The organism is Microbacterium sp. CJ77 (assembly GCF_002911615.1).
Classification (GTDB): Bacteria; Actinomycetota; Actinomycetes; order Actinomycetales; family Microbacteriaceae; genus Microbacterium.
In genome coordinates, this window is the sequence record NZ_PQBR01000025.1 from 343,443 (window position 1) to 399,775 (window position 56,333).

Annotated in this window: 57 protein-coding genes and 1 pseudogene (2 of these 58 cut by a window edge); 41 read left to right on the forward strand and 17 right to left on the reverse strand. The window is 68.8% G+C overall.

Features of this window, described 5'->3' with window-relative positions; translation table 11 throughout:
* From C2868_RS16380 to glmM, 6 genes are all read left to right on the forward strand, one after another.
* Positions 1–378, forward strand: partial view of an iron ABC transporter permease gene (locus C2868_RS16380; protein WP_100809938.1) — the 3' end only. Its footprint begins 1,389 nt before the window's first position; the window shows 378 of its 1,767 coding nt (coding positions 1,390–1,767); its start codon lies off the left edge, out of view; its stop codon occupies positions 376–378.
* The gene (locus C2868_RS16385; RefSeq protein WP_100809939.1) at positions 371–1,489 is read left to right on the forward strand and encodes an ABC transporter substrate-binding protein; all 1,119 of its coding nucleotides are present in this window, start codon (positions 371–373) and stop codon (positions 1,487–1,489) included. Before C2868_RS16380 ends, C2868_RS16385 begins: the two co-directional genes overlap by 8 nt.
* Before the next feature lie 167 nt (positions 1,490–1,656).
* On the forward strand, positions 1,657–2,400 hold the full coding sequence (locus C2868_RS16390; protein ID WP_100809940.1) for a helix-turn-helix domain-containing protein: 744 nt from the start codon (positions 1,657–1,659) through the stop codon (positions 2,398–2,400).
* 287 nt (positions 2,401–2,687) lie between these two features.
* A complete protein-coding gene (rplM, locus tag C2868_RS16395) occupies positions 2,688–3,134 on the forward strand; it encodes a 50S ribosomal protein L13 (RefSeq protein ID WP_100809941.1) in 447 nt (148 codons plus the stop codon).
* Between the two features lie 29 nt (positions 3,135–3,163).
* Positions 3,164–3,667, forward strand: a complete 504-nt coding sequence (rpsI, locus tag C2868_RS16400) for a 30S ribosomal protein S9 (RefSeq protein ID WP_100809942.1) — start codon at positions 3,164–3,166, stop codon at positions 3,665–3,667.
* Between the two features lie 18 nt (positions 3,668–3,685).
* Entirely contained in the window at positions 3,686–5,044 is a 1,359-nt protein-coding gene (gene glmM, locus C2868_RS16405; RefSeq protein WP_100809943.1) for a phosphoglucosamine mutase, read from the forward strand.
* Positions 5,045–5,105: 61 nt separating this feature from the next.
* Here the strand turns inward: glmM and C2868_RS16410 are convergent, their stop codons facing one another.
* Positions 5,106–6,194, reverse strand: coding sequence for a hypothetical protein (locus C2868_RS16410; RefSeq protein ID WP_100809944.1), 1,089 nt, complete (start codon positions 6,192–6,194; stop codon positions 5,106–5,108).
* 264 nt (positions 6,195–6,458) lie between these two features.
* Complete coding sequence (locus tag C2868_RS16415) at positions 6,459–7,391, reverse strand: Ppx/GppA phosphatase family protein (protein ID WP_100809945.1); 933 nt, start codon at positions 7,389–7,391, stop codon at positions 6,459–6,461.
* Between the two features lie 71 nt (positions 7,392–7,462).
* Here C2868_RS16415 and coaA point away from each other — a divergent pair, with 71 nt between their 5' ends.
* The 9 genes and pseudogenes from coaA to C2868_RS16460 all read left to right on the forward strand — a co-directional run bounded on the left by coaA (position 7,463) and on the right by C2868_RS16460 (position 15,990).
* Positions 7,463–8,413, forward strand: coding sequence for a type I pantothenate kinase (gene coaA / locus C2868_RS16420; RefSeq protein WP_100810086.1), 951 nt, complete (start codon positions 7,463–7,465; stop codon positions 8,411–8,413).
* 166 nt (positions 8,414–8,579) lie between these two features.
* Positions 8,580–10,430, forward strand: coding sequence for a glutamine--fructose-6-phosphate transaminase (isomerizing) (glmS, locus tag C2868_RS16425; RefSeq protein ID WP_100809946.1), 1,851 nt, complete (start codon positions 8,580–8,582; stop codon positions 10,428–10,430).
* Positions 10,431–10,564: 134 nt separating this feature from the next.
* A pseudogene (locus C2868_RS16430) lies at positions 10,565–10,918 on the forward strand (holo-ACP synthase); the annotation flags it as partial.
* 110 nt (positions 10,919–11,028) lie between these two features.
* Positions 11,029–12,153: an alanine racemase gene (gene alr, locus C2868_RS16435; protein WP_181003496.1), complete on the forward strand. Its 1,125-nt coding sequence runs from the start codon at positions 11,029–11,031 to the stop codon at positions 12,151–12,153.
* A complete protein-coding gene (gene tsaE / locus C2868_RS16440) occupies positions 12,150–12,653 on the forward strand; it encodes a tRNA (adenosine(37)-N6)-threonylcarbamoyltransferase complex ATPase subunit type 1 TsaE (RefSeq protein ID WP_232711107.1) in 504 nt (167 codons plus the stop codon). The genes alr and tsaE overlap by 4 nt, the downstream gene beginning before the upstream one ends.
* Before the next feature lie 436 nt (positions 12,654–13,089).
* On the forward strand, positions 13,090–13,740 hold the full coding sequence (gene tsaB / locus C2868_RS16445; protein ID WP_100809948.1) for a tRNA (adenosine(37)-N6)-threonylcarbamoyltransferase complex dimerization subunit type 1 TsaB: 651 nt from the start codon (positions 13,090–13,092) through the stop codon (positions 13,738–13,740).
* Positions 13,737–14,363 (forward strand): ribosomal protein S18-alanine N-acetyltransferase, encoded by a 627-nt coding sequence (rimI, locus tag C2868_RS16450; RefSeq protein WP_100809949.1) that lies wholly within the window; start codon positions 13,737–13,739, stop codon positions 14,361–14,363. Before tsaB ends, rimI begins: the two co-directional genes overlap by 4 nt.
* Complete coding sequence (tsaD, locus tag C2868_RS16455; RefSeq protein ID WP_100810089.1) at positions 14,360–15,466, forward strand: tRNA (adenosine(37)-N6)-threonylcarbamoyltransferase complex transferase subunit TsaD; 1,107 nt, start codon at positions 14,360–14,362, stop codon at positions 15,464–15,466. The genes rimI and tsaD overlap by 4 nt, the downstream gene beginning before the upstream one ends.
* Positions 15,463–15,990, forward strand: coding sequence for a hypothetical protein (locus C2868_RS16460; RefSeq protein WP_100809950.1), 528 nt, complete (start codon positions 15,463–15,465; stop codon positions 15,988–15,990). The genes tsaD and C2868_RS16460 overlap by 4 nt, the downstream gene beginning before the upstream one ends.
* 30 nt (positions 15,991–16,020) lie before the next feature.
* On the opposite strand, the gene C2868_RS16465 is transcribed toward C2868_RS16460, so the two are convergent.
* Entirely contained in the window at positions 16,021–17,211 is a 1,191-nt protein-coding gene (locus C2868_RS16465) for a class I SAM-dependent methyltransferase (RefSeq protein ID WP_100809951.1), read from the reverse strand.
* Positions 17,212–17,519: 308 nt separating this feature from the next.
* Between C2868_RS16465 and groES the strand changes: the two genes are divergently transcribed.
* From groES to C2868_RS16480, 3 genes are all read left to right on the forward strand, one after another.
* Complete coding sequence (gene groES / locus C2868_RS16470) at positions 17,520–17,828, forward strand: co-chaperone GroES (RefSeq protein ID WP_036301697.1); 309 nt, start codon at positions 17,520–17,522, stop codon at positions 17,826–17,828.
* A gap of 204 nt (positions 17,829–18,032) precedes the next feature.
* Positions 18,033–18,947 (forward strand): EamA family transporter RarD, encoded by a 915-nt coding sequence (gene rarD, locus C2868_RS16475; protein WP_100810090.1) that lies wholly within the window; start codon positions 18,033–18,035, stop codon positions 18,945–18,947.
* A 172-nt stretch (positions 18,948–19,119) separates the two neighbouring features.
* A complete protein-coding gene (locus C2868_RS16480; protein ID WP_100809952.1) occupies positions 19,120–20,391 on the forward strand; it encodes an ABC transporter substrate-binding protein in 1,272 nt (423 codons plus the stop codon).
* A 633-nt stretch (positions 20,392–21,024) separates the two neighbouring features.
* On the opposite strand, the gene C2868_RS16485 is transcribed toward C2868_RS16480, so the two are convergent.
* From C2868_RS16485 to C2868_RS16500, 4 genes are all read right to left on the reverse strand, one after another.
* Positions 21,025–21,762: an ABC transporter ATP-binding protein gene (locus tag C2868_RS16485; protein ID WP_100809953.1), complete on the reverse strand. Its 738-nt coding sequence runs from the start codon at positions 21,760–21,762 to the stop codon at positions 21,025–21,027.
* Positions 21,759–22,694, reverse strand: a complete 936-nt coding sequence (locus C2868_RS16490; RefSeq protein ID WP_232711118.1) for an ABC transporter ATP-binding protein — start codon at positions 22,692–22,694, stop codon at positions 21,759–21,761. Before C2868_RS16490 ends, C2868_RS16485 begins: the two co-directional genes overlap by 4 nt.
* Before the next feature lie 130 nt (positions 22,695–22,824).
* Positions 22,825–23,805, reverse strand: coding sequence for a branched-chain amino acid ABC transporter permease (locus tag C2868_RS16495; protein ID WP_100809954.1), 981 nt, complete (start codon positions 23,803–23,805; stop codon positions 22,825–22,827).
* Between the two features lie 7 nt (positions 23,806–23,812).
* Positions 23,813–25,051 carry a branched-chain amino acid ABC transporter permease gene (locus C2868_RS16500; protein WP_100810092.1) on the reverse strand — a complete coding sequence of 413 codons (1,239 nt, stop codon included), beginning with the start codon at positions 25,049–25,051 and terminating at the stop codon, positions 23,813–23,815.
* A gap of 328 nt (positions 25,052–25,379) precedes the next feature.
* On the opposite strand from C2868_RS16500, the gene guaB reads away from it, so the two are divergent.
* The 7 genes from guaB (at position 25,380) to guaA (ending at position 32,070) form a co-directional block, all read left to right on the forward strand.
* Positions 25,380–26,882 carry an IMP dehydrogenase gene (guaB, locus tag C2868_RS16505; RefSeq protein ID WP_100809955.1) on the forward strand — a complete coding sequence of 501 codons (1,503 nt, stop codon included), beginning with the start codon at positions 25,380–25,382 and terminating at the stop codon, positions 26,880–26,882.
* A gap of 27 nt (positions 26,883–26,909) precedes the next feature.
* Positions 26,910–27,545, forward strand: a complete 636-nt coding sequence (locus tag C2868_RS16510) for a TMEM175 family protein (RefSeq protein WP_100809956.1) — start codon at positions 26,910–26,912, stop codon at positions 27,543–27,545.
* Positions 27,546–27,576: 31 nt separating this feature from the next.
* Positions 27,577–27,855 (forward strand): DUF2277 domain-containing protein, encoded by a 279-nt coding sequence (locus C2868_RS16515; protein ID WP_100809957.1) that lies wholly within the window; start codon positions 27,577–27,579, stop codon positions 27,853–27,855.
* Between the two features lie 61 nt (positions 27,856–27,916).
* Positions 27,917–29,035, forward strand: a complete 1,119-nt coding sequence (locus C2868_RS16520; protein ID WP_100809958.1) for a GuaB3 family IMP dehydrogenase-related protein — start codon at positions 27,917–27,919, stop codon at positions 29,033–29,035.
* Between the two features lie 80 nt (positions 29,036–29,115).
* Positions 29,116–29,910, forward strand: a complete 795-nt coding sequence (locus C2868_RS16525; RefSeq protein ID WP_100810093.1) for an SURF1 family cytochrome oxidase biogenesis protein — start codon at positions 29,116–29,118, stop codon at positions 29,908–29,910.
* A 58-nt stretch (positions 29,911–29,968) separates the two neighbouring features.
* A complete protein-coding gene (locus C2868_RS16530; RefSeq protein WP_100809959.1) occupies positions 29,969–30,490 on the forward strand; it encodes a DUF3817 domain-containing protein in 522 nt (173 codons plus the stop codon).
* Positions 30,487–32,070, forward strand: a complete 1,584-nt coding sequence (guaA, locus tag C2868_RS16535; RefSeq protein WP_100809960.1) for a glutamine-hydrolyzing GMP synthase — start codon at positions 30,487–30,489, stop codon at positions 32,068–32,070. The genes C2868_RS16530 and guaA overlap by 4 nt, the downstream gene beginning before the upstream one ends.
* A 41-nt stretch (positions 32,071–32,111) precedes the next feature.
* Here guaA and C2868_RS16540 read toward each other — a convergent pair whose 3' ends face one another.
* Together C2868_RS16540 and C2868_RS16545 are read right to left on the reverse strand one after the other, a co-directional pair.
* Complete coding sequence (locus C2868_RS16540; protein ID WP_100809961.1) at positions 32,112–33,347, reverse strand: DNA polymerase domain-containing protein; 1,236 nt, start codon at positions 33,345–33,347, stop codon at positions 32,112–32,114.
* A gap of 100 nt (positions 33,348–33,447) precedes the next feature.
* Complete coding sequence (locus tag C2868_RS16545; protein WP_100809962.1) at positions 33,448–34,386, reverse strand: Bax inhibitor-1/YccA family protein; 939 nt, start codon at positions 34,384–34,386, stop codon at positions 33,448–33,450.
* A gap of 168 nt (positions 34,387–34,554) precedes the next feature.
* Between C2868_RS16545 and C2868_RS16550 the strand changes: the two genes are divergently transcribed.
* The 3 genes from C2868_RS16550 (at position 34,555) to C2868_RS16560 (ending at position 37,214) form a co-directional block, all read left to right on the forward strand.
* Positions 34,555–35,574 carry a glycerophosphodiester phosphodiesterase family protein gene (locus C2868_RS16550; protein WP_100809963.1) on the forward strand — a complete coding sequence of 340 codons (1,020 nt, stop codon included), beginning with the start codon at positions 34,555–34,557 and terminating at the stop codon, positions 35,572–35,574.
* Between the two features lie 162 nt (positions 35,575–35,736).
* Positions 35,737–36,528: an alpha/beta fold hydrolase gene (locus C2868_RS16555; protein WP_100809964.1), complete on the forward strand. Its 792-nt coding sequence runs from the start codon at positions 35,737–35,739 to the stop codon at positions 36,526–36,528.
* Complete coding sequence (locus C2868_RS16560) at positions 36,525–37,214, forward strand: triacylglycerol lipase (RefSeq protein WP_181003497.1); 690 nt, start codon at positions 36,525–36,527, stop codon at positions 37,212–37,214. Before C2868_RS16555 ends, C2868_RS16560 begins: the two co-directional genes overlap by 4 nt.
* A 15-nt stretch (positions 37,215–37,229) precedes the next feature.
* Here the strand turns inward: C2868_RS16560 and C2868_RS16565 are convergent, their stop codons facing one another.
* From C2868_RS16565 to C2868_RS16585, 6 genes are all read right to left on the reverse strand, one after another.
* Positions 37,230–37,643 carry a VOC family protein gene (locus C2868_RS16565; protein ID WP_100810096.1) on the reverse strand — a complete coding sequence of 138 codons (414 nt, stop codon included), beginning with the start codon at positions 37,641–37,643 and terminating at the stop codon, positions 37,230–37,232.
* Positions 37,644–37,653: 10 nt separating this feature from the next.
* The gene (locus C2868_RS16570; protein ID WP_100810095.1) at positions 37,654–38,085 is read right to left on the reverse strand and encodes a helix-turn-helix transcriptional regulator; all 432 of its coding nucleotides are present in this window, start codon (positions 38,083–38,085) and stop codon (positions 37,654–37,656) included.
* Positions 38,086–38,132: 47 nt separating this feature from the next.
* Positions 38,133–38,858: a DUF72 domain-containing protein gene (locus tag C2868_RS16575; protein ID WP_258034468.1), complete on the reverse strand. Its 726-nt coding sequence runs from the start codon at positions 38,856–38,858 to the stop codon at positions 38,133–38,135.
* A gap of 19 nt (positions 38,859–38,877) precedes the next feature.
* A complete protein-coding gene (locus C2868_RS17535) occupies positions 38,878–39,042 on the reverse strand; it encodes a hypothetical protein (RefSeq protein ID WP_157813868.1) in 165 nt (54 codons plus the stop codon).
* A gap of 48 nt (positions 39,043–39,090) precedes the next feature.
* Positions 39,091–39,774 (reverse strand): HAD family hydrolase, encoded by a 684-nt coding sequence (locus tag C2868_RS16580; protein WP_100809966.1) that lies wholly within the window; start codon positions 39,772–39,774, stop codon positions 39,091–39,093.
* A 127-nt stretch (positions 39,775–39,901) separates the two neighbouring features.
* Complete coding sequence (locus C2868_RS16585; protein WP_232711109.1) at positions 39,902–40,501, reverse strand: DoxX family protein; 600 nt, start codon at positions 40,499–40,501, stop codon at positions 39,902–39,904.
* A 267-nt stretch (positions 40,502–40,768) separates the two neighbouring features.
* On the opposite strand from C2868_RS16585, the gene C2868_RS16590 reads away from it, so the two are divergent.
* The 4 genes from C2868_RS16590 to C2868_RS16605 all read left to right on the forward strand — a co-directional run bounded on the left by C2868_RS16590 (position 40,769) and on the right by C2868_RS16605 (position 46,796).
* Positions 40,769–42,025, forward strand: coding sequence for an Acg family FMN-binding oxidoreductase (locus tag C2868_RS16590; protein WP_103663564.1), 1,257 nt, complete (start codon positions 40,769–40,771; stop codon positions 42,023–42,025).
* Between the two features lie 117 nt (positions 42,026–42,142).
* Complete coding sequence (locus tag C2868_RS16595) at positions 42,143–43,165, forward strand: 3-oxoacyl-ACP synthase III (RefSeq protein WP_232711110.1); 1,023 nt, start codon at positions 42,143–42,145, stop codon at positions 43,163–43,165.
* Positions 43,166–43,182: 17 nt separating this feature from the next.
* On the forward strand, positions 43,183–45,831 hold the full coding sequence (locus C2868_RS16600; protein WP_100809969.1) for an alpha/beta fold hydrolase: 2,649 nt from the start codon (positions 43,183–43,185) through the stop codon (positions 45,829–45,831).
* The gene (locus C2868_RS16605) at positions 45,828–46,796 is read left to right on the forward strand and encodes an NAD(P)-dependent oxidoreductase (RefSeq protein ID WP_100810098.1); all 969 of its coding nucleotides are present in this window, start codon (positions 45,828–45,830) and stop codon (positions 46,794–46,796) included. Before C2868_RS16600 ends, C2868_RS16605 begins: the two co-directional genes overlap by 4 nt.
* 93 nt (positions 46,797–46,889) lie before the next feature.
* Here C2868_RS16605 and C2868_RS16610 read toward each other — a convergent pair whose 3' ends face one another.
* Entirely contained in the window at positions 46,890–48,173 is a 1,284-nt protein-coding gene (locus C2868_RS16610; RefSeq protein WP_157813869.1) for an HNH endonuclease signature motif containing protein, read from the reverse strand.
* A 204-nt stretch (positions 48,174–48,377) separates the two neighbouring features.
* Here C2868_RS16610 and C2868_RS16615 point away from each other — a divergent pair, with 204 nt between their 5' ends.
* From C2868_RS16615 to C2868_RS16650, 8 genes are all read left to right on the forward strand, one after another.
* Positions 48,378–49,172 (forward strand): SDR family oxidoreductase, encoded by a 795-nt coding sequence (locus C2868_RS16615; protein ID WP_100809971.1) that lies wholly within the window; start codon positions 48,378–48,380, stop codon positions 49,170–49,172.
* A 76-nt stretch (positions 49,173–49,248) separates the two neighbouring features.
* Positions 49,249–50,382: an acyl-CoA desaturase gene (locus C2868_RS16620; RefSeq protein ID WP_198519494.1), complete on the forward strand. Its 1,134-nt coding sequence runs from the start codon at positions 49,249–49,251 to the stop codon at positions 50,380–50,382.
* Positions 50,383–50,438: 56 nt separating this feature from the next.
* On the forward strand, positions 50,439–51,662 hold the full coding sequence (locus C2868_RS16625; RefSeq protein ID WP_100809972.1) for a sensor histidine kinase: 1,224 nt from the start codon (positions 50,439–50,441) through the stop codon (positions 51,660–51,662).
* Positions 51,659–52,333: a response regulator transcription factor gene (locus tag C2868_RS16630; protein WP_103663565.1), complete on the forward strand. Its 675-nt coding sequence runs from the start codon at positions 51,659–51,661 to the stop codon at positions 52,331–52,333. Before C2868_RS16625 ends, C2868_RS16630 begins: the two co-directional genes overlap by 4 nt.
* Before the next feature lie 135 nt (positions 52,334–52,468).
* Entirely contained in the window at positions 52,469–53,350 is an 882-nt protein-coding gene (locus tag C2868_RS16635) for a CPBP family intramembrane glutamic endopeptidase (protein ID WP_103663566.1), read from the forward strand.
* A 182-nt stretch (positions 53,351–53,532) separates the two neighbouring features.
* Complete coding sequence (locus C2868_RS16640) at positions 53,533–54,024, forward strand: thioredoxin family protein (RefSeq protein ID WP_157813871.1); 492 nt, start codon at positions 53,533–53,535, stop codon at positions 54,022–54,024.
* Between the two features lie 27 nt (positions 54,025–54,051).
* Positions 54,052–54,795 carry a cytochrome c biogenesis CcdA family protein gene (locus tag C2868_RS16645; protein WP_100809976.1) on the forward strand — a complete coding sequence of 248 codons (744 nt, stop codon included), beginning with the start codon at positions 54,052–54,054 and terminating at the stop codon, positions 54,793–54,795.
* 68 nt (positions 54,796–54,863) lie between these two features.
* Complete coding sequence (locus C2868_RS16650) at positions 54,864–55,520, forward strand: histidine phosphatase family protein (RefSeq protein ID WP_100809977.1); 657 nt, start codon at positions 54,864–54,866, stop codon at positions 55,518–55,520.
* Positions 55,521–55,535: 15 nt separating this feature from the next.
* Here the strand turns inward: C2868_RS16650 and C2868_RS16655 are convergent, their stop codons facing one another.
* The gene (locus tag C2868_RS16655) at positions 55,536–55,763 is read right to left on the reverse strand and encodes an RNA-binding S4 domain-containing protein (RefSeq protein ID WP_100809978.1); all 228 of its coding nucleotides are present in this window, start codon (positions 55,761–55,763) and stop codon (positions 55,536–55,538) included.
* Positions 55,764–56,178: 415 nt separating this feature from the next.
* Between C2868_RS16655 and C2868_RS16660 the strand changes: the two genes are divergently transcribed.
* Positions 56,179–56,333 carry the 5' end (the start) of a hypothetical protein gene (locus C2868_RS16660; RefSeq protein WP_146048096.1) on the forward strand. Its footprint extends 307 nt past the window's final position, so only the first 155 of its 462 coding nucleotides appear in the window; it begins with the start codon at positions 56,179–56,181; its stop codon lies beyond the right edge, outside the window.

Here is a 56,333-nt window from a genome sequence, read left to right on the forward strand (position 1 = left end):
ACCGAGCTCGAGGAGTCGGCCCGGATTTCGGGGGCGTCGAAGGTCGTCACCTTCTTCACGGTGGTCCTGCCCCTCGTGCTGCCGAGCTTCCTCGCGGGCTGGTTCATCGCCGGCATCGGTATCTCCGGCAACCTCAGCCTCCCCGTCCTGCTGTCCTCGCCGTCCATGCAGACCGTCGCCGTCCAGGCATACGACTCGTATCGACAGGGCTACGCGTCCGAGGCGGCTGCACTGTTCCTGCTGCTCATGCTCTCCGTTGCCGCGGTCGGTGCGGTTGCGTGGGTGGTGGTCTCGGGAGGAGCCCGCCTGCTCAAGCGTGCTCGACTCACCCGCATCGAGAGAGCACTCATAACGAAAGGAAGTGTCGCGTATGTCTAAACGCCAAAGGTGGCTCGTAGCAACCGCGCTCGTCGTCCCCCTCGCCCTGCTCGGGAGCTGTTCGTCTGGAGCAGATCCCGCAGACCCGGGTGCTTCGGGTGGCGACGGTGGATACGGTGGGGCCCTGGGCAGCGCCGAGCAGGAGGCCGAGTTCGAAGCCCTCTACCAGGCGGCAGTGGACGCGGGAGAGAACCAGGTCATTGCATACGGACCGCCGCCCGCGCGCGCCCTCATTGACGCCTTCCAACAGCGCTTCCCGGGCATCGAGGTGAACTACCAGCAGCTGCAGACGGCTGAGCGGATCGCGAAGCTCGAGCAGGAGAAGCAGACCGAGAACTATGTGGCGGATGTCGCCTCCGACGGCCGGACTCCGATCGTCTCCATGGCGGTCGATGGATGGTGCCAGGAAATGGACACCATCATGGATGTGCCGAAAGAGTGGATGGGCCCGAACAACGCGGCCATGTTCCCGTATGTCTCGGTCTTCGGGCTCGTGATCAACACGGACATGATGGATGCGGAGGATGCGCCCCAGAGTTGGGAAGAGCTGATCTCGCCCGAGTGGGAGGGAAAGGTCGTCATGGTCAGTCCCGCGGCCGGGGGCGCCGCCGCCTTCACGTTCGCGATGATGCAGACGCCGGAGGAGAACGCTGAGAAGTATGCGGGCATCAAGGAGGGCATCAAGGACAACGTCACGCTCGTGGCCCGGGATGCACTCGTGTTGCAGGAGGTCGCCCAGGGCACGTACCCGATCGGCGCCCTCGCCTACTATCCGTACTTCGTCGAGACGGCCGCCCAGGGCGCGCCGATCGAGTTCGTCTTCCCGTTCACCGAGGGTGGCGGCAACATGTGGACGAAGAGCGGCAACTGCCTGATCGAAAACGCTCCTCACCCCAATGCCGGCGCGCTGTGGATGAACTGGCTAACGAGCGACGAGGGACAGACGGTTCTCGCCGATTCCGGCTGGTACCCGACGATGCCCGGCATGCCGGGCCCCGGCGGTCTGCCCCCGCTCGAGGACATCGATCTGCTGCACGCGCTGCCTGACGAGGAGGCCATCACGGCCTACGGCCCGTACGTCAAGGAGGTCATCGCCTTCTTCGGCGGCTGAGTCCACGGCCGGATCTTCCTCGGGCCCGCAACGGCTGGCCCGGGGAAGATCCGCGCCCACCTTCCGTGGCTCATCTCTGCGATATTCTGACCGGGGCCCGGGCAGGCGCCCGAAACGCCGGAAGATCGCCGGTCCCTGGCAACGATCACCTGGCGAAGGGAACCCGATTGACCGATACGAATGCGGGCCCGCAGTACTCCACCACGGTGGCTCGGGCGGCGATGCTTCTGCAGCTCCTCGCCGAGAATCCGGACGGCCTGGGTATCACCGTCCTCACGCGTCACCTCAACACCCAGCGCGCGCCGCTGTATCGGATCCTCGAGGCGCTCATCCGGGCGAGGCTGGTGCGCCGTGACGACCAGAAGCGCTATCGGCTCGGGATCGGCACGATCCAGTTGGCGCGGGCCTACTCCGTGCAGTTCCCGGCGGGCCTCGAGCAGCTCCTCGCCGAGCTCGCCAACGACGTCGGCGTCACCTCGACCCTCGTCTCCGCCGAGGGTGACGTGCTCACCACGGTGCTGTCCGTGACCCCCAGCACGAACGCCGAGCACGTCTTCACCCCGCCCGGCTTCCGGCATCCTGATGGGCCGCTGGCGACCCGCATCGCCCTCCAGGCGTCCGCCCCGCCCGCAGAGGACGATTCCGACGCGATCGTCGAGGCGCGTCGCCAGGGCTACGCGATCGCGCGCGGCTCGGTCGCACCCGTGCGCTACGCCGTCGCGGCGGTCGTGCCGAATTCCGCCCTCTCGGGTGCTGCCCTCGTCGTCGCTCTGGTCTCCGTCGTCGACTTCGACGCAGAGAGTGCCGCCGAACGCCTGATCCACACGGCCCAGCTGATCGGCATGTCACTCGGAACCGCAGGGAGCGGGGGAGGCGGCGCCGTCGGCGACTTCCGCCGGAGCGACTACTGACGAGCCGCCGACCCTCGGGTGTCGTCTGCGCGCCACCGGGGCGCGTGTTCCGCACGCCGGACGCGCACGTCGGGTTCGGTCAGGCGTCCGCCCCGCGATGCCCTCGCCCCACTGTTTGGCTCGCGGGCCCGCCTGCGCTAAGCTGATCCCTTGGTGCCTGTGCCCTGCTGGCCCGGCACCGCGAACGTGAGCCCTCCACTGGCTCGTTGCCCGGACATCCATCCGGAGTCAACACCCCGGAGCGGGATTCACGAACATCTCCGTTCGATCAAGAAAGCAGCACTACTGTGACGCGCACGTACACCCCCAAGGCTGGCGAGATCCAGCGCGAGTGGCTCATCATCGACGCGACCGACGTCGTTCTGGGCCGCCTCGCGAGCCACGCTGCAGCGCTTCTGCGCGGCAAGCACAAGCCCACCTTCGCCAACCACATGGACACCGGCGACTTCGTGATCATCGTCAACGCCGACAAGGTCGCGCTGACGGGTCAGAAGCTCGAGAAGAAGAAGGCCTACCGCCACTCCGGCTACCCGGGCGGACTCAAGTCCGTCACCTATGGCGAGCTCATGGACAAGAACCCCGAACGCGCCGTCGAAAAGGCCATTCGCGGGATGCTTCCCAAGAACAGCATCGGTCGCCAGCAGTTGGGCAAGCTCAAGGTCTACCGGGGTGCCGAGCACCCCCACGCTGCCCAGCAGCCCAAGACGTACACCCTCGACCAGGTCGCCCAGTAAGCGCCGCACTCATCTCAAAGGACATACTCGTGGCGAACATCTCCGACTCCACTTCCTCGATTGACGAGGCCCCCCAGAGCTACTCGACCGAGACGCCCGCTGACCAGGCGGCAGCAGCCGTCGCGGCAGAGCGTCCCGTCCTGACCGTTCCCGGCGCAGCCGTGGGTCGTCGCAAGCAGGCCATCGCCCGCGTGCGCATCGTCCCCGGCTCGGGCACGATCACGGTCAACGGCCGCTCGTTCGAGGACTACTTCCCGAACAAGCTGCACCAGCAGCTCGTCACCGACCCGTTCACGGTCCTCAACCTCACCGACGCCTACGACGTCATCGCCCGCATCTCGGGTGGTGGACCCTCGGGTCAGGCCGGCGCCCTGCGCCTCGGCATCGCGCGTTCGCTCAACGAGATCGACGTCGAGAACAACCGCGCCACCCTCAAGAAGGCCGGCTTCCTCTCGCGTGACGCTCGCGTCAAGGAGCGCAAGAAGGCCGGTCTCAAGAAGGCCCGCAAGGCGCCTCAGTACTCGAAGCGCTAACCAGCGGTCAGCGCTCCGATGCCACTGTTTGGCACGGACGGCGTTCGGGGTCTCGCCAACGGGACCCTGACCGCCGACCTCGCTCTTTCGCTTGCCCAGGCGACGGCCGTCGTCCTCGGGCAAGGTCGCACGGCCGAGGCCCGGCGTGCGCAGGGACGCCGGCTCACAGCCGTCGTCGCGCGCGACCCGCGGGTGTCCGGGGAGTTCCTCACGGCCGCGGTCGCGGCGGGGCTCGCCTCGTCGGGGGTCGATGTGCTCGAGGCCGGCGTCCTGCCGACCCCGGCGCTCGCCTTCCTCGTTGCCGACCGCGACGCCGACTTCGGTGTGATGGTCTCGGCCTCGCACAATCCCGCTCCCGACAACGGCATCAAGATCTTCGCCCGCGGCGGGATGAAGCTACCCGACGCGGTCGAAGAGCGCATCGAGCGAGCGATGTCGGGACCCAAGCTCCAGCCCACGGGCGCGGAGGTCGGGCGCATCGCGCGATTCTCGGATGCCGAGGACCGCTATGTCATGCACCTCCTGGCGTCTCTGCCGCAGCGGCTCGAGGGAGTGAAGGTCGTTCTCGACTGCGCCCACGGAGCCGCATCCGGGGTCTCGCCCGAGACCTTCCGGGATGCGGGAGCCGAACTCGTCGTGATCGGCGCCGACCCCGACGGGCTGAACATCAACGACGGTGTCGGCTCGACGCACCTCGATGTGCTCGCCGCGGCCGTTCTCGAACACGGCGCGGATGTCGGGATCGCCCACGACGGTGACGCGGATCGCTGCCTCGCGGTGGATGCCTCGGGCCGGATCGTCGACGGTGACCGCATCATGGCGATCCTCGCGGCATCACTCCACGAACGCGGACGCCTGCACGATGACACGCTCGTTGCGACGGTCATGAGCAACCTCGGCCTGCACCGCGCGATGTCCGAGCGAGGCATCCGCGTGCTGCAGACCGCCGTTGGCGACCGCTACGTTCTCGAAGAGATGACGCGCGGCCGCTACTCGCTCGGCGGCGAGCAGTCCGGGCATCTGATCATGAGCGACTACGCGACGACGGGCGACGGCCTGCTGACCGGGCTGCACCTGGTTGCCGAGATGGCGCGCACGGGCAAGTCGCTGGCGGAGCTGGCGTCGATCATGACGGTCTTTCCGCAGGTCCTCGTCAACGTGCGGGACGTGGACCGGTCGCGTGCCAACAGCGACCCGGTCGTCGTGGCCGCAGTGGCCGCAGCATCCGCTGCACTCGGCGACACCGGTCGCGTTCTGCTGCGTCCGTCGGGCACCGAGCCGCTCGTTCGCGTGATGGTCGAGGCCGCCGACGAGCAGACGGCCCGCCGCCACGCCGACGAGCTCGCCGACGTGGTGCGCGAGGCACTCGCCCTCTAGGGAGTGCGCGGGTCATCGTTCGCGCACCGCGCCTGCCGTCCGACGTCGCGGCGGAGGCGGTTCAGGCGAAGGCGGGTATCCGCGGAGCGAACGCGATCACGCGGCACCCACCCGCCGGTGTGAGTTCGGACTCGAGTCTGCCGCCGATTCCGCTCACCTGTCGCCGCAGGTTGTCGAGTCCCGGGGCCTCGCGATGGCTGCCGTCTCCCGCTGCGTCGTCGGCAACCGAGACGCGGACCATCCCCGCCGTTACGCCGATCTCGACATCGATCCGTTGAGCGCGACAGAACTCGAGGGCATTGAGCGTTGCTTCGACGACCGTGTGGAACAGCACGGCACGCCGCTCGATCTGCACGGAACCGGCGCCCGTTGCCGCATGTACCTCTCCCGGGTCGCTGACGCGGAGTCGGACCGCGATGGGGTTCGGGACGACCGTGATGAAGGCGCGAACGGCGGGCACCAGGCCATGATCGAGCGCCTCCGGATAGCTGAACATGGCCAACCCCTGTTGCCCCGCGATGGCTACGTCGGCGAGTTCACGTTGCACGGATTGCATGCGCAGCTTGATGAGGCCGTCCGCATCGCCGATGATCTCCGCGATCTCGTCCATCACATGCCCGAAGCGCTCTTTCAGCGTGTCGTGATTGTCCGATGCGAGCTGGTGTCGTGTCCGCGCCTGTGTCCGAAGCAACGTCACGAGAGCTTGGGAACTCTGCGCGGCCGACAGATGCGATGTGCGTTCGGCCCAGCGGATCCGCTGCTGCGAGCGGGTCACATACGCCGCGAACGCGATGATCAGGCTGATCATGACTCCCGATACGGCGGCGTCCGCGAGAGCTGGCAGTACATCGTGCTGCGAGTAGATGCCGACCGTGATCTGCATGACCGCGCGCAGTGCAGCCACTCCCACCCCGGCGGTGAGCACGAGGGCCGCCGCGGTCACCGGGCGCCGCGTCTCGATGCGAAGCTGGCTGACGATCAGGAGCGTGGTGATCACGGTCAAGAGGTTGATGAAGATGCGTCGTCCCAGATCCCAGCTGAGCGGAACGGGTTCCCCGACCAACTCGTCGGGGACTCCGAGGACGATGATGGCCTGTGCCGTAGCGGCGAGGGCCACCGCACCGCCGAGTACCGCGATCGTGACGAGCATCGTGCGGGTATCCGCGTGTCGATCTGCCGCCGATCGGGCCTTTTCGCGGTGCGCACGGGTTTCGCTGTCCGTGGGCACACCCGCGGGTGCACGCCCGCGAGACAGCCACGAAGCGCGGGGCGGATCGGAGGTATCGCGGCGGTCGTTGATTGACAACGTGTGTACCTCCGAAAGCGCTGGCGGGAATGGCGTCCCCCCGCCGAGGCCGATACTAGCGGCACTCGCGCCGATAATCCGCACGCCGCACGGTATTGGATTCGTGACTCAGCCCCAGGTCAGCGACTCGATATACCGCAGCAGGACTCCCTCTCGAAGGGCCCAGGGGCTCACCTCGAGCTCTTCGACACGCAACGCTGTCATGGCCTCGTGCAGCACGACCGCACCCGCGACGATCTGCATCGTTCGGTCGGCGGTGATCCCCGGCAGCTCCTGCCGTGCGCTCGCGGGCAGCCGTGCGAGCCGAGGAATCCAGGACGCGAGGGCGGCGCGGGGCAGCACCATCCGCTCGATTCCCGACCACCCGGGCATCGGGTACCCCGCGAGTTTCGCGAGCGAGCGGATCGCCTTCGACGACCCGACGACGTGGTCCGGCTTGGGCTGTGCTCTGAATTCGCGGGCGACGGGCGCGAGCACCTCGGCGGCGTGGGCGCGCAGGCGATCGGTCGCGGCCTCGCCGGGCGGGTCGTCGGGCAGGAAGCCCACGGTCATCCGCCCCGCTCCGAGGGGGACGGATGCCGCGGTCTCGGGCAGCTCCTCCGAACCCGATGCCAGCTCGAGCGAACCCCCTCCGATATCGAAGAGCAGAATGCGCCCGGCAGACCACCCGAACCACCGGCGCACCGCGAGGAACGTGAACCGCGCCTCGGTCTCCCCGCCGAGCACCTGCAGCGGCTGTCCCAGAGCCGCCTCGATGCGTTCGATGACCACGGCGCCGTTCGTCGCCTCACGGACGGCCGACGTCGCGGTTGCCAACAACTCATCGACGGCCTCGGCGGTGGCGCGGTCGCGTGCCTCGGATACGGCGGTCTCGAGCGCGCGGATGCCTTCTTCCGTGATGGATCCGTCCGGCGCCAAGTACCGCATCAGGCGCAATACCGTGCGGTGGCTGGTCGTGCCCAGCGGACGGCCGCCCGGTCGCGCATCGGCAACCAGCAGATGGACGGTATTCGATCCGATATCGAGGACTCCCAGGCGCACCGGTGAAGCGTAGCGCGGCCGGAGTGCCCCTCGTCGCGCAATGGCCAGACCCCGCGCGATACCATCGAACGGTGCCCGCCGAGGAGATCGCGACCACGTCATTGCTGACGCCCTACCGTGAGATCGAGCGCGCCGAGTGGGCGCGAACGGCGGCCGGGATGGCGCAACCGCTCTCCGAGACGGAGATCGTGCAGCTGCGTGGCCTCGGTGACCGTCTCGATGTGGACGAGGTTCGTGAGGTCTACCTCCCGCTCAGCCGCCTGCTGAGCCTGTACGCGAATGCGACGAAACGTCTCGGTGCCGACACGAGCGGGTTCCTCGGCGAACCCGACACGACCACGCCGTTCGTCGTCGCCGTCGCGGGCTCGGTCGCCGTGGGCAAATCGACGATCGCGCGTCTGTTGCGCGAACTGATGAGCCGCTGGCCGGGCACGCCGCGCGTCGAACTCGTCACGACCGACGGGTTCCTCTTTCCCAACGCCGAACTCGAGCGGCGCGGGCTCATGAGCCGCAAGGGGTTTCCGGAGTCCTACGACCGCCGCGCACTGATCCGCTTTCTGACCGAGGTGAAGAGCGGGGCGCCCGAGGTTCGAGCGCCCTTCTATTCGCACATGCGCTACGACATCGTTCCGGACGCGAGCGTCGTCGTCCGACGCCCCGACGTCGTGATCGTCGAGGGCCTCAACGTTCTTCAGCCCCCGGCGCTGCCGAACGACGTCGCGGTCAGTGAGCTGTTCGACTTCGCCGTCTACGTCGACGCCGATCCCGAGCACATCGCCCGGTGGTTCGTCGAACGATTCCTGGCGCTCCGACGCGGAGCGTTCGCGAATCCCACGTCGTACTTCAACGTGTTCGCCCACCTCAGTGACGAGGAGGCCGTCCAGACGGCGATGAAGTACTGGGACGAGATCAACATGCCCAACCTGGTCGAGAACGTCATGCCCACGCGGCATCGAGCGACACTGATCCTGCAGAAGGGGCCCGAGCACGCGGTTGATCGCGTGTTCCTGCGCAAGCTGTAGCCGCGTCGCGTAGCCATCCCCGCTGTCTTGGGGCGTCCAATCCCCGTTGGGGCGCGGCATGCCACGCCCCAACGGGGATTGGGCGCCCCGACTCTGAGCGTGGGGCGCTCCCCGCAGAGTGACCGGCTCACCTGCTGCACAGCCGCGGCGACTTAGGATGTCCCTCATGTGTGGAATCGTCGGATACGTCGGCCCGAGGCCGAGCCAGGCCATCCTTCTCGCCGGGCTCGCCCGACTCGAGTACCGCGGCTACGACTCGGCGGGCATCGCCGTGATCGACGGTTCCGGCGAACTCGGGATGCGCAAGCGCGCAGGCAAGCTGAGCGTGCTCGCCGAGAACCTCGCCGCGGACCCGCTCCCCACAGGGACGACGGGCATCGGACACACCCGCTGGGCGACGCACGGGGGCCCGACCGACGTCAACGCGCACCCGCACCTTGCCGACGACGACCGCCTCGCCGTCATCCACAACGGCATCATCGAGAACTTCTCGGAGCTGAAGGCCGAGCTGCTCGACGAGGGATATACCTTCCAGAGCGAGACCGACACCGAGGTCGCCGCGGTGCTGCTCGGCCGCGAGTACCGGAAGAGCGAGGACCTCGCGACGGCGTTCCGCGCCACCGTCAGCCGCCTCGACGGTGCGTTCACGCTGCTCGCCGTGCACGAGGAGCACCCGGATCTGGTCGTCGGCGCTCGCCGCAACTCACCGCTCGTGATCGGACTGGGTGAAGGCGAGAACTTCCTCGGCTCCGACGTCGCGGCGTTCGTCGAGCACACGCGCCGCGCGCTCGCGATCGGACAGGACCAGATCGTCGCGATCACACCCGGCGGCGTCACGGTGACCGACTTCTTCGGATCGCCGGTCGAGGTCGAGCCGTTCGAGGTGATGTGGGATGCGTCGGCCGCCGAAAAGGGCGGTTGGTCGTCGTTCATGGCCAAGGAGGTCTCGGAAGAGCCCGAGGCCGTCGCGAAGACGCTGCTCGGGCGAACCCGCGACGGTCAGGTCGTCATCCCGGAACTCGATGGGCTGGACGAACTCTTCGCGGGCATCTCGCGCATCGTCGTGATCGCCTGCGGCACGGCCGCCTATGCCGGTCTGGTGGGCAAGTACGCGCTCGAGCAGTGGGCACGCATCCCCGTGGATGTCGAACTCGCCCACGAATTCCGCTATCGCGACCCGGTGATCGACGCCAGCACGCTCGTCGTCTCGATCAGCCAGTCGGGCGAGACGATGGACACCCTCATGGCCGTCAAGTACGCCCGCGAACGCGGCGCCAAGACGCTCTCGATCTGCAACACGCAGGGCGCGACGATCCCGCGCGAGTCGGATGCGATCGTCTACACGCACGCGGGACCCGAAGTGGCCGTGGCATCCACCAAGGCCTTCGTCGCCCAGATCACCGCGCTCTACCTGCTCGCCCTGCACGTGGGCCGCGTGCGCGGTGCGATGAGTGCGACCGAGGCGGCGCAGCAGGTGGTCGAGCTGGAGGCCGTGCCCGAGAAGATCGCGCAGATCCTCGAGCGCGAGCAGCCCCGCATCGAGCAGCTCGCGCACTGGATGGCCGACACCCGGTCGGTGCTGTTCCTCGGGCGCCACGTCGGTTATCCGATCGCTCTCGAGGGTGCGCTCAAGCTCAAGGAGCTGGCGTACATCCACGCCGAGGGCTTCGCCGCGGGCGAGCTCAAGCACGGGCCGATCGCGCTGATCGAACCCGGCCAGCCCGTGTTCGTGATCGTGCCGTCGCCGCGCGAATCCGCGCTGTTGCACGCGAAGGTCGTCTCGAACATCCAGGAGATCCGGGCTCGCGGCGCACGCGTCATCGCGATCGCGGAAGAGGGGGATGCCGCCGTGCTGCCCTTCGCCGACGAGGTGCTGCGCATTCCGCTCGCCGCCCCCCTGTTCGAGCCGCTGCTCGCCGTCGTTCCCCTGCACATCTTCGCGATGGGACTCGCGACGGCGAAGGGCCTGGACGTCGATCAGCCCCGCAACCTCGCGAAGTCCGTCACCGTCGAGTAGCCCCCCGGGGTGGCCGGGGTGGGCTCGCCCGGGAGTAGATGCCGCGCGGGGCGTCGGCGGACGACGAGAAGTGCCGGGGAGCGGCTCGAAAGCCAGCGGGGATAGGGTGGCGAGGTGAAGATCGGAGCCCACGCGTGATCGTCGGGATCGGTGTGGACATCGTCGACATCCCCCGTTTCGAGCGAACCCTCGAGCGCACGCCACGCCTGCTCGAGCGTTTGTTCTCACCGGGAGAGCGGATGCTGCCGCCCCGTTCGCTCGCTGCGCGCTACGCCGCGAAAGAGGCGCTGATCAAGGCCCTCGGCGGTTCGGACGGCGTGCACTGGACCGAGATCGAGGTCACCCCCGAGGCATCCGGACGCCCCTGGTTCACCCTCGGTGGTTCCACGGCCGACGTCGTCGCGTCTCGCGGTATCACCGCCGTCCACCTGTCGATGTCGCACGACGCCGGGCTCGCGACCGCGTATGTCGTCGCGGAATCGGATGCATCGGCATCCGCCGTTGCGGTCGTGCGCCCTGTGCGGCCCGCACCCACCGCACCCACCGCTCCCGCCGCTCCCGCCACTCCCGCCGCTCCCGCCGGACCCGAGGAGACCCGATGACCCAGTTGCCCGCCGGGGTCATGCGCGAGGCCCTCATCGATGTCGGCGCGATCACGGCGAACACGCGGCACCTGCGTCGCCTGACCGGTGCCGAGGTCATCGCGGTCGTCAAGGCGGACGGGTACGGGCACGGCGCCGCGCGCTCGGCCGTAGCGGCCCTCGAGGGCGGCGCGACGCGCCTCGGTGTTGCCGATGTCTCGGAGGCGCTCGCTCTGCGCCGTGCGGGCATCATGGCCCCGATCGTGGCCTGGCTGCACGCGCCCGGCGCGTCGTTCGTGGAGGCCGCCGCCGTGGGGATCGAGCTCGGCATCTCGAGTTTCGACCAGCTGCTGCAGGCAGCGGCCGCGGCATCCGTCGACCGGCCGGTCGGCGTGCACCTGAAGCTCGAGACGGGCCTGTCGCGCAATGGCATCGCGCCGGGGGACTGGAACGTCGTCTTCGCCGAGGCCGCACGCCTGGAGCGGATCGGCAAGCTGCGGGTCGTGGGGCTGTTCAGCCACCTGTCGAACGCGACCCGCGAGGACGATCTCGCGGCGCTCGCCGCGTTCGAGTCCGGTGTCGTCGCGGCCGCAGGCCTCGGCCTGAACCCGTCGCTGCGGCACATCGCCGCGACCCACGCCGCGATCGACCTGCCCGAGGCTCGCCTGAACTGCGTGCGCATCGGTATCGGCCTCTACGGCCTCTCACCGTTCGCGGGACGGTCGTCGGCAGAGCTCGGCCTGCGCCCCGCCATGACGCTGCGCGGGGCGGTCGCGGCGGTGCGGCGCGTCTCGGCCGGGCAGGGCGTGTCGTACGGCTACGACTACCGCACGGGCGGGCCCACCACCCTCGCCCTCGTGCCGCTCGGGTATGCGGACGGCGTGCCGCGCGCGGCATCCGGTCGCGGCCCGGTGACGATCGGTCGGGCACGCCTCAACGTCGCGGGGCGCGTCGCGATGGACCAGTTCGTGGTGGACGCGGGCGACACCCCGGTAGCCGTCGGCGACGAGGTCGTGCTGTTCGGCGACCCGACGCTCGGCGTCCCCTCCGCGGACGACTGGGCGGATGCCGCGGGCACCATCAACTACGAGATCGTCACGCGGATCGGGCCGCGGGTGCCGCGTCGGCAGGTGTCGTCGTGAGCGTTCCGGACGACCTGCTGGGCCGCCACGACATCGTGACGGCCGACGACATGGAACAGCTCGGGCGCCGGCTCGGTGCGGGCCTCGTCGCCGGGGATCTGCTCGTTCTGACGGGCCCGCTCGGCGCAGGGAAGACGACCCTGACCCGCGGGATCGCGGAGGGACTCGGCGTGCGGGGGCCGATCCAGAGCCCGACGTTCGTGATCGCGCGCACGCATCCGTCCCTCGTCGACGGCCCGCCGCTCGTGCACGCCGATGCTTATCGCCTGGGCTCGGCGCTCGAGCTCGACGACCTCGACATCGACGCGGACGGCTCGGTGGTCGTGGTCGAGTGGGGTCGAGGTATGGCCGAGGGTCTGCGGGAGCAATGGTGGGAGCTCGAGATCGAGCGCCCGGTCGGCGGGCGGGGGGCCGACACGATGTGCGGCGATCTGTCGCGTTCGACCGAAGCCCTGGACGACGATGCCCCGCGCGTCGTGACGATCTCGCGCCGCCCATAGTTTCGTCGCGGTGTTTCGCCTCCCCGGGCACACGACCGTGGACGCGGGGTACCCCCGGCACGCCGTGGGGCGCTGGAACCCCGTTGGGGCGCGGGACCCCACGCCCCAGCGTGATTCTGGCACCCCGGGCGCCCGACGGTGGCGAGGCGGGCATCTGGACAGCCGTGGGGCGCTGGAACCCCGTTGGGGCGCGGGACCCCACGCCCCGACGTGATTCTGGCGCCCCGGGCGCCCGACGGTGGCGAGGCGGGCATCTGGACAGCCGTGGGGCGCTGGAACCCCGTTGGGGCGCGGGACCCCAGGCCCCAACGTGATTCTGACGCCCCGGATGGACGAAGCGCCAGCGCCGAGCGCGGCTGCAGCGCCCCAACGGGCTTCTCACGCCCCGGGTGGCGGGGAGCTGAGGGCACGAGAAACCCCGACTAACCTGGAGGGCGTGATCCTCGCCATCGACACCTCCCTCGGCTCTGCCGTCGCGGTCGTCGACCTCGACGGGATCACGCTCGGCGAAGCCTCGAGCCCCAATGCGCTCGGCCATGCCGAGATCATCGGCACGCTGCTCGAAGGGGCCTTGACCGAGGCATCCGTCGCCCCGCGCGACATCACTCATGTCGCCGCGGGGATGGGTCCCGGACCCTTCACCGGCCTGCGCATCGGCATCGCCGCCGCACGGACCTTCGCCTTGGCCCGGGCCGTGCCGCTCGTCGCGGTCGCGAGCCACGACGCCGCGGCGCTCTCAGCGTTCGAGGCGGATGCGTCCGGTCCGATCGCGATCGTCACCGACGCTCGCCGCCGCGAGTTCGCCTTCACGGTGTATGCGGGGTTGGTCGAAAAGCTTCCCGTCCGGACCACCTACCCCGCACTCGCCCCGCGCGACGACCTCGACGCGCGCCTGCTCTCGCTCGCCCTGCCCGCGAACCCCATCCGGCGCGTCGATGTCACGTCGATCTCCGCAGGAGCACTCGGTCGTCTGGCGGGACGGATGCTCGCTGCCGGAATCGCCGGCGACGGCGCATCCGTCGAGCCTCTCTACCTTCGCTCGCCCGACGTCACGCTGGGTCACGCGCCCAAGCGGGTGGGCGTATGACACTCCGGACGGCGACTCCCGAAGACCTGGACGCGATCATGGCGCTCGAGCGTGCCTCGTTCCCGACCGATGCGTGGTCGGACGCGATGATGCGCGAAGAGCTCCGCTCGCCCCACGGACGCTACCTCGTGCTCGAAGAGGCGGGGCGGCTTATCGGCTACGGCGGCATTCGTGCCGTCCACGGGGGGACGGATGCCGACATCCAGACCATCGCGCTCGCCGAGAGTGCCCGGGGCCGGGGTCGGGGGCGAGGCCTGCTGCGGTCGCTGCTTACCGAGGCGGGGGATCGGGGTGCGCGCGAGGTGTTCCTCGAGGTGCGTGCCGACAACCCCGTCGCGCAGGCGCTGTACGTGTCGGAGGGCTTCGCCGAGATCGCCCGCCGCCCGAACTACTACCAACCCGATGGGGTGGATGCGATCGTCATGCGCCTCGACTTGCGCGGCTGGCTCGCCGCGCGGGCAGAACCGAATCCCGCGGCAGAACCGAACCCCGCGGCAGAACCGAACCCCGCGGCAGAACCGAACCCCGCGGCAGAGCAGAACCCCGCGGCGGAGCCGAACCCCGGAGCAGAGTCGAACCCCGCAACTGAGCCGGCTGCATCCGAGGCGGGAGCGTGCACGTGAACACTCGCCAACCGCTGGTGCTCGGCATCGAGACGAGCTGCGACGAGACCGGAATCGGCATCGTGCGCGGCCGCACGCTGTTGAGCAACACGATCGCCAGCAGCATGGACGAGCACGCCCGGTTCGGCGGGGTCGTGCCCGAAGTCGCCGCGCGAGCGCACCTCGAGGCGCTCGGACCCGCGCTCGACGCCGCTGTCGCGGAGGCGGGCATCCGGCTCGAAGACCTCGACGCCGTCGCGGTCACGAGCGGTCCGGGGCTCGCGGGCGCGCTCATGGTCGGCGTCGGCGCCGCGAAAGCGCTCGCGATCGCTCTCGACAAGCCGCTGTACGCCGTCAACCACCTCGTCGGCCACATCGCGGCGGACCTGCTCGATGCGAACGCTCCGCCCCTCGAATACCCGACCGTCGCCCTGCTCGTGTCGGGCGGGCACACCTCGCTGCTTCTCGTCCGCGACCTGACGAGCGATGTCGAGCTGCTCGGCGAGACCATCGACGATGCCGCGGGCGAGGCCTTCGACAAGGTTGCCCGCTTGCTCGGGCTGCCCTACCCGGGCGGTCCCGAGATCGATCGGGCCGCGGCATCCGGCGATGCGCGGGCCATCGCGTTCCCGCGCGGGCTCTCGCGCGCCTCCGACCGTGAGAAGCACCGCTACGACTTCTCGTTCTCGGGTCTCAAGACCGCCGTCGCCCGGTGGACCGAGCAGCGTGAAGCCGCGGGTGAAGACGTGCCGATCGCGGATGTCGCGGCCTCCTTCCGCGAGGCCGTCATCGACGTGCTGGTCACGAAGGCCCTCGACGCCTGCGCGCAGTACGACGTGCCGCGCCTCCTGCTCGGCGGAGGCGTGATCGCCAATCGCCGCCTACGCGAGGTCGCGCTGGCTCGCGGCGAGGAGGCGGGCGTGGCCGTTCGCATCCCCCCTCTGTCGCTCTGCACCGACAACGGCGCCATGATCGCCGCCCTCGCCGCGGAGCTGATCGTTTCGGGACGCGCCCCGTCGACGCTCGAGTTCGGTGCCGATTCGACGCTGCCCGTCACCCAGATCCAGGTCGCGGCGCGTGACAGTGGGTCCGAACCGCGCGCGGCAGAGGGGGTGCCCGTATGAGCGAAGAACCGACGGATGCCGCGGCCCCCGCGCCCACGCGCCGTTCCACGCAGGCGGCTCGGCCCGTGCCGCCGCCGGTGCCGCAGACCGCGCCCGGGGCCCCGCCCGTGCCTCCTGTCGTCCCCTCATCGGTGCTCGCCGCTGCACAAGAGCCTTCCGTCGCCGCGCCCGGGTCCGGAGGGGCGGCCCCGTCCGGCACCGATGCCGAGCAGGCTCGCCCCGACGCGCCCGCTGCCGAGGCCGATGCACCGCCCGAACTCGCGTGGGCTCCGCCCGCGCCCCGTCAGCCTCCGGCCCTCGCCGGGTGGGCCCTCGCGGTCGCGATCGTCGGCCTCGTGGTCTCGCTCGTCGTCGGCTGGGGTTTTCCGGTCGGCATCATCGCGATCGTCACGGCGATCGCGGCGCTGCGCCGCCCGGACAGCCGACGCCAGGCGGCCGGGTGGGCGTTGGCCCTCGGCATCCTGTCGGTCCTCTACAGCGCGCTCTGGATCGCCGTCGCCGTGAGCCGGGGACCTCTGTTCTGACGCCGCTTCCGCTCTGAGCCGCGCCGCAGTTCAGACCCGGTCGGCGAGCACCGCGATGCGCGTCGATCCGATCCGGGTCAGCAGCAGGGTCGCCGATGCGTCGCCCTTCAGACCCAGGCGCGTGCGCAACACTGCGGGGTCGACATCCACGCCGCGCTTCTTGATCTCGAGGCGCCCGATGCCCCGTTCACGCAGTGCCCGCGCGAGCTTCTTGACGTCGGCGGGGAGCTGTTCACGCACGCGGAAGCTCGCGACGAACGGGCTCGTCAGCGCCGCGTCTCCCGTCAGGTACGCGATTCCGGGAGCGATCGGCCCCGCCTCGAGGGCGCGGGCGACATCGCCGACGAGGCGCGCGCGGATGACGGAGCCGGCGGGTTCGTGCAGGAAGACGCCCAAGGGATGCACGGGCTCATCCTCGGTGTCGGCGGCCGCCGTCAGCTCGTGTGACTGGCCGTCCGCCATGACGACGGCGGCGCGGGTGATCCCGGGCCGCGCGAGTACGCCCGACCAGAGCACGAGTTCGAGCGTGGAGCCATCCGCGGTGATCCACTGCGCCTCGGCGAACGCGGGCAGGCGGTCGCGGTCGAAGCCCGGCCCGAGCTTGATGCCGGTGGGCTTCTCGGTCGCGAGCGCGAACGCCCAGTCGAGCGAGGGGGAGTAGTCCTCGGGACGCGAGAGGCGGGATGTCTCCGTGTGACCGGCCGTGCGGCGCGCGGGATCGAGCCACACGCCGTCGTAGCCCGAGACGTCGATGTCCTCGGCCCGGGCGTGGCGTACTTCGGCCGACGGACCGAACGGGGCGAGGTTGTACGCGGCGATCGCGGCCGTGACCTCGTCGGCGTCCACCGCGAGCACCCTCAGCCCGAGCCCGGCGAATCCCAGGGCATCGCCCCCGATTCCGCTGCCGAGATCGGCGACGCTCTCGACCTCCGCGTCCCGGAAGCGTCCGGCGTGCAGGGCCGCGACCGACAGGCGCGTGGATTGCTCGAGTCCGGCCCGGGTGAAGAGCATCCGGGCCGCGTGAGCGCCGAACTTCGTCTCGGCGCGCGTTCGCAGGCGGGCCTGGCCGACGACGGCCGACACGAGGTCGGGGGAGTGCCCCGCGGACCGCAGCCGCGTGACCTCGCGGGCGACGTCCGCGGTGGTCGTGAGCGGCGGGGTCTGATCGAGCAGCCGCAGCCCCTCGGGCGTCAGCAGCGCCCGCAGTTCGGCCATCTCCACCTGTCCAGCCTAGGTGCGAGGCGGTGAGCGCATGCGGCCGGCATGGGTCTGAGACGCCCACCCGGCGCGTCGGACCGGGCCGGAAACGACCCTTCCCGTGCATCACAGAGGTTCCGTGGTGCGGAAGTCGCCCGCGCGGGCCGGATTCGCGCCACCGAGCCTCGGAGTACCTTCGAGATGTTCGCGGCACGGCCCATCGCCCGCTCGCTGGCACTCGCGTTGCGTGAGTGCCAGCGGTTGCCTACACTGGCATTAGCACTCTCGCATCGAGGTTGCTAATAAGTCTTGGATCAAGAAAGAGGTAGACCGTGACGGTTTCCACTCAGGTTTCCATCAAGCCGCTCGAGGACCGCATCGTCATCCGCCAGGTCGAGGCGGAGCAGACGACGGCTTCCGGCCTGGTCATCCCCGACACCGCGAAGGAGAAGCCCCAGGAGGGCGAGGTCGTCGCGGTGGGCCCGGGTCGGATCGACGATAACGGCAACCGCATTCCGCTCGACGTCGCCGTCGGCGACCGCGTGATCTACAGCAAGTACGGAGGCACCGAGGTCAAGTTCGGCGCCGACGACCTGCTCGTGCTCTCGGCCCGCGACGTGCTCGCGGTCGTCGTTCGCTGAGCGATTGACACACACGAAGGACCGGATGCCTCGGCATCCGGTCCTTCGTCGTTCCCGGACGACCGCCTCCGAGCCGGGCGGGGCCCGTCCGGCCGCCGCGCTCGCCGCTCATCGCGCCCGTAGGCTGGGGAGGTGACACCGGATCCCACCACCGCACCCGAGGGGCCGGGCGGTCAACCCGCGGGTGCCGCCGCAGCCGCGGAAGTGCGTGAGCGCAGCGTCGGCGTCGCATCGGCCCTGGGCGCGTACCTCATCTGGGGCTTCCTGCCGCTGTACTTCCTGTTGCTCGTGCCGACCGGCCCGTGGGAGATCGTGGCGTGGCGCATCCTGCTCGCCTTCGTCTTCTGCCTGATCCTGCTGACGGTCACGCGCGCATGGCCGGCATTCGTTCGCATCGTGCGTCAGCCACGTCTGTTGCTGCTGACCGCGGTGGCCGGGGTCTTCATCTACGTCAACTGGCAGGTCTACATCCTCGCCACGCTGACCGGGCACGTGATCGAGACGAGCCTCGGATACTTCATCAATCCGATCGTGACCGTGCTGCTCGGCGTGCTCGTGCTACGCGAGCGCCTGCGTCTCACGCAGTGGATCGCGATCGGGATCAGCGTCGTCGCCGTCGGTGTCATCGTCGTCGGCTACGGGGCGTTCCCCTGGGTCGCCCTGACCCTGGCGTTCTCGTTCGGTTTCTACGGCCTGATCAAGAAGCAGGTGGGGCCGCGCGTCGACGCGGTCGGCGGCCTGACCCTCGAGTCGTTCTGGTTGGTGCCGGTCGCGATCGTGCAGCTGATCGTCGTCGCCTCGACCAGCGGCATCACGATGGGCAGCGCCGGGCCGCTCCACACCGTCTTGCTGTCGCTGGCCGGGATCATCACCGCGATCCCGCTGCTGCTCTTCGCCGCGGGCGCCCGACGGGTGCCCCTGACCGTCATCGGGCTGCTGCAGTTCATCGCTCCCGTGCTGCAGTTCATCATCGGCGCGTGGGTCCTCGGCGAGCCGATGCCGCTCGAGCGATGGATCGGCTTCGGCCTGGTCTGGGTCGCGCTGATCGTCCTGTCGGTCGATTCCGTCCTCTTCTCGCGGCGCGGTCGTGGCGTCTCGGATGTCGCTGAGCTGACCTGACGCCCCGCGCCGGTTCCCCGTCGTTCGGGGGATGGGAGCGTTATCACGCTGTGACCGTACTGTTTCACATCGTTAACGCACTGCAACATCCCGGAGACGCCCGCGCGCATAGGGTGAAGCAACCCCGGTCGGCCGCAGTTCGGCCCCGAGTTCGTCCACAGCTAGGAGCAACATGAACTTCTTCTCCCGTTCGCGCACGGGCAAGGTCCTCGGCGGCATCGCCGTGGTCGGCGTCAGCGCGCTGGTTCTCGCAGGTTGTGCCGGCAGCGGTGGCAACACCGAGTCGTCGGGCGCACCCGCCGGTGACGACCTCGCCCTCAAGATCGGTACGGCACTGCCGCAGACCGGTAACCTCGCCTTCCTCGGCCCGCCCGAAGAGGCCGGTGTCGCGTACGCCGCGTCACAGATCAACGAAGTCTCGGCCGAAACCGGCCTGACCCTCGATGTGGTCTACGGCGACTCGGGTGACACCGACAACAAGGCCTACGAGACCGAGATCCCCCGCCTGCTGGGCGAGGACGTCTCGGCGATCATCGGTGCCGCATCTTCGGGTACGTCGCTGCAGTTCATCGACCAGGTGGTCGGCGCCGGCGTGATCCAGTTCTCGCCCGCCAACACCTCGGACGCCTTCACCACCTACGAGGACGACGGGCTGTACTTCCGCACCGCTCCCTCCGACGTGCTGCAGGGCGAGGTGCTCGGTAACCTGATCGCCGAGGACGGCAACCAGACCCTCGGTCTGATCGTGCTCAACGACTCGTATGGCACCGGGCTCGCCAAGTACGTGACCGAGGCCTTCGAGGCCGCCGGTGGCGAGGTCGTTGCGGCCCCGACCTACAACACGGGTGACGCGACCTTCGATGCTCAGATCAGCGAGGTCCTCGCGGCCGACCCCGACGCGATCGCCCTGATCACGTTCGACGAGGTCTCGACCATGCTGCCGAGCCTGTTCGGCCAGATCCCGGCAGACAAGCTGTACTTCGTCGACGGCAACCTGAAGAACTTCGCAGACGCCTTCCCGACCGGTTCCCTGACGGGCGCGAAGGGCACGCTCCCGGGACTGTCGATCGATTCGATCGCGGACTTCACGGGCGAGCTCGATGCGTTCCTCGAGGCCGAAGGAACCGCACCGCTCGAGGACTACAGCTACGCGGCCGAGTCCTACGACGCGACCATCCTGCTGGCTCTCGCCGCCCTCGCTGCCGGTTCGACCGACAGCGCAGCCATGGCCGAGAAGCTCATGGAGGTCTCGGGTGGTTCGGGCGACGGTGAGACCTGCGAGTCCTACGCGGAGTGCGCCGACATCATCCTGGGCGGTGGAGTCGCCGACTACGACGGCATCTCCGGTCCGATCACGTTCGACGAGGTCGGCGACCCGACCGAGGCGTCGATCGGCATCTACGAGTTCGGTGAGGACAACACCTACACGGCATACATGGGCTGAGCCCCACGCATCCCGCAATGAGGGGCCCCGGTCTTCGGACCGGGGCCCCTTGTCGTGCCCCGGTCTGTCGACACTTCTCCGGTGAAACCGGGTCTGCGGGGCCGGCAAGCCCGCCCGCAGAGCCCGGAGCGCGCCTTCGACCGGAGTACTGTCCTATCCGGGCCACCAACGTCACACGGTAGGTCCTCCCCAGAACCCGTTCCCGTGGCAACATCCCCCGTTGCGGACCGACGCGGGTCAGGCCAGTGAACGGCGCGCAAAGCTGCGTAGGTGCGCGCCCTCCATCCGGATCACGTCTACGTCCACGCCGACCTCAAGTCCGCGGGCCTCTCGCAGGGCAGCATCACCCAATTGGTGCGCAGCGGTGGCATCCTGCGAGCGCGGCGGGACACCTATCTGCATCCCGCTTCCTCGGTCGCGGGGGTGACCGCTGCGCGATCCGGCGGCCGGGTGGCGTGTACGAGCCTGCTGGCCGAATACGGAGTCTTCGTTCTGGAGAAGCGGACCGTGCACATCCAGGTTCCCGCGCACGCGACCCGGCTGCGGCCTCCGACGGGGGTGCGACTGCACGGGGCCCCGCTGCACCGTGCTCCGTCCCCGCGCTCGCTGCGCGTGGAGACGAAGTGCGGCGGGTCAGGTGCCGAGCGTGCCGAGGTACAGCTCGGTGACCTTCGGGTCGCCGAGCAGCTCGCGGCCCGTGCCGGTGTAGGCGTCGCGGCCCTGGTCGAGCACGTAGCCGCGGTCGCAGATCTGCAGGCAGCGCCGCGCGTTCTGCTCGACCATGATGCACGTCACCCCGGCCTTGTTGATCTCGGAGACGCGGATGAACGCCTCGTCCTGACGGACGGGGGAGAGACCCGCGGACGGCTCGTCGAGGAGCAGCACCTTCGGGTCCATCATCAGCGCACGGCTCATCGCCACCATTTGGCGCTCACCGCCCGAGAGCGAGCCCGCGCGCTGCTTGAGGCGCTTGCCCAGCTCGGCGAAGATGCCCGTGACGAACTCGAGACGCTCCTTGTATGCCGAAGGGCGCTGGTACAGGCCCATCTGCAGGTTCTCTTCGATCGTCAGTGTCGGGAAGACGTTGTTGGTCTGCGGGATGAACCCAACACCGCGCGCGACGAGCTTGTTCGCTCGCAGGCCCGTGATCTCGTCGCCCTCGAGCGTGATCGATCCCTCGCGCACGTTGACCTGACCGAAGATCGCCTTCAGCAGGGTCGACTTGCCGGCGCCGTTCGGGCCGATGATGCCGATCAGCTCGCCCTGGTTCGCGACCAGCGAGCAGCCGTTCAGGATGTTGACGCCCGGCAGATACCCGGCGTGCACGTTGTCGACGAAAACGACGGGGGTCTCGGTAGCTACCGTGCTCATGAGCGGTTCTCCTCGTCTTCGGCGACGCCCTCGTCCACCAGCGTCGCGGCGCGCGCGTGAGCGGATGCCTCGGCATCCGTCGTCGGGTCGGCCTGGATGGCCGTGATGCGCCCCGTGACGACACCCAGGTCGAGCTCTTGGTGAGCGCCGAGATAGGCGTCGATGACCGCGGGATTGCGCATGACCGTGTGCGGGTCGCCCTCGGCGACGACGCGCCCCTCGGCCATGACGACGACCCAGTCCGCTATGTGGCGCACCATATGCATGTCGTGCTCGACGAAGAGGACGGTCATGCCCTCTTCCTTGAGATCGAGGATGTGGTCCAGCAGCGACTGCGTCAGGGCCGGGTTGACCCCGGCCATCGGCTCATCGAGCATCACCAGTGTCGGCTTCGTCATCAGCGCGCGCGCCATCTCGAGCAGCTTGCGCTGCCCGCCCGAGAGGCTCGCCGCGAAGTCGGGCGCCTTCGTATCGAGCTTGAACTTCTTCAGCAGCGCCATGGCCTGGCTGTCGATGCTCGAGTCCTGCTTGCGCCAGATCGCGGGAATCAGCGCCTGCCAGAACTTCTCGCCGCGCTGACCCGTCGCGCCGAGCTTCATGTTCTCGAGCACCGTCAAGAGCCCGAGAGCCTTGGTGAGCTGGAACGTACGCACGAGGCCCATCCGCGCGACCCGGAAGGCGGGGACCCCCGACAGCGACCTGCCGTCGAAACTCCACGTACCCTCGTCGGGCTTGTCGAAGCCGGTGAGGAGGTTGAACAGCGTCGTCTTGCCGGCACCGTTGGGTCCGATCAGCGCCGTGATGGCGCCGCGGGGGATCTCGAGGTGCTCGACGTCGACGGCCGTGACGCCGCCGAACGTGCGGCGCACGCCGTCGGCGATGATGATCGGGTCGACCTTCTTCGCTCCCGGTACGGCCTCTCCGACGTGCAGACCCGTCGTCTTGGGACGCTCGACCGGTGCCGTGAGCGGTGCGCCCGAAGCCGCCTCGCCCAGCCGACCGGTGGTGGTGTGCTCGGCCCCCGACTGCCCGTTACTTGACTGCTCGTTACTTGACTGCTCGTTACTTGACAAAGGTCAGCTCCTTCTTGTTGCCGAGGATCCCCTGCGGCATGAAGATCACGAGCAGCATCAGGGCGACGCCGACGAGGATGAATCGGAGCGTTCCGGCCTGGATCTGCGACATGAAAGGAAGGACCCCGGCCGAGACGAGCGCCGGGAGGAAGTTGCTCAGGAATGTCTGCAGCACCCAGAAGATGAGCGACCCGAGCAGGGGGCCGAAGACGGTCGCGGCGCCACCCAGGAGAAGAGCGGTCCACACGAAGAATGTCAGCGACGTGACGTACACCCCGGGGCTGACGGCCGATGGCAGGGCGTAGACGATGCCGCCCGCCGCGGCGAGCACACCACCCAACACGAGCGACTGCATCTTGTACGCGTACACGTTCTTGCCGAGTGCGCGCACGGCGTCCTCGTCCTCGCGCACGCCCTTCAGTACACGCCCCCAGGGGCTGCGCATCAGCATCCAGACGACGAGCACCGCGATGCCGAGCGTGACGAGCCCCATGATGCGCACCCACCACTGCGTCTCGTTGTACGTGAAGGGACCGAAACCGTAGGTGCCCTGCGGCAGGGGATTGGAAGCGCGGAAGCTGCCGTGGTACCCGCTCAGGCCGTCGGCCGAGCCGGTGTATTCGTCGAACGCGGTGGTCAGGAACAGCAGACGCACGACCTCGGCTGCCGCGATCGTCACGATCGCGAGATAGTCGCCGCGCAGCCGCAGCGTCGGGATACCGAGGATCACGGCGAAGATCGCCGATGCCACGAGGCCGGCGATCGCAGCCACCCACCATTCGAGACCGAAGGTGAGCACGCCGATCGCGTAGCCGTAGGCACCGATCGCCATGAATCCGGCGATGCCCATGTTGATCAGGCCGGTGTAACCGAAGTGCACCGCGAGGCCGAGGGCGGCGAGGGCGTACCCGATCGTGGCGGGACTGAGGATCGACGAGGCGGAGTTCGAGAGGATCTGGAGCAAGTCCATGGCGCGCCTAACCTATTCTCTCGCGTCGACCAAGGATCCCCTGTGGTCGGAACAGCAGGATCACGATGAGGATGAAGAGTGCGCTCGCGTACTTCAGGTCCGCGGGGATCCACAGGCTCGAGACCTCGACGAGCAGCCCGACGATGATCGATCCGACGAGCGCGCCGTACGCGGTGCCGAGACCGCCGAGGATGACCGCGGCGAACATGAGCAGCAGAACCTGCGAACCCATGTCCCACTTGATGCCGGGGCGGTAGTAGGCGTACAGGATGCCCGCGAGCCCCGCGAGGCCACCCGCGATGACCCACACGATCCGGACGACGAAGTCCACGTCGATACCGGATGCCGCGGCGAGCGACGGGTTGTCGGAGATCGCTCGCGTCGCCTTGCCGAGGCGGCTGCGGGTGAGCCACACGGCAAATGCGATGATCACGATCACGGAGATCGCGATCGAGACCATGTCGATGATGCTCATCTGCACCGAACCGAACAGCTGGATCTTCGGCTCGGAGGCGAACGGAAGCTGGCTCGTGCCGCCCCCGATGAAGAACTGGAACGTGTAGCGGAGCGCGAGCGAGAGACCGATGCTGACGATCATGAGCTGAACTACGCCCACGCGCCGTCGGCGCAAGGGTCTCCACAGGATCATGTCCAGCACGAGCCCGAGGCCCGCGCTCAGGATCACCGCCAGCGGGAAGCCGACCCACACCGGCAGTGCGAGGCTCGCCGGACCGACGAGCGCGAGGGCCACGACGGCGCCGAAGGTGACCATCTCGCCGTGCGCGAAGTTCGAGATGCCCGTCGTGCCGAAGACGAGCGAGAGTCCGACGGCCGCGAGGGCGAGCATGAGACCGAAGCTCAGGCCCTGCACGATGCGTTGGATGAGCTGGTCCGCGAAGCTCGTGACGCTTCGTTCACCCTCACCGATGAAGAAGTTGACGGTGACGCGCCCTCCGGCGCCCATCTCGACCTCTTCTTCGTTGGGGGTGTCATCCTCGGGGTTCACGACGGCGATGCCGTCGGGCAGCGTCTCTTCGTCGAGGGTGACCGTGTAGGTCTCGCCGCGCTCCGGCACTCCGACGCGCCACTGACCCTCCGCATCCGTCTCGACCTCTTGCTCGCCGCCGGGACCGTCGATGACGAGGCGCACTCCCTCGAGCGGTTGCCCGTCGAGCTGCACGTTGCCGCTGATGCGGTAGGGGTCGTCTTCGGCCGCGAAGGCGGGGGACGCGGTCAAGCTCATCATCGCGAAGAGCACACCGAGGAGTGCCCCGATCGTGAGCAGAGTCCCCCCGCGGGAACGTCGCGCCGCAGCGGTCTTGGGATTCACAGATCCTCCAGTTCGGCACTGTTGCCGAGGGTCGCGTCCATCGGCATTGATGGACGACGGTACGAGCGTAATGTGTCCGCGTTGTTTCCCCCATCGGTCAATCGCGGGACGTGATGAGATCGCAATGGGATCGCTCCCGGAGGAATGTTCGCACAGCCTCGCCGCTTAGACTTCATCAAGCGGATGTTCTGCGCGAAATCGCTTCGATCCGCACCCCGATCACACCCGCACGAGGAGCGCGTACATGCCCGATTACGATCCGTTCGGTTTTGTCGGGCTGACGTACGACGATGTCCTCCTTCTGCCGGGACACACCGACGTCATCCCGAGCGAGGCGGACACGTCTTCGCGGTTGACGCGGCGGATCACCGTGGCGACGCCGCTGGTGTCGTCGGCGATGGACACCGTCACCGAGGCTCGCATGGCCATCGCGATCGCGCGCGAGGGCGGCCTCGGCATCCTGCACCGCAATCTGTCGATCGAAGATCAGGCCGCGCAGGTCGACCGCGTCAAGCGGAGCGAGTCGGGAATGATCTCGAACCCCATCACGACGAGCCCGACCGCGACGGTCGAGGAGGTCGACGCGCAGTGCGCGCAGTACCGCATCTCGGGGCTGCCGGTCGTGGACGACGATGGTCGCCTCGTCGGCATCATCACGAACCGCGACATGCGCTTCGTCTCGGGCTTCGAGCGTCAGACGACTCTCGTCAAGGACGTCATGACGAGCGAGGGCCTGATCACGGCGAAGGTCGGCATCGGCGCGAACGATGTGATCGCGACGTTCGCCAAGCACCGCGTCGAGAAGCTGCCGCTGATCGACGACGACGGCAAGCTCGCGGGTCTCATCACCATCAAGGACTTCGACAAGAGCGAGAAGTACCCCCTCGCCACGAAGGACGAACAGGGCCGTCTGCGCGTCGGTGCGGCGATCGGGTTCTTCGGCGATGCGTGGGAGCGTGCCGAAGCCCTCCGTGACGCCGGAGTCGATGTGCTGGTCGTCGACACCGCCAACGGCCAATCGGCGGGCGTGATCGACATCGTCCGCAGGCTCCGGGCGGATGCATCCTTCGCCCATATCGACATCATCGGCGGCAACGTCGCGACCCGTGAGGGCGCGCAGGCGCTGATCGACGCGGGCGTCGACGCGGTCAAGGTCGGCGTCGGTCCGGGATCGATCTGCACCACTCGCGTCGTGGCCGGCGTCGGCGTGCCGCAGGTCACGGCCGTCTACGAGGCATCCCTCGCCGCACGCCCCGCCGGCGTGCCGGTCATCGCCGACGGCGGTCTGCAGTACTCGGGCGACATCGCGAAGGCCCTGGTCGCAGGCGCCGACACCGTCATGCTCGGCTCGCTCCTGGCCGGAACCGACGAGTCGCCGGGCGAGATCGTCTTCCAGGGCGGCAAGCAGTTCAAGCAGTACCGCGGCATGGGGTCGCTCGGCGCCCTGCAGACGCGTGGCAAGAAGACCTCGTACTCGAAGGACCGGTATTTCCAGGCGGATGTCCCGAGCGACGACAAGCTGATCCCCGAGGGCATCGAGGGTCAGGTCGCCTATCGCGGCCCCGTCTCGGCCGTCGCGTACCAGCTCGTCGGGGGTCTCCGTCAGTCGATGTTCTACGTCGGCGCGCGCACGATCGACGAGCTGAAGGCCAAGGGGAAGTTCGTGCGCATCACGGCGGCGGGGCTGAAGGAGTCCCACCCGCACGACGTGCAGATCGTGGTCGAGGCCCCCAACTACAAGAAGTAGCCGCGCGGCGTCGGTACGCTGGGCGGCATGATCCGGCAACGGCGCCATCCCGCAGCGACGCAGGGCACAAGCCGCCTCGAGGCGTTCACCGACGGTGTCTTCGCCATCGCGGCAACGCTGCTGGTGCTCGATCTGACGAGCTACACGCTCGGCACGATCACATCGGATGCCGAGATGTGGTCGGCGCTCGCGGGAATGTGGGAGCTGTTCTTCAACTTCGTCCTGAGCTTCGTGCTGTTGTGCCTGCTGTGGATGACGCACGTGCAGCAGTTCGAGCACGTTGCGCGCGTCGACGCAACGATCGTCTGGCTCAACAGCGGACGCCTGCTGTTCATCGTCCTCGTGCCGTTCGCCACGAGCCTCACGACCGAGTACTCGGAGTGGGTCGCGGGCCGTCTGCTCATGCCCGTGACGTTCTTCTTCGCGATCCTCTGCAGCTATCTGCAATGGATGTGGGCCGTGCGCAACCGCGAGACGATGATGCCCGACCTCTCGGACGCCGACGCGAAGGCATACGGGCGCGGGGCCGTCAGCGCGCTCATCATCTCGGCGGCCGTCGTCGTCCTCGCCCCGCTGATCGGTTCCTTCGCCTTCGCGCTGTTCGTCTTCGATCCCGTCGGCACGCGTCTCTTCCGCGGTAGGGGCGACCGAGATACCCCGTGACGGCTGCTCCGGCCGGGCGTACCTTTTACGCATGTGCCGGAACATCCGAACCCTTCACAACTTCGAGCCCGCGGCATCCCACGACGAGGTCCATGCCGCAGCTCTCCAGTACGTCCGCAAGATCGCGGGCACGACGAAGCCGTCGAAGGCCAATCAGGAGGCCTTCGATCGAGCCGTGCACGAGATCGCCCACATCACCGGGCATCTGCTCGAGGATCTCGTCGCCGTGACCCCGCCGAAGAACCGCGAGGAAGAGGCGGCGAAGGCGCGAGCTCGGGCCGTCGCATCCGGTCGCTACTCCGTCGCCTGAGTGCCCCGGCGGTCCGGTCGGGAGCGGCGACGGGGTCAGCCGGTAGGCTGGACGGGTGAGCATGGAGATCGAACTGGGGCGCGCGAAGCGAGCGCGACGCGCGTACACCTTCGACGACATCGCGGTGGTGCCTTCGCGGCGCACGCGCAACCCCGAGGATGTCTCGACCGCCTGGTCGATCGACGCCTTCCAGTTCGACATCCCGGTGCTGGGTGCGCCGATGGATTCGGTCGTCAGCCCTCTGACCGCGATCATGCTCGGGCAGCTCGGCGGGCTCGGAGTCCTCGATCTCGAGGGCCTCTGGACGCGCTACGAAGACCCCGAGCCGCTGCTCGCCGAGATCGCCGGCCGTGAAGACGGCGACGCAACGCTCCGGATGCAGGAGCTGTACGCCGAGCCGATCAAGCCCGAGCTGGTCACGGCGCGTCTCGCCGAGATTCGGGCGGCGGGTGTCACGGTCGCCGGTGCCCTGACCCCCCAGCGCACGCAAGAGCTGTACGAGACCGTCGTCGCCGCCGGAGTCGACATCTTCGTCATCCGCGGTACCACCGTCTCGGCCGAGCACGTCTCGAGCGTGTCTGCCCCTCTCAACCTCAAGAAGTTCATCTACGACCTCGACGTCCCGGTGATCGTGGGCGGTGCCGCGACCTACACCGCCGCACTGCACCTCATGCGCACCGGTGCCGCGGGCGTGCTGGTCGGCTTCGGGGGCGGTGCCGCGTCCACGACGCGCGCGACCCTCGGCATCCATGCCCCCATGGCGACCGCGGTCGCCGACGTCACGGGAGCGCGCCGCGACTACCTCGACGAGTCGGGCGGCCGCTACGTGCACGTCATCGCGGACGGGGGAGTCGGCACCTCGGGCGACATCGTCAAGGCGCTCGCGATGGGCGCCGACGCCGTCATGCTCGGCGTTGCGCTCGCGCGCGCGACGGATGCTCCGGGTCAGGGCTTTCACTGGGGGCCCGAGGCGCACCACCCCAAGCTGCCGCGCGGACGCCGGGTGCGCGTCGACCAGGTCGCCTCGCTCGAGGGCATCCTGTACGGTCCGGCCCCCGTGGCCGACGGCACGGCGAACCTGATCGGGGCGCTGCGCAAGTCCATGGCGACCACCGGGTATTCGGACCTCAAGGAGTTCCAGCGCGTCGAGGTCGTCGTCGCGCCGTACTCCGGCGGATGAGCGGTGTGAGCACGGAGCACGACCCCGCCGCCTCGGTGCCAGACGCGCCCGAGGTCTTCCCCCCGACGCTGCGCGAAGTCATGCTGCGTCCGCAGTGGCTCGCGATGCTCGGGCTCTGTCTGCTCGTAGCCGGTGTCTTCGCGTGGCTCGGGCAGTGGCAGCTCGGACGCGCTGTCGACACCGACCCGCCCGCCGTAGGCGCGACGGAGCAGGTCCGTCCCCTCGACGACGTCGTCGAGCCCGGCGCATATCTCGAAGAACCGCTCGTCGGTCAGCAGGTTCAGACCACGGGGTCGTGGGTTCCCGAAGACTTCCTGGTCGTCTCGTCGCGATTCAACGACGGTGTCGAGGGGTACTGGGTCACCGGCCAGCTGCGCATCGACGGCCCGCTCAATCCCACGTCGATCGCTGTCGCGATCGGCTGGGCTCCCACGCTCGAGCAGGCGGAGGCCGCGGCATCCGAGCTCTCGGAGAGCGCCGCGACGACGGCGGCCGGTGTCGCGACGCAGGTGACGGGGCGTGTGATCTCGGACGAGGGGCCGCAATTGCCGCCTCGGGGAGGGGATCCCCTCGAGATGACACGGATGTCGCCGGCGGCCCTGCTCAGCCAGTGGCACGACGTCGACCGTCTGTTCGTCTACCGGCCGTATCTCGCGATGCTCGAGCCGGGCGGGACCGCCGAGGACGCGGGCCTCGTGCCGATCTCCTCCCGGGCGCCGGACGAGTCCTCGACCGTGAACTGGCTCAACATCTTCTACGCCGTCGAATGGGCCGTGTTCGCGGGCTTCGCCTTCTACCTCTGGTACCGCCTCGCGCGCGACGCGTGGGAGAAGGAGCTCGAGGACCTCGAAGACGCGCGCGCCGATGCGTCGTGAGCCGTCCGCCGGCTGGGTGCCGGAACTCGCGGCGGTCCGCCGCCGGTAGACTGGGCCCATGCCGCGCGCTCCCAAACTCGCCTCGTTTCCGGCGATCCGAGGGGCGCTGAAGTTCTACCAGGTCGCCTCGATCATCACGGGTGTCGGTCTGCTGCTGCTCGTCACCGAGATGGTGCTGAAATACACGCCGATTCACCTCGAGCTCTTTCTCGGTGGATCCGGCGGGTTCCTGTGGTTCGCGACGGTCATCGCCGGCGTCGACTGCGAGTGGTACTCGCTCTTCTTCCCCGGCAGCGGGTGCGAAATGGTCTCGACGGGCGACGGCATCAACATCTCGCTCGCGATCCTCGTGGTGCACGGCTGGTTCTACGTCGTGTATCTCTTCGCGTGCTTCCGCATCTGGAGCCTGATGCGCTGGCCGTTCCTGCGGTTCATCGTGCTCGCCCTCGGCGGCATCGTGCCGCTCCTGTCGTTCTTCATGGAGGCACGCGTCGCGCGTGAGGTGCGCACGTACCTCGCCGAGCGCGAGGCATCCGAAGCATCCGCCGTTCCCGTTCCCACCCCGGAAGGCCCCCGTTGACCGAAGCCACAGAGACCTCGCAGCGACCCGTCCTGGTCGTCGACTTCGGCGCGCAGTACGCGCAGCTGATCGCCCGGCGCGTACGCGAGGCGGGCGTGTACAGCGAGATCGTGCCGCACACCGCCACGGCAGCCGACATCGCGGCGCGCAACCCGGTCGGCCTGATCCTCTCGGGCGGTCCATCGTCGGTGTATGAGCCCGGTGCGCCGGCTCTCGATCCCGCGGTGTTCGACCTCGATGTTCCGACCCTCGGCATCTGCTACGGCTTCCAGGTCATGGCTCAGGCCCTCGGCGGCGAGGTCGCGAACACGGGGCTGCGTGAATACGGCGCGACGGATGCCTCGGTCACGGGGGACGGGGGAGTGCTGCTCGCAGGCCAGCCCGCCGCGCAGAACGTGTGGATGAGCCACGGCGACCAGGTGTCGCGGGCTCCCGAAGGTTTCGCCGTGCTCGCCTCGACCACGGCGACGCCGGTCGCGGCGTTCGGAAGCGACGAGCGCCGGATGTACGGGGTGCAGTGGCATCCCGAGGTCAAGCACACCGACCACGGCCAGCGCGTGATCGAGAACTTCCTGCACAAGGCCGCGGGCCTGCCCGCCGACTGGAACAGCGGCAACGTGATCGCCGAGCAGGTCGCGCGCATCCGCGAGCAGGTCGGGTCGGCGCGCGTGCTGTCCGCGCTGTCGGGTGGCGTCGACTCCGCCGTGTCGACCGCGCTCGTGCACGAGGCCGTCGGTGACCAGCTCGTCGCGGTGTTCGTCGACCACGGACTTCTGCGCAAGGGCGAGCGCGAGCAGGTCGAGCAGGACTACGTCGCCTCGACCGGTGTTCGACTCGTCACGGTCGACGCCCGCCAGACGTTCCTCGACGCGCTCGCCGGAGTCTCAGACCCCGAGCAGAAGCGCAAGATCATCGGCCGCGAGTTCATCCGCGCCTTCGAGCAGGTCGAGCGCGAGCTCGTCGCCGAGGCGGCGGCCGAGGGCGAGCCGATCCGCTTCCTCGTGCAGGGCACGCTGTACCCCGACGTCGTCGAGTCCGGCGGGGGCTCGGGCACCGCGAACATCAAGTCGCACCACAACGTCGGTGGCCTGCCCGAGGATCTGCAGTTCGAGCTCGTCGAGCCGCTGCGCACGCTCTTCAAGGACGAGGTGCGGGCGATCGGCCGCGAGCTCGGCCTGCCCGAGGTGATCGTCGGCCGACAGCCCTTTCCGGGGCCGGGCCTCGGCATCCGGATCGTCGGCGAGGTTACCGCTGACCGCCTCGAGATCCTGCGTGATGCCGACGCCATCGCGCGCGAAGAGCTGACCCGCGCCGGCCTCGATGCCGAGATCTGGCAGTGCCCCGTCGTGCTGCTCGCCGATGTGCGCTCGGTCGGGGTGCAGGGCGATGGCCGCACGTACGGGCACCCGATCGTGCTGCGGCCCGTGTCATCCGAGGATGCCATGACGGCGGACTGGACGCGCCTGCCGTACGACGTGCTGTCGAAGATCTCGAACCGCATCACGAACGAGGTGCGCGAGGTCAACCGCGTCGTGCTCGACGTCACGTCGAAGCCGCCGGGCACGATCGAGTGGGAGTGAGCCCGCGAAGACCCCCCCGTCGTCGGGCGAGGTATAGGAGATCAGGCGCGACCGGGGAAGGTGCGGCCGGCCCAGGGGTCGTAGTCGGCCAATAAGGGGCCCTGCTCCGGACGCTCGTGCTCGGGCACGTGCTGCAGATTCACGCGCACCCGGTACCAGAGCGAGGAGCTGCCGCGCATCCCGTCGACGAGTTCGTCGGCCGGATGCAGTGCCGCCGCCGCGGACGGATGCTCCGCACGCCACCGCTCCAGCGCCTCGAGGGCCTCGGGCTTGGACTTCGTCCGCGCGACCTCGATCAACGGCATCGTCGAGACCCGCCGCCCGGACCCGTCGCCCGCGCGCGGCGGCTTCTCGGCGGGGCCCAGGCGCTCGGCGAGGCTCAGCAAGCCCTCGAGAGACCCCGCAGTGGAGTCGATGCCGGCGTGCGGATCGCCGAGCTCGCGAAACCGCGGCACGACGGTCGCGACGGTGAACTCCTCGGGCCGACGCGTGCGCAGCTCGTCCCACGCGAGGGGCGTCGAGACGCGGGCGTCCGGCAAGGGGCGGATCGAATACGCGGATGCGACGGTGCGGTCCTTGGCGTTCTGGTTGAAGTCGACGAACACGCTCTCGCCGCGCTCCTCCTTCCACCACCGCGCCGTCGCGAGCCCGGGTGCCCGCGCCTCGACCTCGCGGGCGAGGGCCTCGGCGGCGGAGCGGAGCGCGCGGAAGGTCCAGCGCGGTTCGATCCGCACCAGGATGTGCAACCCGCGCGATCCCGAGGTCTTCGGCCATCCGATGAGCCCGTGGTCGGCCAGCACCTCGCCGGCGATCATCGCGACGTCCACGATCTGCTCCCACGCCACACCCGGCATCGGGTCGAGGTCGATGCGTAGCTCGTCGGGATGGTCGAGGTCCTCGGCACGGACGGGATGCGGGTTCAGGTCGAGGCATCCGAGGTTCGCGATCCAGGCGAGCCCCGCGGCATCCCGGATCACGGCCTCTTCGGCGGACGTGCCCGAGGCGTAACGCAGGGTCGCGGTGTCGATGAAGTCGGGGTGGTTCTCGGGCACGCGCTTCTGGAAGAACGCCTCGGCGCCGATGCCCTTCACGAATCGCTTGAGCACCATGGGCCGCCCGCCGGCACCCCGCAGCGCACCATCGGCCACGGCCAGGTAGTACCGCACGATGTCGAGCTTGGTCAGTCCCGGCTCGGGGAAGACGACCTTTCCCGGGTTGCTGACGCGCACCTCGTGACCCTCGACGTCGAGGATCTCCGCGGGTGAGGACGAGGCCATCGCCTCAGGCTAGGCCGGACGCATGCCCTGGGGCCAGCCCCGACGGCGTACGAAGAAGGGGCCGCCCGAAATCGGACGACCCCTTCTCGTGCGAGCAGCGTCAGTTGCTGCTGCGGACGATCGCGATGATGCGCAGGATCTCGACGTACAGCCAGATCACCGTGACCATGATGCCGAACGCACCGAGCCAGGCGAGCTTGCGGGGGGCGCCGTTGCGCACACCCTGCTGGATCTGGTCGAAGTCGAGCACCAGCGAGTAGGCGGCCATGAGGACGACGAGGACGCCGATAATCAGACCGAGCGGGATGTTGATGCCGAGAATGCTGATCGAAGCGCTGAGCAGACCGAACTGCTGGCCCGCAGGAAGGACCCCGGTCCACATGAGCACGATGTTCAGCAGCGAGAACACGAGATAGCCGACCATCGCGATCAGGAAGATCTTCGTCGCCTTCTTGGACGCGCGGATCTTGCCGTTCGCGAAGAGCGCGAGCGTCACGCCGACGACGGCGAGCGTTGCGAGCGTCGCCTGCATGACGATGCCCGGCCACTGCACCTCGTAGAACGCCGAGATTCCACCGACGAACAGACCCTGGAACGCGGCGTAGGCGAGGATCAGTGCGGGGCGGACCTTCTTGCGCGACGTGAAGATGACCACCATCGCGAGCACGAAACCGCCGAGCGCACCGATCAGCCACGGAACGATGTTGGTGGTCTGGTTCTGGTCGCCCGTGATCGTCAGGCCGCCCAGCGTCCACACCCAGCCGATGGCCGCGGTCACGAGAAGCACCGCGAACAGCCCGAGGGTCTTCATGACGGTGTCTTCGACCGTCATGCGGTCGGTTTCGATCGCACCGGCCGGCGGCGCGGCGTACATGCCCTCGAGGTGCGCCTGCGCGGCGGCATCGGTGCCGGCCTGCGTAGCCGCGGAGGTCTGCGTGCGACCACCGAGGTTCGCGGCCTGCGATCCACCGGGGTAGGTGTTCACGGCGCGCGGGTCCTGGAAGGCCGGGCTGTTGAATGCGGGATTGTTGAAGGCCATCGCCTCGCTCACACTCCAAGAAATGGGGGTCCACAGCGGGGTGCTGTTCATCAACGATATCCGACACCCCACCCACCGACGCCGCATTCCGCTGTGAGACGGCTATGAGCGAGCCCTGTCATCCGTCATACGCCCGGTCGACGAACGCGTCCCGGATAGCCTGGAAATATGCCTCTCGACCGCACGTTCGGCCGGCCGCTCGTGATCGGTCATCGCGGCGCACCGGGGTATCGTCCCGAGCACACCCGGTCGTCCTACGACTTGGCCCTGGCGATGGGCGTCGACGCGGTCGAGCCCGATGTCGTGCCGACGCGCGACGGCGTGCTGGTGGTACGGCACGAGAACGAGATCTCGGGGACGACGGATGTTTCGACCCGACCGGAGTTCGCCACCCGCCGGACGACGAAGACGGTGGACGGCACGGAGCTGACCGGCTGGTTCACGGAGGACTTCACGTGGGCCGAGTTGGCGACCCTGAAGTGCCGTGAGCGCCTGCCGAAGATCCGGCCGGCCAGCGCGAGCTTCGACGACCAGCAGCCGATCCTGCGCCTCGCGGACGTGCTCGATCTCGTGCGCGCCGCGTCGGACGAGCAGCAGCGTGCGATCGGCGTGGTGCTCGAGATCAAACACGCGACGTACTTCGAGAGCGTCGGCCTCGACGTCGTTCCGCTCGTCGAGGCCGAACTGCGCCGGAGCGGATGGTCCGATTCGCCCGCGCTCGTGATCGAGTCGTTCGAGTCGACGGTCCTGGAACGCCTGCGCGAACGCGGTGTTCGCGCCGAGTACATCTACCTGATCGAAGCCGGCGGGCGGCCGTTCGACCTCGTGGCCGCGTTCGGCGACGACGCTCCGACCTATCGGCAGACCGTGCAGCCCGAGGGTCTCGACGCTCTGGTCGGCAGGTTCGACGGCATCAGCGTCGACAAGCGTGTGATCCTGGCGCCGAACAAGCTCGGCCGGATGACGGGACCGACCTCTGTCGTGGCGGACGCCCACGCGCGCGGGCTGAAGGTCTTCGTGTGGACCTGCCGTCCCGAGAACTCCTTCCTCGTCGCGGATTTCCGCGGCAAGGGAGGCGGCGCGGCGCTCGGCGACTACGAGGCCGAGTGGCGCGTGATCCGGGATGCGGGCGTCGACGGCGTCTTCGTCGACCACCCCGACCTCGGCATGGACGTCTTCGCGCGCTGACGCGGGGACGCTGCTCAGGGAGCGGAAGTCGCGCCGCTTTCGCGTTGACCCGTGACCCCGAGGAAGCGGATGAAAACCGCGATCCACCCGAAGATGAGCGCGAACACGATGATCTCGAAGGCCGTGAGCGAGAAATAGCGCCCGGGCTGTCAGGCTCGGGTCATGCGGCAGATCGAGATCGACATCGACGGGGGCCTGTTCCGTGCGTACTCGTCCCTCGCGCCGCGCACCGACGCGGCACCCGCGGTCGAGCCGACGCCCGTCGTGCTCATCCACGGAATCGGGATGTCGCACCGCTACTTCGCCCGCCTGCATCGCGAGTTCGCGCGCTCGCGCGACGTGCACTCGATCGACCTCCCGGGGTTCGGGCGGTTCGGCCGTCCTCGGGGGAAGTTCGGACAGGAACGGATGGCGCGGGCGCTCGCCGCCGTGCTGCAGCGGCTGAACGTACCGCGCGCCGTGCTCGTCGGCCATTCGATGGGCGCGCAGTGGATCGTCGAACTCGCCCGACAGCGACGCGACCTCGCTGAGGGAGTCGTCCTGATAGGGCCGGTCGCGGACGACGAGCGCCGGACGCTGCGAGCGCAGAGCGTCGCCCTCGCACGGGATACCCTCGGCGAACCGCCGCGCGTCAACGCGATCGTCTTCGCGGACTACGTGCGCTGCGGCATGCCGTGGTATCTCACCCAGCTTCGCCACATGATGACGTACCCGATCGAGGAGCGGATCGCGGACCTCTCCGTGCCGGTGCTGGTCGTGCGGGGCGGGAACGACCCCGTCGCCGGACTCGACTGGTGTCGGCGTTTGCGAGATCGAGCGCACGACGGATCGCTCGTGATCGTGCCCGGGTGCAGACATGTCGTGCAGTTCGCGGCGCCGCGGGCCGTGGCATCCGCGATCGACGCCTTCCTGGCATCGCGCCGCCGGACCGGCCACCTCTTGGGCGTGGCATGACGGCGCGCCCGCAACGGCGCGCTCGGCGTCTCGAGATGCTCGGGGCGTGGGCGGGGGACTACGCGTACGCGATCGCGGCGCAGGCGCGGGGGGCACTCGATCGCACGGACCCGACCGTATTCCGAACGGGGCATCTCACTCCCGTCGTGGTGCTGCCCGGCATCTACGAGTCGTGGCACTTCATGCGCCCGCTCATCGCGGCGCTGCACGACCGGGGCCATCCGGTGCACGTCGTCGACGCCCTCCGACGCAACGGCAGACCGGTCACCGAGAGCGCCGTCGCCGTCGTGGAGTACCTGCGCGAACAGGATGTGCGCGGCGCGGTGATCCTCGCGCACAGCAAGGGCGGCCTGATCGGCAAACAGGCGATGATCTCGGGCGCGACACCCGCCCACGTCACGGCGATGCTCGCGGTTGCGACGCCCTTCGCCGGATCCCGGTACGCCCGGTACTTCGTCAATCCCGCGCTCCGCGGGTTCTCGCCGCGCGACGCGACAATCCGCGCGCTGCTGCTCGAGACGGCGATCGACGCGCGCATCGTGTCGGTCTACGGGCGGTTCGACCCGCACATCCCGGGGGGCAGCGCGTTGCCCGGGGGGCGCAACGTCGTGCTCGACACGATGGGGCACTTCCGCGTGCTCGAAGACCCGCGCGTGCTCGAAGAACTCGAGGCGCTCACCGGCTGAGCCCGGGCCGGGGGCTCAGCGCTTGTTCTCTTGCACGCGGATCAGGTTGCCGGCGGGATCGCGGACGGCGAAGTCCCGCACCCCGTAGTCCTGCTCGATCGGCTCCTGCACGATCTCGGCGCCCCGCGACTCGAGCGTCGCGAAGAGGGCATCGAGGTCGTCGGTGGCGAGATTCACGCCGAAGTAGGTGCCCTTGGCGATGAGCTCCATCAGCAGCCGGCCCTCGTCCTCGGTGATGCCGGGGTTCGCGGTCGGCGGGTGCAGGACGATCGCGGTGTCGGGTTGGCCGACCGGGCCGACCGTGATCCAGCGCAGATTCTCGTATCCGACGTCGAGGCGGACCTCGAAGCCCAGCACGTCGCGATAGAACGCGAGCGAGGCATCCGGGTCCGTGTGGGGCAGGAAGCTGGAGTGAATGGTGACGTTCATGGCGGCCACGCTACCGACGCGCGGCGCCCGCCGCTTCTCGATTCCTGACCGGTCGCGTGACCTGTTTGGCGATGCACGGCAGCATGCCGTCGGTCGCGGATGCGCCGCGATCGCGATAGGCGCTCGGGGGCACGCCGACGAGCTCGGTGAACCGGGTGCTGAACGTGCCGAGGGATGCGCATCCGACGGCGATGGCGACCTCGGTGACGCTCTGGTCGCCCTGGCGGAGCAGCATCATCGCGCGTTCGATGCGTCTCGTCATGAGGTAGGAGTACGGGGATTCGCCGAACGCCCGGCGGAATGCGCGACTGAGGTGTCCGGATGACATGTGCACACCCCGGGCAAGGGCTTCGACATCCAGCGGCTGCGCGTACTCCCGGTCGATGCGGTCGCGGACGCGGCGCAGCAACGCGAGGTCCCGCAGTTCGGCGGGCGTCGGCATGCTCACGATGACATGCTGCCAGGTCGCCGCGGGTGTGTCACGGGGTGTCACGGAGTCAACGCCGTGCGCAGCGTCTCGGCGTTGCGCACGGCGTTGCCGTCTCCGTCGTTGTTGAAGTAGGCGTAGACACGTCGCCCCTGGCCCTCCCACTCCCGGATGCGATCCGCCCACCAGGCGAGCGCGTCGTCCGTGTACGAACCGCCGTAGAGGGCCCGATCGTCGGGTCCGTGCAGCCGCACGTAGACGAGGTCGGAGGTCGCGCGCAGGATGCACGGCAACCCCGCACCGCTCATGACGCAGTACGCCGCGCGACGCCTCTCGAGCAGCTCGAAGACGCCCTCATCGTTCCACGACGGATGCCGGAACTCGATCGCCGGTTGCGTCCATCCGGGCAGCCGGGCGAGAAACCAGTCCAGACGCTCGTCGTCGCGCTCCATCGTCGGCGGGAGCTGCACGAGCAGCGGTCCGCGGCGGCCGGCCAGTTCGTGCAGCCCCGCGCTCATCCGCTCGATCCAGTTCTCGGGCTCGCGCAGGCGGCGTGCGTGCGTCAGTCCGCGGGGAGCTTTGACGGCCATCTCGAACCCCTCGGGCAAGCGCCGTCGCCACGAGGCGAACGTGGCCGGGGGAGGCCAGCGGTAGAACGAGGCATTCAGCTCGACCGTGTCGAAAGCGGCCACATAGCACGCCAGTCTCTCGCGTGGGGGCAGCCCAGACGGGTACAGCACCGCCTCCCAGTGGTCGTAGCTCCACCCCGATGTGCCGATGCGTGCCACGGCGCCGGACGAGGCGTCTTCAGTCCGCGTCGGGTTCGACCACGGCGTCTTCCGCATCATCCATCGCCGCGGCGCCCTCTTCGGGTGACTCCGAGCCGGCGTCGGCGGCCGCATCGTTCGATTGCTGCGGGCGCTGTTCGTCGTCGAGGGGGCCGTTGCCTGTTCCCGCGGTCGATTCGTTCATCGCTTGCTCCTTCTTCTGTCGTGTTCTTGCGCCCCGGATCTGGGGCCGTCAGGTCTCGTCACGCATGATCGGGCTGTCGTCGAGGTGAACCAACAGGTCAGCGACATCCTCGTACACCGCGTCGGCGCCCGCCACGAGAAGCTCTTCCGCGCCGTACCCGCCGCTGAGGACGCCGATGCTCGCCACCCCCGCCCGCGCTGCCGACGACATATCCCAGACCGAGTCGCCGACCAGCACCGCCTGCTCAGCGGTGACTCGCGCCCGTTCGAGTGCGACGTTGATCAGGTCGGGCTCCGGCTTGGCTGTCGCGACATCCTCGCCCGAGGTGACCGCATCGACCGCGTCGGACACATCCAGCGTGGCGAGGAGGGCGTCGAGTTCGTGCTGGGGTGCCGACGTGGCCAGAACCACGGTGCGGCCACGTTTCGCGAGCTCTCGCAGCAGATCCCGAGCGGATGCGAAGGGCCGGAGCCTGTCGGTGGTGGACGAGTAGTGCCGTTGGTGCGCGGTTTTCACAGCGTCGCCGAGTGCATCGGCATCGTCCCCGAGCAGGCTCTGTAGGAGCTTGCCCGAGTCCATGCCGATGGCGCGGTGGATGCGCCATGCGTCGACCGGGTGGTCGACGGCGACGAACGCCCTGTTCCAGGCGTCGATGTGGAGGTAGTTGGAATCGACGAGGGTTCCGTCGATGTCGAAGAGGACGGCCACAGGACCCGCGGATGACGCAGACATGACTCCAGCAAACGGCATGACCCCCCGGGGTGCCGAGGGGCTGGCGGAATCCGGCCGAGTGTGCCAGCAACGCGAGTGCGCCGCACCCGGAGGGGATCCAGGTGCGGCGCTCTCGGAACGGGCGGGGTCAGATCAGCCAGGGCTGGCTGCGCACGATCGACAGCTTGCGCCACGGGATGCCGAAGCCCCACGTGTCTCCGGCGTACGTCGCGGCGACCGCGATCAGGGCGAGGGCGTAGATGATGTGGTAATCGACGAGGGGGTTGGTCGACGCCGTCAGGTGCGCGAACGGCCACTCGGCCAGGTACATCAGCACCATGATCACCGAACCGACGACCGCGCTCACCCGCAGGCCGATCCCGAGCATGACCGCGACGCCGATCCCGAGCATTCCGGCCATGAACAGCACGTCGGTCAGGGGGCTGGCGATGCTCGCGAAGAACCCCTTGAGCGGACCGACGACCGCGTCACTGTTGAGGAATCCCTGGCTGGGGGTGCCGCCATTCATCCAGGCGCGCTCGGGCGGGGTCGAGAAGCCCAGGCCGAAGGTCTTGTCGAGAAAGGCCCAGAGGAAGATGAAGCCGGTCGCCAATCGCAGGATTGCGAGGGAGTAACGGCCGGCCGCAGTCCCGGCTGTCACATTCCGGGTATCGTGCTCGCCCGAGACCTGGCGCGGCATGGTGGCTCCGGACAGGGAAATGGTTGCGCGTGCGCTGGTGATCGTCACCGGATGCTCCTCGATAGGGTTCCCCGCCGTATCTGCTGACCGGCTGGGCTGATGACCCAACGTTCTCGCGCTCGAGCGCCCTGAAATAGTGCCGAAGGTCCCACCGCACGACGGCGTGTCCGGCCGCATGGAGTCGTGCTGAGGCATCCGGGACCTTCGGCCCTGCCGCGACGCCCCGCGGGGTGCGAGCGTCGTACCCGGCGGGTGACGGCGGCGTGGAGCTGGCGGCCGGCCGATCCGCAGCCCGACGGCAGCTGAAAGAAGATCATGAACGGTCAACGCCCCCGGTCGACCCGCAAGGGGGTGAAGATCGTCGCCATCGTCGGCGGTTCGATCGTCGCGCTGGCGGCCACGCTCCTGGTCGTGGTCCTGATAGCCGGGGGCATCCTCGCCCCAGCCACGTATCGGGAACCGTGGGACGAGGAATATGCCGCGAGGTTCGATGACCCGCGAATGCAACTCGTCGCGCGCGCCGTGCTCGCGCCGAGCAGCCACAACGAACAACCATGGCGGGTGCGCCTGGACGAGGCCGACGAAAACGTGCTCTATCTGTACACGGATTCTCACCGGCTGACCCCCGAGGTCGACCCGCTCGCCCGGCAGACGATGATCTCTCAGGGCACCTTCTTGGAGTACCTCGTGATTGCTGGACGGCACGTCGGAACGGATGTCACCATCGAGCTGTTTCCCGACGGGACATACGACGAGGCGGACCTGCCGGCCAGCATGGACGAACTCCCCGTCGCCCGGATCGTGCTCAGCCCTCGCTCCGATGCGAACAGCGATGACTACGCGTCACTGTTCCTCTCAGACACGAATCGCGGCCCCTACGCGCCCATCGAGGTGACGGCCGAGCAGGCGAGCGACCTCGAGGCGCTGGCCACGATGACAGGCCTCACCCTGACCGTCCACCGAGACCGTGAGGACGTCTCGGCGATCGGTGCCGCGACCGTGCGCGGCACCGTCATCGAGTCCGAGAACCAGGCCGTTGCGGCCGAGAGCGCGAGGATCTTCCGCTCCAACGAATACCGCAAGAACGAGACGCGCTCGGGCTTCGCGGTCGAGGGGCAGGGAACCGACGGCTTCATGAAGTACCTCCTGCAGGGCCTGACGACTCTGCTCCCGGGCACCAACAGCGCCGAGGCGGCCGCCGAACGAGCCGTCGCGCTCGCGACGAATGGCGCGGTGCACACCCCCGCGTACATCGTGCTCGAAACGGCGGGCAACACCCGGATCGATCAGGTCCGGTCCGGGATGCTCTACGCACAAGTGTCGCTGCGCGCTCGCAGCATGGGGCTCGTCGTCCAGCCGGTCAGTCAGGTCCTCGAGGAGTACCCGTCGATGAGGGCCGAGCGGGCTGCCATCCACTCCGCATACGCCACAGACGGGGGCACCATCCAGATGCTCGTCCGGCTCGGTACGCCGACGGTCGATTACCCCGCCCACGATGCGTCGCGATGCCGGCGATCTGCTCGTCGAGAAACGCTGGTGGCACCCGACCGATGGGCGCCAACGACCCGATGAGACGCATGCTTTGAGAGATAGACGCGACCGCCTTCGTATGCAACCCCGCCAATGCACAGACAGAGTGAGGTAAAACCATATGAGGGGGAATGCATCGGCCCCCCTGAAGGAGACTCTGTGCCCGGCAATGCCACCGCCCGCTTCAGCAACGTCGCGTTGCTTTCCGTTGCGAGCGTTCTTCCCGGTCGTGTGACGACCTCTGACGAGATCGAGGATCGCCTCGCGCCTTCTCTCAAGCGACTGAAGCTGCGCAGCGGACTGCTGAAACGCGTCGCGGGTGTGCTCGAACGCCGCAACTGGGCCGCGGGCGAGACCGCCGACGCGTCGACCATCTCGGCGGGCCGGCAGGCGCTCGCCGAAGCCGGCGTCAGCGCGTCCGAGGTCGGGCTGCTGATCAACACCTCCGTCACGCGAACGAACCTCGAGCCATCCGTCGCCGTCGCCCTGCACCATGGCCTCGACCTGCCGAGCTCCGCGGTCAACTTCGACATCGCCAATGCCTGCCTCGGCTTCATCAACGGCATGTCGCTCGCCGCGACGATGATCGAGTCCGGGCAGATCCGGTACGCCGTCGTCGTTGCGGGCGAGGACGCCGACGAGATCCAGATCAATACGATCGAGCGTCTGCTGCACGCCGACGGTGATCGCGACGGCTTCATGAGCGAGTTCGCGTCGTTGACGCTGGGCTCGGGCTCTGCCGCGGCCGTGCTCGGACGCGCCGACGAGCACCCCGAGGGGCACCGGATTCTCGGGGGCGTGACGCGTGCCGCGACGGAGTTCCACAGGCTCTGCGTCGGCAGCGTCGACGGCATGTTCACCGACGCGAAGGCGCTCTTGAAGGGCGGCCTGGACCTGGTGGTCTCGGCGTGGAAGGACGCGTCGAGCGAGTGGGACTGGAAGTCGATGAACCGGTACATCACGCACCAGGTGTCGTCGATCCACACCCACGCGATCGTCAAGGCCGTGAACCTGGACGCATCCCGCGTTCCGACGACCTTCCCGCACTATGGCAACATCGGCCCGGCCTCGGTTCCGATCACTCTCGTCGAAGAGCAGGCCAGCCTGAAGAAGGGCGACCGGGTACTGCTGATGGGCGTCGGCTCGGGCCTGAACACGGCCATGATGGAGCTCGCCTGGTGACTGACGCCGATCGGCGGATGCTCGCAGGGTTGCCTGAGCTCGACATCCGTTTCAGCCGCACGCGCCTCGTGCGCCACCGGGGAACGGATGTCTCGCGGGAGTGGCACTACCTCGACACGGGTGACGAACTCGCGCGCCTCGTGCGGCCGGGCGGCGGCGAGGTCGTCGGCACGATCCTCGCGGTGCACGGCAACCCGACGTGGTCGTACCTGTGGCGCCGCCTCGCGTCGGCATCGCTGCGAGCGGCCGAGAAGGGCGGGCCCGCCTGGCGCGTCATCGCGGTCGACCAGCTCGACATGGGTTTCTCGGCGCGTACCGGCACGACCCGCACGCTGCCGCAGCGGGTGACCGACCTCGCCGACTTCACCGAAGACCTGGGCCTCGAAGGCCCGGTGATCACGCTCGGTCACGACTGGGGTGGCGTGATCTCGCTGGGCTGGGCGGTCGATCACCCCGAGATGCTCGCCGGAGTCATCACGCTCAACACCGCCGTGCACCACCCCGAGGGTGTTCCGATCCCCGCGCCGCTGCGGCTCGCGGGGGCCCGCGGTGTGCTCGCGGCATCCACCGTCTCGACTCCCGCGTTTCTCGAAACCACACTCGCCCTCGCTCAGCCGCCGCTCGCGCCCGAGGTCAAGGATGCCTTCCGCGCGCCATACCGAACCGCCGCGCGGCGACACGGGATTGGCGGCTTCGTCGCGGACATTCCGGTGGATGCCGCCGATCCGGGTTTCGCCGAGCTGCAGCGCATCGCCGCCGGTGTTACCGAGCTCGAGGTTCCGGCGCTGCTGCTGTGGGGGCCGAAGGATCCGATCTTCGGCGACCGCTACCTCGACGACCTGATCGACCGGCTGCCGCACGCCGACGTGCACCGCTTCGAGGGCGCCGGGCACCTGATCGCCGAGGACCGCTCGTACGCGGACGCGATCCTGACGTGGCTGGGTGACAACGCCGAGCGTCTGGCCGGGAGACTGGACGAGGCCGCTCCGAGAGAATCAGCGGATGTCTCCGCCCCGGTTCCCTTCACGCCGCTGTGGGCCGCGCTCGAGGCGCGCCGCGACGACGACGATGTCGCGATCATCGACATGGCCGCGGGCAGGGGCGCGGGGGGCGAGCGCCGCGTCAGCTGGCGACAGCTCGACGATCGGGTGCGGAGCCTGGCCGCGGGACTCGCGCGCATCGGTGTGCAGAAGGGGCAGCGCGTGTCGGTGCTCGTGCCCCCGGGGCCGACGCTGACGGCCGTGATCTACGCGTGCCTGCGCATCGGCGCTGTTGTGGTCGTCGCGGACGCCGGGCTCGGCGTCCGCGGACTCTCGCGCGCCGTGCGGGGTGCCTGGCCGGATGTCGTGATCGGCGAGCTGCCGGGGCTCTCAGCCGCCCGGGCACTGGGGTGGCCCGGCACGCGCATCTCGGTCGCGCGCCTGCCCCGAGCATCCGCACGGCTTCTCGGTGTTTCGCACGACCTCACGGCGATCGCTCGGGCGAGGGCTTCGGCTCCGCTTCCCCCCGAACCGGCTGCCGACGATCCCGCGGCGATCCTGTTCACGTCGGGATCGACCGGTCCCGCGAAGGGCGTCGCCTACACGCATCGTCAGCTCTCGGCGCTGCGCGATGTGCTCGCGGCTCACTTCGAGGTGAGCGGGGATACGGGCCTGGTCACCGGTTTCGCGCCGTTCGCGCTGCTGGGGCCCGCGCTCGGCACGCGTTCGGCGACTCCCGACATGGATGTCTCGGCGCCGCGCACCCTCACGGCGCGCGCTGTCGCGGCCGCGGTCAGGGCCTCCGATGCCCGCATCGTGTTCCTCTCGCCCGCCGCGATCCTGAACGTCGTCGCGACCGCCGCCGCCCTCTCCGCCGACGATCGCCGCGCGCTCGAGCGGGTGCGCACGTTCCTGTCGACGGGCGCTCCCGTCGGCGAACCGCTTCTCGCCGCGGCGGCGCAGCTCATGCCCAATGCCGAGCCGCACACCCCGTACGGCATGACCGAGTGCCTGCTCGTCACGGACGTGACGCTCGCCGGCATCCGCGCGGTGTCGGATGCCGCCGACCGCGGCGTCTGCGTCGGCTCCGCGATCGGGTCCAACCGTGTGCTGATCAGTGCGTTGGACGCGTCGGGACGGGCTGTCGGCGCCCCGAGCGACGAGCCCGGGGTGCTGGGCGAGGTCGTCGTCTCGGCCGAGCACCTGAAGACGTCGTACGACCGCCTGTGGCTCACCGATCGGGGTGCCGTTCGCGACACTCCCGCCGAGGGTCGCTGGCACCGCACGGGCGACGTCGGTCACCTCGACGCCGAGGGGCGACTCTGGATCGAGGGGCGTCTGCCGCACGTGCTCGTCACGGCCGACGGTCCCGTCGCGCCGGTCGGGCCCGAGCAACAGATCGAGGCCTCGACATCCGTGCGCCGCGCAGCCGTCGTCGGCATGGGGCCCCAGGGTCTCCGGCAAGCCGTGGCGGTCGTCGAGACGGCCCCGGCAGTCGCGCGCCCGGGCTTGGCATCGCCCGAGCTGACAGCGGACGTCCGCGGATGCACCGCCCTGCCCCTCGTCGCGGTGCTGGTCGTGCCGCACCTGCCCACCGACATCCGTCACAACTCCAAGATCGACCGCACGCGGCTGTCCGAGTGGGCGGAGCGCACACTCGCGGGCGGACGGATGACGCGGCCGTGATCGTCGCCGTCACGGGAGCGTCCGGATACCTCGGCCGCGCGGTCGCGGCCGAGCTCGTCGCATCCGGACACGACGTCCGCGCCCTGCAGCGTCGACCCTCGCGCGTCGACGGGGTTACGGATGTGCTCGGCTCGATAACCGATGCCGCCGCCGTCGCGCGGGTGGTCGACGGAGCCGAAGGCGTCGTTCACCTCGCCGCGAAGGTGTCGTTGGCGGGGGATCCCGCGGAGTTCCGCGCGGTCAACGTCGAGGGGACGCGGGCGCTGCTCGACGCGGCCGAGCGGGCCGGCGCATCCCGTTTCGTGCAGGTTTCGTCGCCGTCGGTCGCGCACGCGGGCGCAGCGCTCGCCGGAGTGGGTGCCGAGCCGGCCTCGCCGACGGACGCTCGCGGCGAGTACGCGCGGACGAAGGCCGAGGCCGAGCTGATCGCGCTCGGACGCGACTCCGACGCGATGCGGGTCGTCGCGGTGCGCCCGCACCTCGTCTGGGGACCGGGCGACACGCAGCTCGTCGGCCGGATCCTCGATCGTGCCCGTCGGGGGCGACTGCCCCTGCTCGACGGCGGACGGGCCCTCATCGACTCGACCTACGTCGACAACGCGGCGACCGGAATCGTCGCGGCCCTGCACCGTGCCGATACCGCTCGCGGCCGCGCCTTCGTCATCACCAACGGCGAACCGCGATCCGTCGGCGAACTGCTCGCGGGCATCTGCCTAGCGTCGGGGGTGCGGCCCCCGCGGTGGAGCATCCCGGCGGGGGTCGCCCGCGCGGCCGGGTCGCTCATCGAGCTGGCGTGGGCGCTGCGCCCCGGCGAGGACGAGCCGCCCATGACGCGGTTCCTGGCGGAGCAGCTGTCGACCGCGCACTGGTTCGACCAGCGTGGTACGCGGCAAGCCCTGGATTGGGCTCCGACCGTCAGCATCGACGAAGGGCTCCGCCGACTCGCCGCGCACGCCGGCTCCTGAACGTTCGCCGCGCCACGACCGCGCGTAGGCGCGCACGGGCGCGGCGCAACGGGTCACTTCGACGAGCGCAGTTACCGAGAGGGTGTGCGCACCCTAGAACGGGGGCGGATCCGTGTTCGGGGTGAAGTGGATCGCCGGGGGTGGCGTATCGATGTAGACGTGGCCGCCTGGGGAGGTCCATTCGAGGACTCCGCCGCCGAGTTGGCGGACGGTCCACGCCGTTTCGCCCTTGAGGGTGTGGTGTCGTTTGCAGAGGCAGGCGAGGTTGCAGACGGCGGTTTCACCGCCCAACGCGTAGTCGAGGGTGTGGTCCCGGTCGCACAGGTGCGCGGGTTGCCGGCACCCGGGGAATCGGCAGTGCTGATCCCTCGCCCGCAGGAACCGCTTCATGTCCGCCGACGGGGTGTACCGGTCGACCGCGAGCACGCACCCGGCGATCGGGTCAGCCAGGACCCGATCCCACCCGGTCGCGTACCCCGCGAGCTGGCGGGCAGTGGCCGGGTCGATCGGGCGCCGCCCGACCAGCTCGGCCGCCTCGTCCGTCACTCCGGCCAGCGCGAGCGCAGGCACCGTGACGTTCACGATCGCCTTGATCGCTCCAAGACCTCCAAGCCCATCTGACAGCCCGGCGCCGGTTTCGACGGTGGGCGTGGTGGTGAGCATCATGTCCGCGACGAGGTCGGCACGGATCTGGTCCAGTGTTCGCGTGTCGGTCGGGTCTGCATTCTTCAACGCTCGGGCCTGCTGGGTGATGCGGTCGTGCATTGCATGCGCCAACACGGCGGGTTGGGTTGAGATGAACTCCGCCATCCCGTCCCCGATGTCTCGAACGCACGCACCCCGCGACGCGCGTGCTTCCTTGTGGCGCTCCGCGAGCGGGCACGGCTGCAGGGATTCCGCGAGACGCGCCAACGATGCCCCGAGCCGCCCCGGGGTGGTCCCTTCGGCACGGGTGAGCGCTTCAGTCTCGAACTCCGCCCGCGCCTGAGCATCTTTGAGCGGTAGTCCGTGTTCCATGATCACCGCAACATGGCCGCCAGCAATCCGTCCGTCTTCCCACGCCGCGAACGTCGCGGGGAACGACTCGTCCAACACGGCGGCGTCGTTCATGCGGCGTTGGACGGTGCGATCGGACATGTTCATTGCGGCACCGAGCTCTGCCGCCAGAGCACGATACGGCAGCTCTGCTTCGCGGGAGGAGGGTGAGGCGAGTTCCGCGACCCGGCGCGCACCGACGTGTGCGGCTTTCGCGAACACTCGCGCGAGCGCGGCTTCCGCGCGCGCCATCGCCCGCCGGGCGTCGATGCCCTCCCCGGCGAGCTCGCGCGCGATCGCGTCCACCCCAGTCGTTTCGGCGTCGTCGCAGTTCGAATGCATGTTCGAAACTCTACGGATGACCACCGACATCGGAGACGCGAAAAGCCCCCAAATCACGGCGAAATCTCAACGAGAAAATGAGAGTCCTCACATCTCACGACGCCTCGCGAATCGTGGCCGCACGGGAATTGAAGAAGCGGCGGGACCTGCACATACTCTGTCAACCCCGTACCGCACAATTCTCGCGCGGACGATCCTCGATGCATGACATTCCAGCCCACGCGCGCGATCGTGACCGGCTCCGATTCGGGTATCGGCAAGGCGACCGCCGTCGCGCTCGCCGCGGCCGGAATGGACGTCGGTGTCACCTGGCACTCGGATGAGGAAGGCGCCCGCGACACCGTACGCGAAGTCGAGGCGCTCGGTCGGCGGGCGGTCGTGCGAAGACTCGATACCTCGGACATCCCCGCGTGCGGCGACGTCATCGACGAGCTGACGGCCGAACTCGGTGGGCTCGACGTGTTCGTGAACAACGCCGGCACAGGCGACAACGCACCGTTCCTCGAACTGACCCTCGAACAGTGGCGCCACACGGTGAGCGTCGACCTCGAGGGGGCCTTCGTCTGCCTGCAGCGCGCAGCCCGGCACATGGTTGGGGGCAGCGGCGGCCGACTCATCGCGATCACGAGCGTCCACGAGCATCAGCCCCGGGTCGGTTCGGCGGCGTACGACGCTGCCAAGCACGGTCTCGGCGGCCTCATGAAGACCATCGCCCTCGAGCTCGGACGCGAGGGGATTACGTCGAATTCGGTCGCTCCGGGAGAGATCGCGACACCCATGACCGGGCAGGAAGACGAGGATCCGCGAGGCACCGATCGTCCGGGTGTACCGCTCGGTCGGCCGGGCGATGCCCGCGAGATCGCTGCGGTCGTCGCGTTCCTCGCGTCACCCGCGGCGTCGTACGTGACGGGTACCTCATACGCCGTGGACGGCGGGATGCTGCAGATGGGGCCTCAGGCCGGGTCGCACATCGAATCGGATTACTGGCGCCCGGCCTGACCCGCTACCGGGGTAGCGGGTCGAATGCGCTCCATGGCGGGACGCGCTCCAGGGAGGCTGTCCGTAGCGTTTTGATATGGCTACTCAGGGGACTCTCGACCGCGCGACCGGGATCGGTCCGACCTCGACAGGTGTGCGCACCACGGTCCCGCGGCGGGTCGCGCCCGGGGGAGCGCAGGAGCGCAACGGCAGCACCTACGCCGAGCTTGCGAACACCATCAAGGGCATGGGTCTGATGGAGCGTCGCCGGGGCTGGTATCTGGTTCGCAGTCTGATCCTGCTCGCCGGCTATGTCGGCGGATTCGTGGCGTTGTTCAGTCTGGGCTCGTCGCCGTGGCAGCTTCTGGTGGCCGTCTTCTTCGCGGTGCTGTTCACTCAGACGGCCTTCCTGGCGCACGATGGCGCGCACAAGCAGATCTTCGCCTCGGGAAAACGCAATGAATGGGTCTCGCGCATCTTCGGGAACCTGCTGGTCGGCCTGAGCTACGGGTGGTGGATGAACAAGCATTCCAAGCACCACGCGAACCCGAACAAGGTCGGCAAGGACGGCGACATCGTCCCCGGTGCCATCGTCTTCACACAGGAGGATGCTGCGAAGCACACCGGCTGGCGCGCAGCGATCATGGCGCGGCAGCACTGGTTCTTCTTCCCCATCCTCACGCTCGCCGGGGTCGACCTGCACATCAATGCGGTGAAGGCCGTGGTCGGCCGCGAACCCGTCAAGGCCCGTGGCCTGGAGGCGGCGCTGCTCGCCATCCGTTTGATCGGATTCCCGATCCTGGTTCTGCTTGCGGCGGGGCCGCTGATGGGACTCGCATTCATGGGGGTGCAGCTCGCGATCTTCGGTGTCTACATGGGAGGCAGCTTCGCCCCCAATCACAAGGGCATGGCGATCATCCCCAAGGACATGTCGATCGACTTCCTGCGCCGGCAGACACTGACGTCCCGCAACATCAGCGGTGGCCCGCTGGTGGCGACCGGCATGGGCGGACTGAACTTCCAGATCGAGCACCACCTCTTTCCCAGCATGCCGAGCGTGAACCTGAGCCGGGCCCGACCCGTCGTGCGCGCCTTCTGTGCCGCGGAGGGGATCGCGTATACCGAGACCACCCTGGTCGGGTCGTACCGGATCGTGCTGAGGTACCTGCAGAAGGTCGGGCTGAAGTACGCCGATCCCTTCGACTGCCCTCTGGCGACCCAGCTGCGCTGACGCGGGCGCTACGATCTCGGCCGCGTGATGGTTTTCGTCCGCGTACCATTTTCGGCATGGTGACCCCCAGGCTCTCCCGCCGCCGCGAGGCGTGGTTGCGCATTGCGGCGGCAGCGGCGGCGATCGTCCTCGTCGTGGTCTCGGTCGCCCTGGGTGCCAGCCTCTACGACGGGCTCCTGCTGGTGCTGTTCGTCGGGGTGCTCGCCCAGGTCGCGTCGCTTCCCCTCGCGCTGATCCGCCCTCGAGTCGCCGCGATGCTCTCGATCGCCGGGGCACTGGTGATCATGGGTTCCGCCCACGCCGGAGAGGCGCCCTGGCCGTGGGCGGTGACGACGATGATCACCCAGATGCTGGTCGTGGCCGCTCTGGGATATCGCGCCAGCTGGCTGCTCGGCGCCGGGACATTGATCGGGGTCGTCGCGCTCTCGGGTGTGCTGGCGCTTCTCGTCGTGCCGTCGCGCGATCAGGAATCGGTGGCCGGGAACCTCGTGATCTTCAGCTGCATCGGGGGGATCGCGCTCGCCGTCGGCATCCTGGCGCGAGAGTGGCAGGCAGTCGGACGGCAGCTGCAGCGTGAGCGGCGTCTCACCGAGGACGAGCGCGCGCGTCGGCTGGTCGCCGAGGAGAAGACGCGGATCGCCCGCGAGCTGCACGACATCGTCGCGCACAGCATGTCGACCATCACCGTCCAGGCCACGAGCGCGCACGCACGCCTACCCCACGTGGACGCACCGACACGGCACGAGTTCGACGAGATCGCTGCTCTGAGCCGCAAGGCACTGACCGAGATGCGCTCGCTCCTCGGGGTTCTGCGCGAGCCGGATGCCCCGGTCGCTCGCACCCCCCAACCCGGCCTGTCGGGCATCGTCGAATTGGTGGCGCAGGCACGGCGCTCCGGGCTCCAGGTTCGGCTGCTGGGGGCCGACGCCCTCTCCGACGACGGAATCGATGAGGCGGTCGGACTCAGCGCCTACCGCATCGTGCAAGAGGCGCTGAGCAATGTCCGCCGGCATACCCGTGGGGCCGCCGCCGAGGTGCGCGTGCACCGCGACCAGAACCTCGACCTCCGGATCACGAATCAACGCGGAACGGATCTTTCGGGCGCGGATCAGGCGAGTCATCGCGCCGCAGCGAACACCGAGAGCAGCGGCCTGCTCGGTATGCGGGAGCGTGCGGCCATCGTCAACGGCACCCTGTCGTTCGGCCCGACAGGAGATGGCGGATACGAGATACACGCCGTCCTTCCTCTGCGCGCCCCGACCGAAACGGAGCGAAAGTGAGCATCCGCGTCCTGATCGCCGACGACCAGGCCATGGTGCGCGCGGGCTTCGCGGCCCTGCTCGATGCGACCGACGACATCCAGGTGATCGGGGAGGCAGCGGACGGGCTTCAGGCTCTAGAACTGTCGCGAGCGCTGCAGCCGGATGTGATCCTGATGGACGTCCGGATGCCCCACCTCGACGGCATCGAGGCGACGCGCCGCATCCTGTCTGAGCACGATGCGGCCAGGCACGGTTCACTCCCACGCATCCTGATGCTCACCACATTCGATATCGATGACTATGTCTACGAGGCGATGCGAGCGGGGGCCAGTGGGTTCCTTCTCAAGGACGCCCTCCCGGATGACCTCGCCGCAGCGGTTCGGGTCGTGGCGCGGGGCGACGCTCTGCTCGACCCCGCCGTCACGAAGCGGGTGATCGAGCACTTCGTGCGCACCATGACGCCGCCGGCGCAGCCCGTTTCGCTCGACGCGCTGACTCCCCGCGAGCGCGATGTGCTCACGCTCGTCGCGCGAGGTCTCTCGAACCGAGAGATCGCCGGTGAGCTCGTGCTCGCCGAGCAGACCGTGAAGAGCCACGTCAGCCGCATGCTCAACAAGCTCGACCTGCGTGACCGAGCGCAGGCCGTCGTCGTGGCGTATGAATCGGGACTCGTTGTTCCGCGCGAATAGCCCGGGGTTCTGTGGCAAGAGCATCCGGCCGCGCACGTCGCGGATCGCGCGCGGTGTCCGGATGGCGTAGCGAGCGGTACTGATGCCAAACTGAGCGCGTCACGCGCCGTGGGCGTGCCCGGAGAGGAACGCAGGATGGCGGTCACCGACGATTCGACGCGAACACCGCGAGCCGGAGCGCGCGGTATCGCGCAGCGCCACTCCCTCGCCTGCTATCTGCTCGTTGCCTTCGGATTCTCGTGGCTCATCGAGGTGCCGGTGGCGCTTTCGGCGCAGGGTTTCATCGCGCCGTTTCCCGCGCCCGTCGTCGCGATCTCCATCATTGCCGCCACGTTCGGTCCCCTGCTCGGGGCATTCGTCGTCACCGCGTTGATCGAGGGCACCTCAGGCGTCGCCGGCCTGTTGCGACGGTTCGTCCGTTGGCGGGTCGGCGTGCTGTGGTACGCATTCGTTCTCCTCGGGATACCGCTCATCGTGCTGCTCGGTGCCGTGCTCGTCCCCGGCGCGTTGTCCTGGTTCGACCCCGCGGCCTTCGTCGCTCTGGCCGCCTATCCGATGGCGTTCGTTCTGACGTTCTTCCTCGGCGGTCCACTCGGGGAGGAGCCCGGATGGCGAGGCTTCGCGCTGCCGCGCCTGCAACAGCGCCACGGCCCGCTGTGGGGGAGCCTCATCCTCGGCGCGGTGTGGGCGGCGTGGCACCTCCCGCTGTTCTGGAGCGGTGTATGGACTCCTCCCACCGTCGCCAACATCGTCATGTTCGGTGCGATGATCATCGCGCTCACCGTCATCATGACCTGGGTCTTCAACCACGTCGGCGGCAGCCTGCTGATCATGATTCTGATGCACGCATCGTTCAACACCTTCGCGAACCGGGTTGCCGCTCCGCTCTTCCCCGCGCCGATCTTCAACGAATACGGACTCCTTCCCGTGCTCATCGGATTCGGACTCACGGCGATCGTGCTCGTCGCGGTCACGCGTGGACAACTCGGTGCGGGCGCGCGGCACTCGCCGACGTGACCGTGATCGGTGAGATCTACGGGTATTCGGGAGACTTCACATACGAGGTGAGGCGTGGCGAGATACCTGGCTAGCGATCCGCGGACCGTCGCCATCTCGTAACCATCAAACGGGCCTGGTGCCTCTGGAGATGGCTACCGTTGGAGAATCGGGCACGGAGGCCCGGGATGAGGATGGATGCCATGTTCAACCGTCGGCTCGTGTGGACGCCCCTGCTTCTCGGGGCCCTTCTCTTGTCGGCCTGCGCTCCCGCCGCATCGGATTCGACAGCCGATCAGGGATCCGCCGAGCAATCGGCGTCCGGGGAGGCCCCCGCGTCGACCGCGCCGGACACTGCCGAGGAATCGGATGCCCCGGCTCCATCGACGGCGGGCGCCTACGAGGACTACGAAGACGGGGTCATCGAGCAGACGGAGGGCGCGAAGGTCCTCTTCTTCCACGCCCCGTGGTGCCCGCAGTGCCGCAAACTCGACGATCAGCTGCGAGCGGAGGGTGCACCCGACGGGCTCACCGTCTTCAAGGTCGACTACGACTCGCGCTCGGACCTGCGCCAGAAGTACGGCGTGACGTTGCAGACGACCGTCGTCTTCGTCGACGACGAGGGTGAACTCCTCTCGAGCACCGTGCTCTACGACGATCCGTCCATCGAGTCACTCGTCGCCGCGGCGCCGTAGCCGGATGTCCCGGTCGAAGGCGGAACGGTGACTGCGACCCTGGGCCTCGCATTCGTGGCTGGGATCCTCACGGTTGCGGCTCCCTGCGTGTTGCCGCTCCTCCCGGTCGTGGTGGGTGGCGCGGTGGTGCGCGGCGGTGATGATGAGCGCCGCGCGCGCTGGCGTCCGTTCCTCATCGTCGGTTCGCTCGTCGTCAGCATCGTCCTGTTCACCCTTCTGCTGAAGGCAACCACTGCTCTGTTGGGTGTACCACCCCAGGTCTGGCAGGTGATCTCGGGCGGAATCATCCTTCTGCTCGGCATCGACATGATCTTTCCGGTGCTCTGGGATCGACTGTCGACGCGGATGCGGCTGCAATCCCGCAGTGGCGACATGCTGGATCGGTCGATGCGACGGCGGGGCGCGGGCGGCGACATCCTGACGGGCGCGGCTCTCGGGCCGGTCTTCTCGAGTTGCAGCCCCACCTATGCGCTGATCGTTGCGGCCGTGCTGCCGGTGTCGTTCGCGGAGGGTGTTGTGTACATCGTCGCGTACGCGATCGGACTGGCCGGGATGCTTCTGCTCATCGCCCTGCTCGGTCGGGGGCTCGTGCGGCGCCTCGGCTGGCTCGCCAACCCGAACGGATGGTTCCGCCGCATCATCGGCATCCTGTTCGTCCTCGTGGGAGTGGCCGTGATCATCGGCTTCGACAAGCAGCTTCAGACGTGGATCCTCGATGCGGGCCTCTACGACCCGATCGCGCGCCTGGAAGAGATCCTCGGCGTCGGTTGACGGCCGGCCGCGCGTTCTCGTCGGCTCTCGGCGCATCCTCGGATCGTGTTGGGCTCTAGGGTTGCGGTGTGCCCACCAACGATCCGCTGCCCGATCGCCCCGCCCCCGACAACCCCTCGGGCAAGCTCGTTCTCCTTCGCCACGGCGAGACGGAGTGGTCGAAGCTCGGCAGGCATACGGGTCTGACGGATATTCCGCTCACCGCACACGGCGAAGATCTCGCTCGCGGGGCGGGGGAGCTGGTCGCCGACTACGACTTCTCGCTCATCCTGACGTCGCCGCTGGAGCGCGCGCGACGCACCGCGGAGCTGGCCGGGCTGAAGGCTGAGGTCGATCCGCTTCTCGTCGAATGGGACTACGGCGGATACGAGGGTCGCACGACGCGCGACATCCGTGCCGAGCTCGGCTACGACTGGAGCGCCTTCACCCACGGGGTCGTCCGCGGTCAGACCCCCGGCGAGACGGTCGAAGAGGTCGCGGGGCGCGCGTCTCGCGTGCTCACGCGGGTGCTGCCCGCGATGGTCGAGGGGGATGTCGCGCTGGTCGCGCACGGCCACTTCTTGCGGATCCTGACGGCGGTGTATCTGCGGATGGCCCCCCGTTTCGGTGCTCAGATCACGCTGGATGCCGGGTCGGTGTCGGTGCTGAGCTACTACCGCGAGCAGCCCGCGATCCTGTCCTGGAACTACGGGCTGGCGCTGCCGATGGTGCCGTCTGAATCCTGATTCCGGGTCGCGGCTCTACGGGCAGACGCGGACGCTGCTCCCGCCGAACGCGACGATGTCACCGATCTGCAGCTGGCGTCCGCGTCGGCGTTCGACTTCGCCGTTCACGCTCACGAAGCCGTCGATGATGGCCTCTTTCACGTTCCCGCCGGAGTCGAGCAGCCCCGCGAACTTCATGAACGGGCCGAGGCGAATCATCTCACTGCCGATCGGGATGTCTTCGATCGGAGCCGGATTCGTCATGCCGGAATGCTAGCCGACGCCGTGCGGTGAGGGCTGCCTCTGGCGTCCCCCCGGAGACGCGACGGCGGGAGTCGAACTCAGGCGGGCGGTTTTGGCCGCGTCGCGAGATTCGGGGAAAACCGCGTCATTATGCGGAATTTTCGCTTGCCTCGGCGGGGCTGAAACCGGTTCGATCGGGGTGAATCTCGATCAAGTGTGGGCAAAATGTGGGCAAACCGTCACCGATGTCCTGATAGATCACAGTCCCGAGACATCACAGCCGTGGCGAAGACGTGGACGGCGTCTCCGCTGAGGGATCCCTATCCGGGCGATGCACGCTGAGGGCACGGCGGCGTGCGTCTTCGATCGCTGTTCGTGCAGGGCGCGGAAGCGGTCCATTGCTGTCGCGGCGGTGCCCTCGGTTACGCTCGTGCCCGTGACGAAACAGCTGGCCGCGACGATCTGCTGGGCGGCGGCATCAGTGTGCGGCGCGGTCTACCTTGTTGTGCTGCCGTTCCAGGACTGGGCGAAGAACGGCTTCTCGTTCATCCCTTACCCGTGGACGTGGTGGCTGATCGCCGGCGCCGTCAT

Bases quoted from the DNA above. Each gene is read 5' to 3' on its own strand.
- C2868_RS16385 (WP_100809939.1), top strand. From the start codon at position 371: ATGTCTAAACGCCAAAGGTGGCTCGTAGCAACCGCGCTCGTCGTCCCC.
- glmM (WP_100809943.1), top strand. From the start codon at position 3,686: ATGCCACTGTTTGGCACGGACGGCGTTCGGGGTCTCGCCAACGGGACC.
- C2868_RS16410 (WP_100809944.1), bottom strand. From the start codon at position 6,194: ATGCTCGTCACGATCGCGGTACTCGGCGGTGCGGTGGCCCTCGCCGCT.
- glmS (WP_100809946.1), top strand. From the start codon at position 8,580: ATGTGTGGAATCGTCGGATACGTCGGCCCGAGGCCGAGCCAGGCCATC.
- alr (WP_181003496.1), top strand. From the start codon at position 11,029: ATGACCCAGTTGCCCGCCGGGGTCATGCGCGAGGCCCTCATCGATGTC.
- rimI (WP_100809949.1), top strand. From the start codon at position 13,737: ATGACACTCCGGACGGCGACTCCCGAAGACCTGGACGCGATCATGGCG.
- C2868_RS16460 (WP_100809950.1), top strand. From the start codon at position 15,463: ATGAGCGAAGAACCGACGGATGCCGCGGCCCCCGCGCCCACGCGCCGT.
- C2868_RS16480 (WP_100809952.1), top strand. From the start codon at position 19,120: ATGAACTTCTTCTCCCGTTCGCGCACGGGCAAGGTCCTCGGCGGCATC.
- C2868_RS16485 (WP_100809953.1), bottom strand. From the start codon at position 21,762: ATGAGCACGGTAGCTACCGAGACCCCCGTCGTTTTCGTCGACAACGTG.
- C2868_RS16495 (WP_100809954.1), bottom strand. From the start codon at position 23,805: ATGGACTTGCTCCAGATCCTCTCGAACTCCGCCTCGTCGATCCTCAGT.
- C2868_RS16500 (WP_100810092.1), bottom strand. From the start codon at position 25,051: ATGATGAGCTTGACCGCGTCCCCCGCCTTCGCGGCCGAAGACGACCCC.
- guaB (WP_100809955.1), top strand. From the start codon at position 25,380: ATGCCCGATTACGATCCGTTCGGTTTTGTCGGGCTGACGTACGACGAT.
- C2868_RS16510 (WP_100809956.1), top strand. From the start codon at position 26,910: ATGATCCGGCAACGGCGCCATCCCGCAGCGACGCAGGGCACAAGCCGC.
- C2868_RS16515 (WP_100809957.1), top strand. From the start codon at position 27,577: ATGTGCCGGAACATCCGAACCCTTCACAACTTCGAGCCCGCGGCATCC.
- C2868_RS16520 (WP_100809958.1), top strand. From the start codon at position 27,917: ATGGAGATCGAACTGGGGCGCGCGAAGCGAGCGCGACGCGCGTACACC.
- C2868_RS16525 (WP_100810093.1), top strand. From the start codon at position 29,116: ATGCTGCGTCCGCAGTGGCTCGCGATGCTCGGGCTCTGTCTGCTCGTA.
- C2868_RS16530 (WP_100809959.1), top strand. From the start codon at position 29,969: ATGCCGCGCGCTCCCAAACTCGCCTCGTTTCCGGCGATCCGAGGGGCG.
- C2868_RS16540 (WP_100809961.1), bottom strand. From the start codon at position 33,347: ATGGCCTCGTCCTCACCCGCGGAGATCCTCGACGTCGAGGGTCACGAG.
- C2868_RS16545 (WP_100809962.1), bottom strand. From the start codon at position 34,386: ATGGCCTTCAACAATCCCGCATTCAACAGCCCGGCCTTCCAGGACCCG.
- C2868_RS16550 (WP_100809963.1), top strand. From the start codon at position 34,555: ATGCCTCTCGACCGCACGTTCGGCCGGCCGCTCGTGATCGGTCATCGC.
- C2868_RS16555 (WP_100809964.1), top strand. From the start codon at position 35,737: ATGCGGCAGATCGAGATCGACATCGACGGGGGCCTGTTCCGTGCGTAC.
- C2868_RS16560 (WP_181003497.1), top strand. From the start codon at position 36,525: ATGACGGCGCGCCCGCAACGGCGCGCTCGGCGTCTCGAGATGCTCGGG.
- C2868_RS16565 (WP_100810096.1), bottom strand. From the start codon at position 37,643: ATGAACGTCACCATTCACTCCAGCTTCCTGCCCCACACGGACCCGGAT.
- C2868_RS16570 (WP_100810095.1), bottom strand. From the start codon at position 38,085: ATGCCGACGCCCGCCGAACTGCGGGACCTCGCGTTGCTGCGCCGCGTC.
- C2868_RS17535 (WP_157813868.1), bottom strand. From the start codon at position 39,042: ATGAACGAATCGACCGCGGGAACAGGCAACGGCCCCCTCGACGACGAA.
- C2868_RS16580 (WP_100809966.1), bottom strand. From the start codon at position 39,774: ATGTCTGCGTCATCCGCGGGTCCTGTGGCCGTCCTCTTCGACATCGAC.
- C2868_RS16590 (WP_103663564.1), top strand. From the start codon at position 40,769: ATGAACGGTCAACGCCCCCGGTCGACCCGCAAGGGGGTGAAGATCGTC.
- C2868_RS16600 (WP_100809969.1), top strand. From the start codon at position 43,183: ATGCTCGCAGGGTTGCCTGAGCTCGACATCCGTTTCAGCCGCACGCGC.
- C2868_RS16610 (WP_157813869.1), bottom strand. From the start codon at position 48,173: ATGCATTCGAACTGCGACGACGCCGAAACGACTGGGGTGGACGCGATC.
- C2868_RS16615 (WP_100809971.1), top strand. From the start codon at position 48,378: ATGACATTCCAGCCCACGCGCGCGATCGTGACCGGCTCCGATTCGGGT.
- C2868_RS16620 (WP_198519494.1), top strand. From the start codon at position 49,249: ATGGCTACTCAGGGGACTCTCGACCGCGCGACCGGGATCGGTCCGACC.
- C2868_RS16625 (WP_100809972.1), top strand. From the start codon at position 50,439: ATGGTGACCCCCAGGCTCTCCCGCCGCCGCGAGGCGTGGTTGCGCATT.
- C2868_RS16635 (WP_103663566.1), top strand. From the start codon at position 52,469: ATGGCGGTCACCGACGATTCGACGCGAACACCGCGAGCCGGAGCGCGC.
- C2868_RS16640 (WP_157813871.1), top strand. From the start codon at position 53,533: ATGTTCAACCGTCGGCTCGTGTGGACGCCCCTGCTTCTCGGGGCCCTT.
- C2868_RS16655 (WP_100809978.1), bottom strand. From the start codon at position 55,763: ATGACGAATCCGGCTCCGATCGAAGACATCCCGATCGGCAGTGAGATG.